The organism is Phaeobacter sp. CECT 5382 (assembly GCF_001457775.1).
Taxonomy (GTDB): domain Bacteria; phylum Pseudomonadota; class Alphaproteobacteria; order Rhodobacterales; family Rhodobacteraceae; genus Pseudophaeobacter.
Map to the genome: position 1 here is coordinate 112,942 of NZ_CYSG01000008.1, position 55,089 is coordinate 168,030.

Genomic DNA, 55,089 nt, shown 5'->3' on the forward strand with positions numbered 1-55,089 from the left:
CGCGCGCCCTCGCCGAGGCACGGCTTGCCTTGCAGATGCGTGACAAGGGTGTGGATGCCAAGATCGAAGCCATCCCAGCAGCGCTGCAGAGCGCTCCTGGCCTTGCCTATGACCGCTTTGACTGGCGCGACAAAAAGGGCCGTCAAGATGCGGCGGTTGAGTTAATGATGAGCCGGAGCACCAGCGCCGACGCCCTGGGTGTGCCGGAAAAATGGCTGCGCAGGCGGCGCGACCTCGCGCGTCAGCTGATGCGCGACGGTAAGCATGAGCGCGCCTACCAGCTGGCCGCACATCACTTTGCCACCCCAGAGGCAGGCTATGGGTATTCCGATTGCGAATGGCTAGCCGGCTATATCGCCCTGCGCAAACTGAAGGATGCAGAACTTGCAGTGCATCACTTTGAGCGTTTTCTGGCATCGGTCGAGACACCGATTTCAGTGGGGCGTGGCGGCTATTGGCTGGGGCGGGCTTATGCCACCCTCGGACAGGCAGACAAGGCGCATGAGGCCTATGCCCGCAGTGCGCAGTATCAAAGCTCTTTCTATGGTCTGCTGGCGGCAGAGGCCTTGGGGCGGGGGTTTGACCCCGCCTTAGCAGCGCCGCCGCAACTGCCGCCCTGGCGCAGTGCCGCATTCCTGAATTCCTCCGTCACCGAGGCGGGCCTTTTGCTGCTGCAAGCTGGTGATCTGTCGCTAGCCGAACGGTTCCTCACCCATCAGGTCGAAAGCCTGCCGCCAGTGCAGGCGCGTCAGCTGGGAAAGATGGCGGTCGATCTGAAAGAGCCGCATCTGGCGGTGATGATTGCCAAACGAGCAGCGCAGGCCGGCACCGAGTTGCAGGGGGCCTACTACCCTTTGCACCCGGTGGCCAAACAGCAGCTGCCGATGGCACCTGAGATGACATTGGCGATCGCACGGCGCGAAAGCGAATTTGACCCGCGCGTGGTCAGCCATGCAGGCGCGCGCGGCTTGATGCAGCTGATGCCTGCGACTGCCAAACTGGTTGCAGGCCAGCTGGATATCCTTGCCAGACATGACACCGCGCGACTGACCGCCGAATGGGACTATAACGCCCAACTCGGCAGCCAGTATCTCGCCTCTCTGGCGGGGCGCTTTGATGGCAATGTCGTGTTGATGGCCGCCGGGTATAATGCAGGCCCACATCGCCCTATCGCCTGGATGGAACGCTATGGCGATCCGCGTGATGGCTCACCGAATATCATCGACTGGATAGAGCATATTCCTTTCAACGAGACCCGCAACTACGTGATGCGTGTCACCGAAAGCCTACCCGTTTATCGCGCCCGCCTTGGGTTAACGCCGCTACCGCTGCCCTTCTCCAGGGAGCTGTCAGGCAGCAGTCTTGCGGCTTTCGCGCCAAAGGGTGAATAGACCGGCTGCCATAATGATGGCCGCACCAGTGGCAACGTTCAGACGGATCACTTCGCCAAAGATACTAACCCCCAGGATCGCCGCCCAGACCAGATGAAAATATGCAAAAGGTTGCACCGCACTGGCCTCTGCTACTTCGTAGCATTTGATTAGCAACCAATGGCCGGTCACGCCGGACACGCAGAGCAGCGCCATCCAAACCCAATCGCTTTGACTCATCGGTTCCCAAAACCAGATCCCGACCGAGGTCATGGAAACCATGCCAGCGATACCGGTCCAGAAAAAACTGGTGGCAGTGCTGTCCTTGCGGGCGGCATAGCGGGTAACCAAGCCGTAGACGGCAAACATCAGGGCCGAGATAAAGGGGATAACCGCCACCGGGTTAAACACACCTGCACCCGGCTGCAGAATAATCAACACGCCAATGAGCCCAACGCCAATGGCCGCCCAGCGCCGCCAGCCAACGCGTTCTCCCAGAACAGGACCGCTGAGGGCAGCCACCAAAAGCGGGTAACAGATGAACACCGCCTGGCTTTCGACCAGTCCCAGAAGGGTAAAGCCATAGACTGCGACGCAGATCTCCCCAACCAAAAGAACACCGCGAAAAATCTGCAAGCCCAACTGGCTGGTCTGTGCCGTGGCCCTGATACCTCCGGGCGCGCGCATCGCCAGAAACACCACAAAGGCCGCAAAGAACCAGTAGCGCACCATGACCACCATATAGGTGTTGTAAGTTCCCGCGAGGTGGCGCGAAATACCGTCCTGCAGCGCAAAGACAACGGTGGCCCCGATCATCAGCAAGATACCAAAAGGTACATTATTGCTTTGTGGTGTGCTTTGCGTCTTAGGGCCTGCCGTTGTTGTGGTCATTCCAATACTGCCTTTGTCATATGCCGTTTGCGCCCAAACCCAGCCACGCGGGTCACGGTGAACCCCGCGTTCTCTAGCCCGCGCCGCACAAAGCCCGCCGCCGTATAGGTGGCAGCAGTGCCACCCGGTGCAGTGTGATCCGCCACCGCTTGCAACAGATCCTCCTGCCACAGCTCGGGATTCTTGGCCGGAGAAAACCCGTCCAGAAACCAGGCATTGGCCGCCCCTGTCCACTCCGGCAGCGACAGCCGTGCGTCGCCCGTGACCACATTCAACTGAAGCGAGCCCAGATCACAAAGGCCACTGCCCTGCCATTTTTTTAGAAAACGCGCGGCCCAGGGGGCAACATCGGGAAAAGCCGCAAGCGCCTTGGCCATATCGTCGGGTGCCATGGGAAAGGCCTCGAAACTGGTGAACTGCAACACGCCTTGGTGGCCACTTTGCTCCCAGGCGCGCCAGACTGCCAGCATGTTCAGCCCGGTGCCAAAACCCAGTTCTGCCACATGGAAGTCAGGCAGCTGAACATCGGTAGCAAACCGCTGCAGCAAATCATTTCCGGCCAGAAAAACATGCTCTGTCTCAGCCAGACCATCCTGGATCGAGAAATAGGGATCATCAAATTGATCAGAGACCGGAATACGATCATCGCGCCAGCTGAGCCGCGCCTGCTGGTCTGCCATGGCATTTTCCCCTAAATGAAGCCTGAAAACTGGCGCGACACTGGCGAAAGGGTCGGAAAATGGCAATGGCAGATATCACCATCAGGGGCGCTGGTGCCTTTGGGCTTTCGATCGCCTGGGCCTGTGTGCAACGTGGTGCCCGTGTGCAGGTGATAGACCCCTATGGTGCTGGTGCCGGCTCCAGTGGCGGTCTTGTCGGGGCCCTCGCCCCACATGTGCCTGAAAACTGGAACCCCAAGAAACAGTTCCAGCTGGAAAGCCTTTTGATGGCCGAAGAGTTTTGGGGCCAAGTCGAAGACGCGGGCGGCGTTTCGCCAGGCTATGGCCGCACCGGTCGGCTGCAACCGCTCAACGATGATCGCGCCGTCGCCCTTGCCCGCCAACGCGAGATCACCGCTGCCCAGCTGTGGCAGGGAGAGGCCGAATGGAAGGTCTGCGCCGCGGCAGATTTTGCCCCCTGGTGCCCGCCCAGCGCCACTGGCTTGGTGGTTTTTGACAGCCTAAGTGGCCGCATGCACCCCAGACGGGCCTGCGCCGCATTGGTAGCGTCCCTTGCGGTGCGGGGCGTCTCTGTCACCGCCGATGCCGCCGAACAGGGGCAGGTGCTGCACGCCACCGGATATGCTGGCCTGCAAGAGCTGAGCCAAACCCTGGATCGCCCTGTGGGCAATGGGGTCAAAGGTCAGGCGGCCCTGCTGCGATATGATGCCGGGGCGACGGTGCCACAGCTCTATGCTGACGGGCTGCATCTCATCCCCCATACCGATGGAAGCCTGGCGATTGGCTCCACCAGCGAACGCAATTTTGACGACCCCACCAGCACAGATGAGCAAATCGAAGAGGTGATCCGGCGGGCCACAACAGTCATGCCCCTGCTGCGAGACGCCGCAGTGCTCGAACGCTGGGCCGGGGTCCGCCCCCGTGCCAAAAGCCGCGCGCCCATGTTGGGGAGCTGGCCCGACCGGCCCGGACATTTCATTGCCAATGGCGGCTTCAAGATCGGCTTTGGCATGGCGCCCAAAATTGCCGGGGTCATGGCTGATCTGATGCTAGAGGGAGTGAATGCCATCCCTGCGGGGTTTTCTGTCTCAGATAATCTCTGAGGTCTTCAAGGCATCGGCCGTCAAACGCACGCTGCCCGTCAGGGCAGCGCCAGGCCCAAGGCTTCTTGTGATGCTCAGCCCTGGCTGAGCACCGCAAAGGCGCGGGAGCCCCCCCGGTGGCTTGCAAACTTTCCAATTCAGCAGGTCTTTCTCGGCCTTGCCACAGCCTGCATACACTGACGCCCGTCTGGCGCGCGCACCCACAGATCCTGACCTTTGCAACAAAACTCTGCCACCTCAAAATGCATCAGCGGCGCGGTGGCGCGAAAGGAAAAATCCGCCAAGGGCCCCATCAACTCCTGCGCCAAAAGCATCAGATGCTGCGCCAGCAGGGGGCCATGCACCACTAGGCCGTCATAGCCTTCGACATCACGGGCATAGTCCTGATCATAGTGGATGCGGTGGCCATTGAAGGTCAGCGCGGAATAGCGAAACAGCAGCGTCGAAGAAAACGCGATCTCGCGCTGCTCCTCTTCATCACGCCGCGCCCTGGGCGGCACCGGCCTGACTGCTTGCGGGTCGGGATCTTCCCGGTAGACCAGATCATGCCATTCACTCAGGCACAGTACGCCTTGCTGCCAGACCTCGTGGCGCAGCGTGACAAACCCCAAAGGCCCACTGCGTCCCTGCTTGCAGCTGGAGCTTTCCAGAACAGAGCGTTTTTCGGCGGCAATGCCAGCCAAAAGCGGCCGGTCAAACTGAAGGCGCCCCCCGGCCCACATGCGACGCGGCAGGCCCAGATCCGGGATCAGACCACCAGGCGCCAAGCGCGGATGACCATCGCGCCCCAATTGCTCTGGCGGCTGCGGCGCCCAGAAATAGAGTTGATGAAAAAACGGCGGCAACACATCCCCTGCCGCAATGGTGGATTCCTGTGCCAAAGCAACCTGAAAGGCGGCCGCACGGGCCGGGTCCAGCACATCGGTTTGGCGAAAAATCTTGGGCGGAACTTGCGGATCGGGATCATTTTGCATGCATCCAGCATTATCCCTGCCTACAGATAGAGCAAGATCTGACCCCGCGCAGCGTGGCATTTATTTCTCACTGCGGGCTGGTATTTTCAACTGCGCACCAGGCAGAAGCCAAAAGGGCTACACCAATGCGCAGCCCTCTGTAGAATAAGATTTGATCCATCGGTCAGGCAAACGCCAGATCAATTTCCAGTCGGAACAATCATGATCTCAACCCGGCGGTTCTGAGCCTTACCTTCGGCAGTCAGATTGCTGGCTACGGGCTGTTCTTCACCGCGACCAAAAGTTTGCAGGCGATTATATGGCACGCCACCAGCCTGAATCTGATCGGCAACCGCATTGGCGCGGCGCTCTGACAGTTCCTGGTTATATGCGGCGCTGCCGTCACTATCGGCATGGCCGATGACCTGCACACGGCTGTCAGGATAGCGCACCAGGCTTTCAGAGACTTTTCGCAGATCCGACTGCACCACCGGATTTATGGCTGCACTATCTGTAGCAAAGGTCAGATCATTGGGCAGCGAAACAATCAGACGGTCGCCGGTGTTAACGATGGAGATCCCATTATTAGACAGGCTGTCGCGCAGCTCTGCCTCCTGCTTGTCCAGCTGGTTGCCGATTAGGCCACCAACCAATGCCCCGGCTGCCGCTCCGCCCAGCACAGCCGCTGTCTTGTTGCTGGAATTCGACAAACCCGCGATCCCGGCCCCGACGATGGCGCCCGCGATCAGGCCGTTGCGCTCTTTGTCACCTGGTTGGCGCAGCGCGTTGGTATCGGTACAGGCCGTCAACCCGAGGGTTGCGGCCAACAAAGCGGCACTTGAAGCTTTCAGAATGGTCATATCGACACCTTATATCACTACATACGCCAACGCAGATCTTGCACTGGTTTGCACATATATCGGGTGTTGCACGGCCCTGCTCAAGCAGGCAAAGCTTGATTTCGGCGGATTACTGCGCAAGTTCGACCGAATTTCAGGCCTGTTCGGGTTCTGCAAGAACCTCCTCGGAACGCGCCGCCTCATAAGCGAGCATCGCACGTTTCACCGGCTGCCCCCAATGATACCCCCCAAGCTCTCCGGATTTCTTCAAAGCCCGGTGGCAGGGAATCAACCAACTGACCGGGTTGCTGCCAACGGCTGTCCCGACCGCACGCACGGCTTTGGGGTTGCCGATGGATTTGGCAATTTCAGAATAGCTGGTGACATGGCCACTTGGAATCGACAGCAGCGCCTCCCAAACCTTGAGCTGCAAAGGTGCACCAATCAGATACAGCGCGGTTTCTCCCTTTTGGTCAAAAGCCGCCTCCACCAAAGGGCGCAATGCGGTCGGGTCTTCGATAAATGTCGCCTGCGGCCAGCGCGCGCGCATATCCGCCAGAGTGGGTTCTGCCCCGGTTTCCGCCGCGAAACCCAGTCCACAGATGCCCTTATGAGTGCCCATGACCAGTGCCAGCCCAAAGGGGCTGTCGAACCACCCCCAAAGGATCTCCAGCCCCTCGCCTTTGCGGGCATATTCACCGGGGCTCATCGCTTCCCAGCGCAGAAACAGATCATGCAGCCGTCCAGAGCCCGAAAGCCCGACCGCATGGGCGGTGTCCAGTGTGGAAAACCGCTCTCGCAGCAGGGTCTTGGCATGGCCCAGGCGCAGATATTGCTGATACCGTTTCGGAGACACGCCGACCCAGGCCGAAAACAGTCGCTGAAAATGCGCAGGGCTCATACCCATGTGGCGCGCCAGTTCTTCCAACGTCAGATCATCGCCACCAGCGTCGATCAGCTCGATCGCGCGGCGCATGACCCCGTAGTGATAGCTTTGCTCGCTGGTCTGGACATTCATCGGATCACCCCGTCTTTCATCAATACTCAATACTAAGGGTTTTGGGTCCGATCAATCGACCCGAAACTTGCGAAAACCAGCTGTGCAAGCAATCACGCTGATCATATGCAGCCGGACCTGTTGCCGCCAAAGCCGCCTAGCAACAGCTTTGAAACCTTTATCCTCTTTTTCGTTTGCGGCGCGCCCCTCCAAAAGGCATTAAAGCGCCTGATGGCAAAGCAACTCGATTATCATACCATCCGCGAGATCTTTTCGCGGTTTCAGGCAGCCGAACCAGAGCCCAAGGGCGAGCTGGAGCATGTTAATGTCTACACCCTGGTGGTGGCTGTCGCGCTGTCGGCGCAGGCCACCGACGCCGGGGTGAACAAAGCCACGCGCGCTTTGTTCAAGATCGCCGATACCCCGCAAAAGATGCTGGATCTCGGGCTCGAAGGTGTCACCGACCATATCAAGACCATTGGTCTGTTTCGCCAAAAGGCCAAGAACGTCATCAAGCTGAGCCAGATCCTGGTGGATGACTATGGGGGCGAGGTGCCAAATTCACGCGCCGCCCTGCAATCGCTGCCCGGTGTCGGGCGCAAGACCGCCAATGTGGTTTTGAACATGTGGTGGCATCAGCCTGCCCAGGCCGTGGATACCCATATTTTTCGCGTAGGCAACCGCTCCGGCATAGCGCCGGGCAAGGATGTAGATGCGGTAGAACGCGCCGTCGAAGACAATATTCCCGCAGATTTTCAGCAACATGCACATCATTGGCTGATCCTGCATGGTCGCTATCACTGCAAGGCCCGCAAACCCCTGTGTGGCACCTGCCTGATCCGCGATCTCTGTCAATATGAGGACAAAAACCTATGAAAACCTACCAGATCGTTGGCATCGGCAATGCGGTTGTCGACGTGATCTCGCAAAGCGACGACAGCTTTCTCGCCCATATGGGCATTGAAAAAGGCATCATGCAGCTGATCGAACGAGAGCGCGGCGAAGTGCTCTATGGTGCCATGAACAACCGGGTTCAAACCCCTGGTGGCTCTGTTGCCAATACCATTGCAGGCGCCGGCGCTCTTGGCCTGGATGCGGCCTTCATCGGGCGCGTACATGACGACGCACTTGGTCATTTCTACGCCGATGCGATGAACGAAGACGGGGTGGATTTTGTCAACCCGCCGGTCGAAGGGGGCGAGCTTCCGACCTCGCGGTCGATGATTTTTGTCTCCCCCGATGGCGAGCGGTCGATGAATACCTACCTGGGAATCTCGTCAGAGCTGAGCAGCGGAGACGTGCCAGATGCCGTGGCAGGCAACACCAAAATCATGTTCCTCGAAGGATATTTGTTTGACAAGGACAAAGGTAAATCAGCCTTTCTGGAAGCAGCGCGCGACTGCCGCAAGGGCGGCGGCAAATCCGGCATCGCCATTTCCGACCCCTTTTGCGTCGAACGTCACCGCACCGATTTTCTGAGCCTGATCGAGCACGATCTGGATTTTGTCATCGGCAACGAGGATGAAATCAAATCGCTGTTTGAGACCGAGGATCTGGAGGTCGCGCTGGCCAAGACTGCCGCAATCTGCCCACTGGTTGTCTGCACGCGTTCTGGCGATGGGGTCAGCGTCATCAGCGGGGCGACCCGCATTGATGTCCCGGTGACCAAGGTCGTGCCCGTGGATGCCACCGGTGCCGGTGATCAGTTTGCTGCCGGGTTCCTGTTTGGTTTGGCGACAGGTCACGATCTCGAAACCTGTGCAAAAATCGGCAACGTCTGCGCCGCCGAAGTGATCAGCCACATCGGCCCCCGCCCCGAGGCCAATATGCAGGACCTGCTGCGCGACGCTGGCTTGCTGTAACCTCTGCCGCAGTTTTGGCCCAGTATGACAAGTCCTGCGTGACAGTTTGTCAAACGACAGAGGCGGGTCTCTCCCGCCCGTCGTGCTCCCCCAATAAAAGGGAAGAGCACTCCCGTTGGGCCCAGCGCGGCGCGGCAAAGCCGCCCCGCGCACGCACTGGGCTGACCTCCGACTGAAACACAGATGTTGCGCTAGGCCTGTTCGACCGCGATCAAGGCGCGCGATAGCAATGTATTAAAGGCTGCGCGCTCTTCGGCGGGCATGGCCGCAACCAGACGGTCCTGCGTGGCCACATGGGCCTCAACCACTTGATCAATCAAAATAAGTCCCTTGTCGCTGAGCGCGATCAGAAAACTGCGACTGTCATCCGGGTTGATATGACGCCGCACCAGCCCGTCGGCTTCGAGCCGCGTTATCCTGTTGGTCATTGTCCCTGATGCGACCATCGTTGCCTTGAGCAGGTCCCCCGGTGACAGACAGTAAGGCGCACCCGCACGGCGCAGAGTCGCAAGGACATCGAATTTGGCAGCGTTCAGGCCAAATCGCGCAAATGTTCTTTGCATTTCTTCCTGATAGGCAAGATAGAGCCGCGCCACACGACCGATGATTGCCATTGCGCTGACATCCAGGTCGGGGCGTTCGCGAGCCCATTGTTCGGTAATGAAGTCTACATGATCCATGCACATACCCTGTTCGCCAATTATCTTGACGTCAAGATAAAATGAGCTATCTCGACGTCAAGATAACTTCAGGAGACTCATCAATGTCGCGTCCAGACTTGCTTCTTACCGCCCTTGCCCCGGCCATCTGGGGCAGTAGTTATATTGTCACCACCAGCCTTTTGCCCGGACAATCTCCGCTTCTGGTGGCCCTGCTACGCGCCCTGCCCGCTGGCATACTGCTGCTGGTCATTGTGCGACAACTGCCGCCAATGGCATGGATACCGCGCCTGCTCATTCTTGGCGCGCTCAACTTTTCTCTGTTCTGGACCCTGCTTTTTGTGTCGGCCTATCGTTTGCCCGGCGGCGTAGCTGCAACCCTTGGGGCCGCACAGCCGCTTCTGGTGATCTTCTTTTCGGCCTACGCCCTGAACACCAGAATCAGACCCGTGGCATTGATGGCCGCCGCGCTCAGCATCTTTGGTGTTGCACTGCTGGTGCTGACACCCGCTGCAAAGCTCGATTTCTGGGGAGTCGTCGCCGGGCTTGGCGGTGCAGCATCCATGGCGACAGGGGTGGTTCTGACCCGAAAATGGCAACCTCCGGTGCCACCGCTGGCCTTTACCGCCTGGCAGCTGACCGCCGGAGGTCTTTTGCTGATCCCCTTTGCCGCCTACGGCCTAGATGAACTGCCCAGCTTAAGTCGCGCAAATTTTCTGGGTCTGGCTTACATGAGCCTGATTGGTGGTGCCCTCACCTACATCCTGTGGTTTCGCGGTCTCGCCCGGATCGAGCCCGCACAGGTTTCGATTTTGGGTGTGTTGAGCCCACTGTCTGCGGTGCTTCTGGGCTGGAGCCTGCTGGGAGAAAGCCTGTCTCCCTTGCAGAGCCTAGGCGCCATACTGGCTCTGTTCAGTCTCTGGCTGGGGCAGCAAGGTACCAATCGAACACCGAAACCACCAGCTGGCGCGCCATCTACAGACAAAGGCGCCACAGTCAAAAGTACCGCCGCTATCTAGCAAGTCAACGAAACCAGTTTGACTGGCGTACTCACTCAGGCTGGCAGTTCACGCCCCGGTGGCAGTCCAGGACCTGACGCCGCACTGCAGAGCCATCGGGAAAGATGAAATCACCGCAGGGCGTGACACGCAGCACAGGTCCTGCGGTGCCCTGCTCAACAAACATAAGGTAACGCGCGCCGGATTGAACCTTGCCGCACCACCCCGCGACGCAGTCCACCACCAAGGTGACATCGGTTGAAATACGGCGCGAAAAGTGGCGCGCCTCCAGGATCTTGCCACTCAAAGTACCGGGAATACTGGTGCTGGGCTGCAGCTCGTTTGGGTCGCCCCCTTCGGTCAGCGGCAGCAGCCCTTCGTCGAACTGCAACCGCCCGACCACCACCGAATAGGTGCGGTCGGATTGCGCTGCGGCAAGATAGGCCTGCGCGCCATTCCAAGGCGCGCAGCTGAGAGCAGCCAATGGCGCGCTTTGTATCAAAAAGGCCAGTGAAAGGCCGCAGCCCCAGTTTAAAATAGACCGGACACAGGCAGACCCAAGTGCGCCAGACGCAGCTCTGGAAGGGCCGGATGCCTCAGAGATAGGCTTTGAATTCTTCCACGACACGGGCATAGACCTCGCGCTTAAAGGGGACTATTTTTTCCACCAGCTGTTCAACAGGCTGCCAGCACCAAGCGGAAAACTCAGGATGTTCAGTTTCAATATTGACCTGTTCATCACGCCCGGTAAAGCGCATCAGGTACCATTTCTGCTCCTGGCCCCGGTATTTGCCACCCCAGAACTTGGGCACCACGTCATGTGGCAGATCATAGGGCAGCCAGCCGACGCTTTCGGCGATGATCTCAACCAGATCCGGCGTCACACCAGTTTCTTCTTCCAGCTCACGCAGGGCGGCAAGACGGGCATCCTCGCCCTTGTCGATGCCACCCTGGGGCATTTGCCAGGCATCCTGAAATCGGTCTTTGCGTTGCGCCACAAAAACCTCATTGGTCAGGTTGATCATCATCACCCCGACATTGGGGCGATAGGGCAGCTTGGCGATCTCTTCCGGTGTCATCTTGCTCTCCTGACATGCCGGCAGATAGCCTGCTGGCTGGAAACGGGTGTATTTGGCACCCCTCCTTAGACCCTGTGTCGTTGGGGCAGGCAAGGGGGTGACGCCGCGTTGAGGCGTGACAAGCCTGCCAGCCCAAGGCAATTTTGCAGCCAACTGTTAAGGGAGAGTGTGATGACTGCGTACCCAAATCTTCTGGCGCCGCTGGATCTTGGTTTTACCACATTGAAGAACCGCGTGCTGATGGGCTCAATGCACACCGGCCTTGAAGAAACCAAGGACTGGAACCGGGTCGCCGAATTCTACGCCGAACGCGCCCGTGGCGATGTTGCGCTGATGGTGACAGGAGGCATTGGCCCAAATCTCGAAGGTTCTGTCCTGCCTGGTGCCGCGATGATGACCACCGAGGAAGATGTCGCCAACCACAGCATCGTCACCGACCGGGTCCACGAGGCCGGTGGCAAGATCGCCATGCAGATCCTGCACGCGGGCCGCTATTCCTATGGTCCAAAATGTGTCGCCCCCAGCCCGGTAAAATCGCCGATCTCTCCCTTTCCGCCAAACGAGCTAGACGAAAACGGTATTGAGAAACAGATCGCCGATATCGTCAATGCGGCCGTGCTGGCGCAAAAGGCCGGTTATGACGGGGTCGAGATCATGGGCTCTGAGGGGTATTTCCTCAACCAGTTCCTGGTGACCCATACCAATAAGCGGGAAGACCGCTGGGGCGGATCCTATGAAAACCGCATGCGCCTGCCGCTCGATGTGGTGCGGCGCACCCGCGAGGCGGTCGGGCGCGAGTTCATCATCATCTACCGGCTGTCGATGATCGATCTTGTGCCAAATGGGTCAACCCATGATGAGGTTGTCGAACTGGCGCAGAAGGTTGAGCAAGCCGGCGCTACCATCATCAACACCGGTATCGGCTGGCACGAAGCCCGCATCCCGACGATTGCCACATCGGTGCCGCGCGCGGCCTTTGCCTGGGTGACCAAGAAACTGATGGGCAAGGTGTCGATCCCGGTGATTACCTCGAACCGGATCAACACGCCCGAAGTCGGCGAAGAGGTGCTGGCAACCGGTTGCGCCGATATGGTGTCGATGGCCCGCCCAATGCTGGCAGATGCGCATTTCGTCGCCAAGGCTGCCGCTGGTCAGGCCGATCACATCGCACCCTGTATTGCCTGTAACCAGGCCTGCCTCGACCATACTTTTGGTGGCAAGCTGACCTCCTGTCTAGTGAACCCCACGGCCTGCCATGAAACCGAGCTGGTGATTGGCAAGGCGGCACAGGCAAAATCCGTGGCTATCGTCGGCGCCGGCCCCGCAGGCCTGTCAACCGCCCTCGCGGTAGCAGAACGTGGCCACAGCGTGACCGTGTTTGACAGGTCGGATGAAATCGGCGGCCAGCTCAACATGGCGAAACAGGTGCCCGGCAAGGAAGAGTTCTGGGGTTTTGTCGACTGGTACCGCACCATGGTCGCGGATGCTGGCATCAAAATTGAACTGGGCCGCGAAGTCACAGCCGATGATCTGACCGGATACGACGAGGTCATTATCGCGACAGGCGTCACCCCGCGTGACCCTGAAATCCCCGGTCAGGATCGCGCCAACGTGCTCAGCTATATTGACGTGCTGCGCCACAAGAAACCTGTTGGTAAAACCGTGGCCGTGATCGGAGCAGGCGGCATCGGTTTTGATGTCAGCGAATACCTGCTGCACGAAGGCAAAAGCCCCAGCGAAGATCTGCCGCTCTGGATGAAGGAATGGGGTGTGTCCGATCCCGCCGAACACCGGTCGGGTCTGGCACCCGAAGGCCCGCAACCCGAAGCCCCTGCCCGCGAGGTCACGCTGCTACAACGCAAGAAACAGGCGCATGGCAAGGGATTGGGCAAGACCACTGGTTGGATCCACCGCGCCACGCTCAAGATGAAAGGCGTGAACTTTGTCGGCGGCGTGAACTACGAACGCATTGATGACGAAGGCCTGCATGTCAGCTTTGGCGAAACGCGTGAAAACCCAACCGTGGTTGCGGCAGATACCATCGTTCTGTGCGCAGGTCAGGTCTCAGACCGCAGCCTTGCTGACGACCTCGCTGAAAAGGGCATCTCCTGCCACGTGATTGGTGGTGCCGATGTTGCCGCAGAGCTCGACGCGAAACGCGCCATAAACCAGGGCACGCGCCTGGCGGCCAGCCTTTAATCGCGCCTGAACGCGCATTGATTTTGGCAACCAAGCGGGCCTCATCTGAAACAGATGAGGCCTGCAAAGCAATTCCTCCCGCGCCCACAGGTCTCCCGGCGTTGCCGGGCCACCTTCAGTGCGGCCTTGGGCGTAGCGCCGCGCGCTAGCGCGCGGCGCTACGCCCAACGGGAGACGGCTTTGTCAAAAGCCAACGACGGGCGGGAGCCCCCCAAGCAAATAAGTTGCGATACAATGCTGGGCCTTGATCAATCATCTTGATGGACACTCAGGCTATCTTTGGGAACAGCCTTGCGATCAGTCATGCCGTAGTCACGCAAAACCTCTGCCACCTTCAGGCGATAGTCGGAAAAGATACCCGCTCGCCCTTTGCTCTGCGCCTTGCGGTGCTCCGCCAGCTGGCGCCATTCCGCCACAGCTTTCTCATCGCGAAAAAAGGAAAGCGACAGCAGTTTCTCGGGGTCACTCAGGCTCTGAAACCGCTCGACTGAGATGAAGCCGTCTACCTCTGCCAACACCGACCGCAGCCCGGCTGCCACATCAAGATAGGCGTCTTTTTGCCCCTCTGCGATCTGCACTTCAAAAATCACCGCAATCACGGGTTTTCTCCTTCTGCTATGTCTGCTGCTCTGCTGGGGCGGGTGTTTTCAGTTTCCAAGCTCATTCTCTCTACCTCCAGCCCTTCCATGGGGTGCCGAAACCAATTTCAGGAAGCGACGTTCTTCGCGCAAAATGAACTTCTCACGTTGCGCGAATGCATAGTTTTCCTGACCCAGTGGATCTGCAGCAAGTCGGGCGCGATAGGCCTCGTAGGCAGCAAGGCTGGGCACATTGTAGATCCCATAGGCTTCGGTAGTTGACCCCTCATGGGGCGCGAAATAGCCGATCAGATCCGCCCCGTTGCGCGGGATGGCCTGCCCCCAGTTGCGGGCATAGTGACGGAACTGATCCACCTTGGTCGGGTCTATCTGATAGCGGATGATACAGGTCAGCATGGCATGGCTCCTTTGGTTGGAGCCACAGGTCTAAAACCAGCGCCGCTACAAAAGCTTCGCTGCGCAGCGAAGTGCCACTTTTTCAGGGCATTCTCGGTTCAAACCACAATGAGTCTCAAAATAGTGGCACTCAAAATAGTGGCACTCAAAACAGTGCCCCTGAACTCATGGCATCAATCCACGAAAGGACCGTCCAGAAAACCCAGGCCAAGCCCCATCGTCGACACTGATGCGAGCCGCCTTTACTCCATCACGGTAATGCTGATCACATCCGACACAATCGGCGTGCTATGTGGCACATGCCCCAAGTCTCCGAGCACCAATTGCAGAGTGTGGGGGCCAGGAGAAAGGGCAACCTGCGTCTCGGTCTGACCACCGCCAAAATGCACGTGGTTTTCATCGGCCGGGATGCCATTTGACAGCTCATCCACACCGTCTTCGCCCTGCCCCAGCGCTGGACGGTCAATGAACAGATGATGATGGCCAGTGTTTTCTTTCTCGGTTCCGGCTGGTGCTACGCCCATGCCGGAAAGACCAAAGACCACCGTTACCGGAGAGCTCACGCTGGCCCCATCCTGAAGGTTGACGAAATAGACCTTCGCATCGGGGTTCGACGCGGTCTCACCGCCCGCCCAAAGCGGGGAGGTCAACCCCAGGCTTGCTGCAATGGTCAAAACTGTCATGACGTTCTTCATCTTCTTCCCTCTCACACTACAAACACCCAACAAGCCTAGCCCAAAGCCGGGCAAAACCTACTCAAGCCTGAACACGAATTGCGGAACTCTTGCGCAAAACTTCCGAAAAATCCTCCAGCCTATGACAAATTTCACTCCAGGCCTTGCGTCCCGGTTGCTGCCGGATCAGGGTTTCGATCCATCAGCTACCCGGAGCCTCCATGGTTTTTGCGACAATTCTGCTGGGGCTGACCCCCAGCTTCCTGATGGTTGGTATTGGCGGCCTTGTCCGTCGTCGTCTCTCTGCCGAGGCCTGGCAGGGTCTGGACCGGCTGAACTTCGAAGTGCTGTTCCCAGCCCTGTTGTTCTTTGCCGCCTGTGGTCGCCCTATTGACCCGATCGAGATCCTGCGCATTGGCCCTGCAGTCTGGGCGATTATGGCACTCGCTCTGGCGTTGGGTTTTTTAGCGCGCCGCGCCGGGCCCGAGCGCTTTCTCGATTTTGCCGGAGCATGGCAAACCTCCTGGCGCTTCAATACCGCCATCGCCTTTGTCGCGGTTCCAACACTGGACCCTGCGCTGTCAGGGCAGATGGCCATCGCCATCGGCATGGCTGTGCCCGTGGCCAATGTTCTTGCGGTGACAGCCTTGTCGCGCGGAGGTTCCCTTTCATTTGTAGCCACCCTGATCAAAGTGGCCACAAATCCGTTTCTGATTGCCTCCATCGCAGGGGTACTGGTGGGGCTGTCGGGCTATAAGATCCCTGCCCCCCTGTTGGCTCCGGCCGAAATGCTGGCCAAGGCTGCGATCCCCATCGCTCTGCTATCAATCGGCGCCACAATGAACTGGCGCGCTCTCGCCCGCCTGGATTTGTTCCATGGCTATTTGTGCCTAACGCGCCTTGTTCTGGTGCCCGCGACCGCATTTTTGCTGTGCCTGTTTCTCGCACCGCCAGCCGGGCTTGCTGCGGTATTCATTCTCTTCGCCGCCCTGCCGACAGCCTCGGCGGCGCATGTTCTGGCCTCGGCCTTTGGCGCTGACCGCAGTCTGGTCGCGACACTGATCGCACAGTCCACTCTCTTGTCCGCCCTGACGCTGCCGCTGTGGATTTTGGCGATAAAGTTGGCATTTTAGCTGCATAAACAGACCTTTCGCCTAAAACCACCACCGTTTCCAGGCCGCGGACGATCTAGCGAAAACCCTGCAATTATCCCACCAATGCCCCGTTATCGCCCGATTTCACCCGCAGACAGAGGCTCAGAATGCACAAATCTGAGGACACTGTTGATGGATCGACTGACCGAAATGGAGGCCTTTGCCAATGTCGTGGACCAGGGCGGTTTCACGGATGCGGCAAAGAAGATGGGGATTTCAAAATCCGCCGTATCAAAACATGTTTCCAGCCTGGAGACCCGTCTTGGGGCCAGGCTGCTGAACCGGACAACCCGACGGGTGTCGCCCACTGAAATTGGCCTGGCCTACTATGACCGCGCCCGCCGCGTGCTCAACGACGCTGGAGAGGCCGACGCGCTGGTGACATCAATGCAATCGGCGCCTTCGGGGCTTCTGCGGATCTCGGTGGCGACCGATTTTGGCGTCAATCACCTGTCGCCGGTCCTGTCCGAATTTCTGCAGGATTTCCCGGATATCACCGTCAATATGGTGCTGAACAATCGCTATGTTGAACTGATCTCCGAAGGCTTTGACATGGCGCTGCGCATCGGTGAGCTCGAAGACAGCTCGCTCAGGGCACGCAAGCTGACCGAAACCACAAAGCGGATGATCGCATCACCTAGCTATCTGGAACAGTTTGGGCGCCCGCAAAAGATCGACGATCTGAACACCCATAAGCTGCTGCATTATTCCAACCAGTCCAGTGGCAATGTTTGGAAGATCACCGCACCATCGGGCGAAAAACGCCAGGTCCGCACCACCGGCTGGCTGTCGGTGAACGATGGGCAATCCCTGCTCAACGCGGCCATCTCGGGGCTCGGCATCGCTTATCTGCCCAGCTATCTCTATGCCGAAGCCATGGAAGAAGGTCTGGTCGAAGACGTAATGCCGAACCTGCCGGTCGAAACCCAGGGGATCTACGCGGTCTACCCACCCGGTAAGTTCACCCAGCCCAAGGTCCGCGCCTTTATCGATTTTCTGGCGCATTCCTTTGCCGGGAAAAATCCGGTCGACTGGCGTCAAACCATCTGACCTAGGCAGCCTCGCAGGCTTTCTCGCAAAAACCTCTCCTATCGAATATCTGCCCCCGCGTCTTGCGGGGGCTTTTTTTGCCGCAAACCTGTTGTACCAGCCTCTCGAGGGCTACAGCTGCAGCGCTGGCAGCGAACTGTTGCAGGGTTGCCGGATCAGTCCCTGCTGGTCAGAACCACTTCTACCCGGCGATTTTTCTCGCGCCCAGGCGCTGTAAGATTGCTAGCAATGGGTGCCATAAAACCCGCGCCGACAACCTGAACACGGTCAGGGTCTATGTCATAATTTTCCACCAGAGCCTCTTTGACTGCCTCGGCCCGGCGCTGCGACAATGCGATATTGTCTTCCAGATTGCCGACTGTGTCTGTGTGTCCGACAATCAAAATCCGCACAGTGGGAATGTCGCCCAAAAACACAGCCAGTGGCTCAAGGGCAATGATCGACGCCTCACCTAGCGCGGTGGCTCCTGTGTCAAACACAAGCCCCTCAAGCACGGCATGCCCCGCCTCGGCAAGGTGGTTGGAAAGGCCCAATTTTGGTGCCTCTTCTGCCGGGGCAGTCGTGGACACCACACCCTCGGCCACCTCCAATGGGGGCAGGATCACAGGTGCCACTTCGATCAGTTGTAGATAAACGGCCGACCCGTTGCGTGACACCAGAACCGAGGCCACCTGCCTGCCTGTATCCACCCCGTCTACGATGGCCGCGTCCTGCGGTTTGGCGACCGCAAGGAATTGGTAGTCAGACAGGCTTACGACCATGTCAGGGGCAGGCACCACCTCGATGCCAAAGCGAAAGTCAAAGCCGCCGCATTGGCGCTCGGGGCATTGAAACAGGATTTCATAGCCCTGGGCCTGCAACTGACTGCGCACAGGGGCCATAACCTGCAAAACAGTCGCATCCCCCTGCAGTTGCCAGGTGCGCCGCAGAATATGCCCCTCGACCTGCTCCAGCGGAATACCCTCGGCACTAAAGGCGCCTACCGGCAAGGCATAGCTGCCCAGCGCGGTTTCCCGTCGGGTCAGCTGTTTTGCCCCTGCCGGCAACTGCAGCGCCATGCCACCTTCTTCTGCCGCCAGAAGCGAGGGAGAAATCCCCCCCCAGCCCAGCGCACAGATGAGCGCCAAGGTCTGTGCGCAACGCAGCATGTCCGCCGACATACGAGAGGCCGCACAGTTACTGACAGCGGAGGAAGGGCTATGCGTCATCTGAACTGCGCGTGGTATTCTTCATTGGGCACCATACCAGTGGCAGAAGCAACGCGATTGGACATGTTGTAAAACCCAGTAACATTGGCAATGTCCCAGATATCGCGGTCGCTAAAGCCATTTTGGCGCAACACTTCGCGATCCGCCTCTTCCACTTCGGTGCTGGCCTTGGTCACCTTGACGGCAAAATCCAGCATGGCACGCTGGCGCGCATCGAGCGGGGCAACCCGGTAGTTCATGACCAACATCTCGCCCAGCTTGGGATCCCCAGACAGAGCCCGCACAGCAGCGCCGTGTGAGGCGAGACAATAAAAGCAGCTGTTCACCGCCGAGACCACTACCGCGATCATCTCGCGCTCCAACTTGCTCAGGTTGCTGTCACCCAGCATCAGATCATTGTAGAGCGCGCTGAAAGTGTTGAGCTTGTTTTCGTCGAAAGCATGGGCGCGCAGCACATTGGGCACCATGCCCAGTTTCTCTTGGCAGATATCGAAATACTTCTGCATCCCCGCAGGCAGCGGGTCCAGCGGCGGCAGATCCAAGGCTGTGGGCGGTGTCTGATCGGTCATGTGTTCTGCTCTCCTGAAGGCAAATAGCGATAGTGATATTGTCCGACGCAGGTCATGCCGAGGGAAGCATAAAGCCGGTTTGCGCCTTCGTTACGTTTGGTACAAAGCACGGCCATCTCGGTCGCGCCCGTCTCAGCAGCCCATAAGGCGGCCTGACGCATCATCCAGACCCCCATGCCACGCCGCCGCTGGTGCGGCAGGATTTCCAGCGCATGCACCATGGCGATCCCTTTATGGACGGCAACAAACCCAGCCCCGGCCGGTTTGTCGTCATAGCGCCCCAGCAGCGCAACCTTGGGGCCTGCAACCCGTTCCATCACCGCCTGGCGCGCGGCGCCAATGCCACCCGCATTCCAGATCTCACGCTGGATTTCCAGCGGCGACCAGAGCGCAAAGGTGGTGACCCGTGGGATTTCCACATCTGTCAGCGCCTCGATCGGGCAGGTCCAGAGATTGACCGGATCCTTGATCACATAGCCCCGCTCTGCCAGCTGTGCATCCAGAGCATCCTGACCGTCGCGGATCATGAACAGGCACTCCTGCCCCATTTCGCGCATCGCGTCTTCGGCTGCCGCAATTTCAGTCTCGCTGGCGCTGCCTTCGACACTGGCCGCCGAAACCCGGCTACCCCCGCCCTGGCCTTCGCGCAATGTCACTGGCCCAAGGCTACGTTTGGCGGCAGCAGGCCAGGTTGCCTCGACGACCTCATAATATTTGGGATCTGTTACTTGTGACACAGTGCTCACAGGCCAACCTCCTGCGCCAATTCACGCATCGCCGCATCTACGCCAGCGCCATTGTGGCCCCGGATCACCACATTGGCGCCATAGGCCCCATTGTGCTGGAACGGATAGCAGCCAATTGACAAATCACTATGGCGCGCTGCCAGATCAGACAGGAAAGCAGCAATATCTCCTTCGCCGCGCATCACCCGCAGGCTTTGTGACAACAGCGGTTCTCCGCCTGTGAGGCCGGGTAGCACACTGGCCACCATGGCTTGAAACACAGTCGGCACCCCGGCCATGACATGAACGTTTTGCAAGGTGAACCCCGGCGCCGAAGACACCGGATTATCGATCAGACTTGCCCCATCTGGGATCCGGGCCATGCGCAGCCGTGCCGCGTTCAGCTCTTGTCCGGAATTGGCGTAGTGTTCTGCCAGAATGGCGCGGGCATCGGGACGCACATCAAGATGTGCGCCAAAGGCCTTGGCGATACAATCGGCTGTGATGTCATCATGGGTTGGGCCGATACCGCCGCTGGTGAAGACATGATCATAGGCTCCGCTCAGCGCCTGCACTGCAGCAATGATTACCGGTTCATCATCGCTGACCACGCGGACCTCTTTCAAATCAATGCCCTGTTTGGTCAACTCACCGGCCAGAAAGTGAGTATTGGTATCGCGGGTGCGCCCGGACAGGATTTCATCACCGATGACCAGCATTGCTGCACTTGGGTTGGGCATCATCTCTCTCCTTTTGGGCATATTCGCGGTCTGAGCTGCAAGATAGCCGCTCCTGCATCAGGAGCAAGCGGGCATCCCGCCTCAGGGGGGTAGTCACGTCAGGTTTCTGGCACAGAGCGACACAGATGGCCGCACCCATTCATAGTGAGCTCACGGCGCGCCCCTTAGGATTGACTTCCTGTAGCCATGCGCTACCCAAATGCGCATGGAATTTTCAACACCCCTGATCCGCGCCACCCTGATCCGCCGGTACAAGCGCTTTCTGGCCGATTGCTGCCTCGAAGACGGGCGGGAAATCACTGCCCATTGTGCCAATCCCGGCTCGATGATGGGGCTGGCTGAGCCCGGCATGACGGTCTGGCTGGAACCCAATGATGACCCCAAGAAAAAGCTGAAATACGGTTGGCGCCTTGTCGAACACGATGATGGACACTTTACTGGCGTTGACACGTCAGTGCCCAATCGTGCGCTCAAGACTGCGCTGATGGCCCGCGAGATCCCTGAACTGGCAGCATATGAGACGGTGCGCCCCGAAATGAAATACGGCGACAAAAGCCGCATTGATTTCCTGCTAACGCAAGATGGCCTGCCAGATTGCTATGTCGAGGTCAAAAGCGTGACCCTGTCGCGTGAGAAAGGTCTGGCGGAATTTCCCGACAGCGTGACGGCGCGCGGCACCAAACATCTGGGGGAGCTGGTCAAGATGGTGGATGCCGGACACCGGGCGGTGATGTTCTATCTGATCCAGCGCACCGACTGCAGCCGCTTTGCTCTCGCCCGTGACATAGACCCCACCTATGCCGCCGCCTTTGAGAGAGCGCAACAGGCCGGGGTAGAGCGCCTGATCTACGCAACCGAGATTTCACCACAGGCAATCACCATCGGCCAGCCCCTGCCGCCCGCCTGAACCGTCCGTAAAATGACGCGTCCCGCGCACGTCAGGCCGCAAGCCGCGCGATTGCAGACTGGATTTACCGGGCCACCTCTGGTTCTTTGAACCAAATCCGCTTACATAGCCTCGTAAGACACAAGCCTACGGAGCCCAGCTTGATGAGATCGAAAGACGGCCGCACCACCAAAGACGGTATTCGCATTTACCAGGACGCCGATTTTGCCGGCATGCATGTTGCTGGCAAGCTGGCAGCACAGATCCTTGATGACATTGCCCAGCATGTCTTTCCGGGGCAGACCACCGGCGAGATCGACCGGATCATAACCAATATGGTTGATGAGGCCGGCGCAAAATCTGCCACCATCGGATACAAGGGCTATCAGCACGCCAGCTGCATCTCGGTGAACCATGTGGTCTGTCATGGTATCCCCAGCGACAAGAAGCTCAAGGATGGCGATATCCTTAACATCGATGTCACGGTGATCGTGGACGGCTGGTTCGGCGACACCTCTCGCATGTTTGTGGCCGGTAAACTATCGCGCAAATCTGAACGCCTGATCCAGGTCACCCATGATAGCCTGATGAAAGGCATCGAGGCGGTGAAGCCCGGCAATACCTTTGGTGACATCGGCCACGCGATCCAATCCTATGCGGAAAGCCAGCGCATGAGCGTCGTGCGCGACTTCTGTGGCCACGGTCTGGGGCTAGTCTTTCACGCCCCCCCGAACGTGCTGCACTATGGTCGCCCCGGTACTGGCCCCAAGCTGGAAGAGGGCATGTTCTTTACCATCGAACCCATGATCAATCTGGGGCGGCCTGAGACAAAGATTCTTGCCGATGAATGGACGGCCGTAACCCGCGACAAATCACTGTCTGCACAGTTTGAACACTCCATTGGCGTGACTGCGGATGGCTTCGACATCTTTACCCTGTCGCCCGCCGGAACGTTCCACCCGACCTACGGGTAAACCCAAAGCACCCATCAAAAAGACAAAAGCCCCGACCTCTGGCTGGGGCTTTGTTGTTTCTACCATATCCCTGTCTGGTTCAGAAACCGATCAAGCTAGGGACGTCGGACATGGCGGAAAATACCTCGGCACCCTCTGCGGCAAGCGTTCGACCGCCCCCTTCAGGCGCGAATCCTAAACAGCGCATACCTGCACGCGCCGCCGCCATGGCGCCGGTTGCGCTGTCTTCCACCACCAGGCAATCGCGGGCCTGAACACCAAAATGGCTGGCCGCCGCCAGGAATAGCCCCGGGTCGGGCTTTGCCACGCCCAAGGCATGTGCCGAAAACATCCCCGTTGGATGAAACCGCTGCCACAGTCCGTTTTGCCCCAGCGTGATCCGCATCTTGTCTTCACTACCGTTGGAGGCCACGCAGGCTGGTATTTGCTCGTGATCCAGCAGGGCCAGCAGATCCGTCACGCCCGGCATTAAATCCACGCCTGCCTTCAGGGCAGCATAGGTCTCTGCATAGATTTCATCCACCCAGCCATCGTGCAGATCGGCCCCCAAAGCGATGGCCTTCTGCATCACACCGGTCATCGTGCCACCGACAAACAGCTCCATCGAGCGTTCCAGGGTCAGTTCCAGCCCGTGACCGGCGAGATTGTCGACCAGGGCCTGGTTCGAGACCCGTTCGCTGTCAACCAGCACCCCGTCGCAATCAAAGATGATCAGCTGTGGCGTCGGAAAAGTCGTAGGCATGTCGATAGATCCTGTGGCAAAGCTCCATTCCTCTGCCCCCACTCTGCCCCGGTCTATTTTTCGATGCAAACCTTACCCCGGTACAAAGTCGCCCGCACGGGTACTGACCTGTTTCAGCTTGAAACAACACGCAACATCAGAGTGATATGGCTGTCGCCATATTTGCGCGTGTCACGCGGCACATACCCATCCGGTGGGGACATCGGTGCGTTCTCTTCCCAGATAATCAGCGCATCCTCAGCAATCCAGCCGCCTGCCTCTGCTGCCTTTAGGGCTTTTCCCCCCAGAGCCTTGCCATAGGGAGGGTCCAGAAAAACCACATCATAAGGCGCGCCCGGGTTGTCCCCCAGCTTCAGAGCATTGCGCCTTAGCAGTGTCGCGGCATCCCCTGCACGGCAGAGGTCGATATTCTTGGCAATGAGCCCCTGCGACACACGCCCATCATCGACAAATGTCACGCTCTCAGCCCCACGCGACAGGGCCTCAAGGCCAAGTGCACCCGTGCCGGCAAACAGATCCAGCACCCGCATGCCTTCAAAATCGACCTGATGCGCCAAAACGTTAAACAGGCTTTCGCGCACTCGGTCAGTTGTCGGGCGCAGATGTGCGCCCGCATCGCCCTTACCAAGCGCTGCAAGCGCACGGCCGCGAAAATCTCCGGCGATGATTCTCACGATTTTAGCAGCGGCTTCAGATCCGCCGTGACATCCGCAACCACAGATTTATCAGCCGTTTTGCCCATGTCGATCAGCCGCTTGCCAACCATATAGGCGCGTGGGTCATTCATCGCATCCACAGCAACCAATTGATCGCCCTTGTAGTACCAAAATGAGGTGCTGCGCCCTTCATCAGCGCGAGTGACCACATTATCAAAGCCTGTGTTCAATCCCGCAATCTGCAGTTTCACGTCATACTGATCAGACCAGAACCAAGGGGTCGCAACATAATCTTTGGCGGCACCCATCATGTTCTGTGCGACGACCTCTGCCTGATCAATGGCATTGGGCACGCTTTCGAGCCGGATGCGACCGCCCTTATAGGGGAAAGAGGCGCAATCGCCCGCCGACCAGACAGAGGCATCCGAAGTGCGCCCTTGCGCGTCGGTCTTGATGCCATTGTCCAGCTCAAGCCCGGCCAGTTCCGCCAGCTGTGTTCCCGGCGTGATGCCCACGCCCACAACGACAAAGTCCACATCAAGCGTTGAGCCATCACCCAGAACCGCACGTTTCACTTGCCCGCCTTCGCCCTCGAGCCGCTCCAGACCAGTGCCTTCGCGAATTTCGACGCCATGTTCTGCGTGCAGCGCGCGGAAATAGTCAGAGGTTTCCGTCGCGGCGACCCGTTGTAGGATGCGATCGCCCATCTCGACCAGCGTCACCTTGACTCCGCGTTTGGCACAAACCGCTGCGGCCTCCAGCCCGATATAGCCGCCACCGACAATCAGTGCGCGCTTGCCTTCGCTCACATGTGGCGCCATGGCATCCACATCCTCAAGGCTGCGCACCACAAAGACACCGCCCAGATCACCCCCGATGGCTGCAGGCAAATGGCGCGGGTCGGATCCGGTGGTCAACGCCAGCTGGTCATAGGTAATCACCTCATCGCCGATGCTCACGGTCTTGGCAGCAGGATCAATCGCTGTAACACGGCTGCCCAGTCGCAAGGTGATGTTGTTGTCCGCATAAAAACTCTCGGGGCGCAGAAACAGGCGTTCCAGCTCCATCTCGCCCAGAAGATAGGCCTTGGACAGCGGTGGGCGCTGATAGGGCAGAGCCGTTTCAGCACCGATCAGAGTGATTTCTCCGTCAAAGCCATCCTTGCGCAGCTTTGCCACCAGCGACGATCCCGCCTGCCCTGCCCCGATCACAACGATATGACTCATTTGGCCCCTTGCCTCCCGCACTAATTCTGGTCTCCTGTTGCGGCGACCCTATAGGGGCCAAGAACCAAAACGCAATCACCACAAGAGAGGAAACGCGCAATGATTTCAGCAGGAGAGAAACTACCGGATGCAACCCTGACCGTGATGGGCGCAGAAGGGCCTGCCCAGGTCCAGATGGCAGACAAGGTAACAGGCCGTAAAGTCGCGATATTTGCCGTTCCCGGCGCCTTTACTCCGACCTGTAATTCCGCCCATGTGCCGAGTTTTATCCGAACCAAGGATCAGTTTTTTGCGAAGGGCGTGGACGAGATCATCTGCATTTCCGCCAATGACCCCTTTGTCATGCACGCCTGGGGTGAGGCCACCGGTGCCAATGCCGCGGGCATCACCATGCTGGCGGATGCTGAAAGTGCCTTTACCGACGCCATCGGCATGCGCTTTGATGCGCCGCCTGCTGGCCTCATTGGCCGCTCGCTGCGTTACGCTATGCTGGTCGAAGACGGAGTTGTGACGCTGCTGAACATGGAAGAAAATCCTGGCCAGTGCGAACTTTCCGCAGGCGAGGGCCTGCTGGACGCCATGGGCTAGGCAATCGCGGGGCTGTGCGGGAAACCCTCGCACAGCCCTGTGCAATCGGGCTTGTTGCAACCCTGTTAGATCAGGCTGTCCATCTTGCGGGCCAGCTTGGCGTCCAGCGCCGAGATACCATCTACGTCATGGGTGGTCAAAACCACCGTGACACGGTTGTAAGTATTGCTCCATTCCGGGTGGTGGTTCCATTTTTCAGCCCAGAGCGCAGCCTGTGTCATCCAGCCGAAGGCTTCGACAAAACTGTCAAATTGATAGGTCTTGGTCATGGCATCACGTCCTTCAACCATTTCCCAGCCGCTTTGAAACAGCGGATCCAGCAGCGGGCCGCGCGTGGCCTCGGATAGTTTTTCTGTCATTCCTGTTCCTCCACCTGTGTCTTTCGAAACGGGCCATAGCTGGTCAAAACTTCCACTTCTTCGGCCACGGCAGCACGCTCCGCTTTTAGGTAGCGCGCGACCGCATCAGCAAAGCCCGGATCGCCCAGCCAATGCAGGCTGTGGGTTTCGGTCGGAAGATATCCCCGCGCCAGCTTGTGTTCGCCCTGCGCGCCAGCTTCGACCCGCGCCAGCCCCCGGGCAATGGCAAAATCGATCGCCTGATAGTAGCACATTTCAAAATGCAGGCAGGGGTGATGTTCCAGACAGCCCCAGTAGCGGCCAAACAGTGTTTCCCGCCCGATGAAATTTAGCGCCCCCGCGACGGGGTGCCCATCACGTTCAGCCAGAACCAGATGGATATCATCAGCCAGCTCCTCATGGGCGATGGCAAAGAATTCACGCGTCAGATAGGGCGTTCCCCATTTGCGCGCGCCAGTGTCTTGATAAAAATCCCAGAATGCATCCCAGTGTTCGGGCCGGATGTCCTCGCCGGTGTAGCTGCGGATCTCACCGCCAAAACTCTGTGCCTGAGCGCGCTCCTTGCGGATGTTCTTGCGTTTGCGCGAAGACAGCGCCGCAAGGAAGCCGTCAAAATCGGCATAGCCTTCGTTCAGCCAGTGAAACTGCTGACTGACACGGGGCAGCAGGCCAAGTTCTGCCCCGATCCGCGCCTCTTCCTCGGTGCAAAAGGTCACATGCAACGACGAGACCTGATTGTCCGCCGCCAGCTGTACCGCGCCTTGTACCAGTGCTGATTGCCCGATCGCCTCAAATCCGGGTCGCACCAACAGTCGCCGCCCCGTGGCCGGGGTGAAGGGCACCGCGATCTGCAGTTTCGGGTAGTAACGACCGCCAGCCTGCTCAAAGGCATGAGCCCAGTTGTGATCAAAGATGTATTCGCCCTGGCTGTGGTTTTTCGCATAAAGCGGTGCGCAGGCGATCAAAACGCCTTCGCGGTAGGCGGTCAGATATTGCGGCTGCCAGCCGGTTCCTGCCCCAACTGATCCACTGTCTTCCAGCGCTGACAAAAACCGATGAGTGGTAAAGGGATCAAGAGGCCGTCCGCCATCCGTGGTTTCGGGGCAAGCGCAGGCATCCCAGTCCCCTGCCGCGATCTGCGAAAGGGACCCAAGTACGCGAATTTCAACCGGTTTCTGATCCATCAGCTCTCCCCGCTGCGATAGTATTTGGGCAGCACAGCCCTGGGATCAACCCAGCAAAGGCGAAAGATACTTCTCAAAAGTGACATTGTCGGCCCATTGCCGCGCTTCCGCCTCAGCCTTGAGCGATTTCACCGTCCAGCATAGCACCGGCACTCCTGCAGAGCGCAGCTCCTGCACCCGGGGGCGCACCAGGTCCGCGACCTCGTGACTGATAAAGCTAGACTGACTGCTGTCGAAATCAGGAATATCGCGCAGCCGGTCGCAGATGGATGCAGGCACCGGAATCCAGTCTTCGGGATCATATGAACTGGTCACCAAGCCTCGGGCGATATCCGGTGCATGCTGCGCCAGTGCCGCCACCGAATGTGGATTAAACGACATCAACGCCACCGGCCCCTGATAACCCTGCAATACCGCGGCCGTTGCCTGTTCCAGCGTGCCGACATCTGGCCCCAAATTGCCATCCTGATCCTTGGTTTCAATCAACACAGGCACCCGCCCCGCAACCAGATCAAGGACCTCTGCCAGACTGGGAATGGTTTCACCATTGCCGCCGCGCAGCCCGATCTGCGCCAGCTCGGCCTGGGTCTTGGTGCGGATAGCACCTGTCGCCTCGGCTAAACGCTCCAGCGCGTAGTCATGAAACACCATCGGACAGCCATCCCGGGACAGCTGCAAATCGATTTCGATGGCATAGCCCGCCTTGATCGCCGCGCGAATGGCCGCGCGGCTGTTTTCGGGTCGCCCATCAGCCACATCATGGAGGGCGCGATGCGCCACTGGGATGGACAGAAACGGGGCAGGAAGTTCTGGGATCATTTGATCTGGAACACCGCATCGATTTCCACCGCCACGCCCAATGGCAACGACGGCGAACTGACGGCAGACCGCGCGTGACGACCCCGTTCACCAAGGGCCGCAACCAGAAAATCGGATGCCCCGTTGACCACCTGCGGCTGCTGGGTGAAATCTGCGGTGGAGTTGACAAATGCCCCCAGTTTGACCACTCGCACTAGGCGCTCCAGATCGCCATCACAGGCAGCTTTGAGCTGTGCCAGTAGCGAAATAGCACAGCGTTTCGCAGCCGCCTCGCCTGCCGCGACATCCATATCATGGCCCAGCGTGCCGGTGATCAGACCATTTTCGTCCGCAGAGATCTGCCCCGAAACATAGACCATATCGCCTGTCACCACGAAGGGAACATAATTGGCCGCCGGGGCCGGGGCTTCGGGAAGGGTGACACCCAGTTCCTGCAGTTTAGCTTCGATGCTCATAGTCGCACTCCTTTGCGCCGGATTTGGCCGCGACGCTAGCGCCGATGCACGGCCACGAAAAGAGCAAATGCGCAGGTTTTGCGCGTGCCTGCGCCGCTAGTCCTCGCGGAAGGCTTTGACGAAGTAATCCGCCAGTGGTTTGATCAGATAGGCAATCGGAGACCTCTCTGCCGTGCGGATGTAGCTTTCCACCGGCATACCCGGAATCAGAACCGTCCCCAACGGCAGCCGTGCGGCCTCACCTGGTTTCATCTCGATCTCGGCCCGGTAGTAAGACATCCGGGTGTTTGCGTCCTCAAAGGCATCTGCCGAGACCTGCACCACGGTGCCAAACAGATCCGGCGTATTGCGCTGGTCCAGCGCAGAAAACCGCAGCGTGACTTCCTGTCCCAGAAAAATCTGATCAATATCTGTCGGCACCACCTGCGCCGCGATGACCAATGGCCTGTCCTGCGGCACCAAGTAAAGCACCGGCTCGGCTGGGCGGATCACGGAACGGGGTGTGTGTACCTGCAAATCATAGACGATACCGGACACTGGCGCGGTGATATCGAGCCGGTCGAGACGCTCCAGTACCGCTCTGCGATTTTCAGCCAGCTCCAGCTCCTGGTATCGCAGATCGCGCAGCCGGGTGATCGCCTCTTCGCGCCGGGACGTGCCCAGTTTCAGGATTTCGATCTCAATCTCGGTAATGCGGCCGCGCGCCTGTGCCTCGGTGGCGACTAGCTCTCCCAGCGTGCCACTCAGGTTGGCTTCGGTGCGACGCAGATTGAGCACGGTCCCCGCCTGCGCCAACCCCCGGTCCAGCAGCGTGACCTGATTTTCCAGCTCTTCGCCAATCAACTCCAACTGTAATCGCGAAGAATCCTGCTGCGCCTTGACGCCAGTGATTTGGTCGCGGGTCTGGGCGCGGCGTTTCTCTAATTGTTCGATCTCGCGGGCGATAGATTCGCCACGAGCAACGAACAAACGCCGCTGTCCTTCCATCAGGTCCCGAATTTCCGGACGCTGGCTGGCCAGTCCAACCAACTCCGGATCAAAGCTCAGCCCTTCCCTCCCGTCACGCTCGGCTTCAAGCCTGCCACGCCGCGCCATCATCTCAAAAAGCTGCCCCTCGATAATGGCAAGCTGGGAACGCAACTCCTGCGCGTCCAGACGCAGTAGCACCGCCCCCTTGGCGACCGTGTCTCCTTCATCGACAAGAATATCTGCGACGATCCCGCCATCCAGATGCTGAACGACCTGACGATTACGATCAACTTCGATCCGCCCAGAAGCGACGACAGCACCTGAGATCGAGGAAAACACGCCCCAGCCGCCAAAACCGCCGAGCAGTACCAAAAGCCCGAACACGCCGATCAGCAGCGGGCGGCGCGCTGGCCAATCCGTCTCGACGCTCATTTTGCTCCTCCTGCCGAAGCCGTCTTGCGGATGTTTTGATGGTTCGCCACCATTTCCTGCAGGACTTTGTCTTTGGGGCCAAAGGCGGTCTGAACCCCCTGATCAATCACCAAAAGCATGTCACATTCCTGGATCGCCGCCGGGCGATGCGCCATGATCAGAACCGAGTTCCCTTCGGCCTTCAGCGCCTTGATGGCCTGATTCAGGGCTATTGACCCCTCGTTGTCGAGGTTGGAATTGGGTTCATCCAGGATCACGATCACCGGCGCATCATAAAGTGCGCGCGCCAGCGCCACGCGTTGCATCTGTCCTCCCGACAGGCGTCCCCCCCCGGCCGAGATATGGGTGTCATAGCCATCTGGCAGCTTTACGATCATTTCATGCGCTGCGGCCTTTTTGGCGGCGGCCACAACTTTTTCAGCGTCCGGTTCCTGCGTAAGCCGTGCGATATTCTGGGCAATTGTGCCCTCAAACAACTGCACCCTTTGAGGTAGGTAGCCAAAATGTTGGCCTAAAACATCTGGTGCGTATTGGTCCAGCGCCGCCCCATCCAGGCGTACAGTGCCCGCCGCAGGCTTCCAGGCCCCGGTGAGCGCCTTGGCCAGCGTGGATTTGCCCGATCCCGACGGACCAATGACACCAATCGCCTGACCAGGCTGCACCCGGAAATTGACATTGCGCAGCTGTGGCCTTGTATCGCCGGGCGGCACCACCGTCAGTGCCTGCACCTCCAGCCGGGCAACCGGTTGCGGCAGAGCTGTGCGCTCAAGCTCCGGCGGAACCTTGGTCAACAGCTCAGCCAGGCTGTGCCAGCCTTTGACCGCCCGTTGCACCATGGCCCACTGCCCAAGCCCCAGCTCTATCGGAGCCAAGGCCCGCCCCATCAGAATGGAGCCCGCAATCATAGCGCCTGGCGTCACCTCGCCTTTGAGTGCCAGATAGGCTCCAAGCCCCAGCATAGCCGATTGTAAAAACAGCCGTAGGGTCTTGGTCAAGGTGGTGAAGCCTCCGCCGGTGTCATTGGCTACAACACTGTCTTTCAGCGCTGTCTTGCGAATATCCTGCCAGCGCCGAAAGGCCGCCCCCCGCATCCCCATCGACTGGATCATTTCCGCCTCACCACGGATCTCCTCGGAAGACAGATTCGCACGATGGGTTGAGATCGCCGCCTGTTGCAACGGAGCCCGGCTGAACACCTGATTAAGAAGCGCTACACAGATCAGCACCACAGCACCAGCCAGCGCTAAAAGCCCAAGCCAGGGGTGAAACAGTGCAATTCCTACCAAAAAGATCGGTGTCCAGGGCAAATCAAACGCGGCCCCCAATACCGGGGAGGCCATCAGTCTCTGGATCGCTTCCAGATCTGCCGTGCCGGTCTGCGCCACCGGATCCTGCGCCACCGCCGAGCGCCGAACCATGGCATCAAAGACGCGGTGATCCAGTCCAGCCTGAAAGCGGGCGCCGATGCGGACTAGAACCCTGCCCCGCACATAATCCAACAGCCCCATCATACCATATAGAAACAGGACCAAAAGGGACAACGCCACCAGCGTCGCCTCGGACCGGCTTCCCAGCACACGGTCATAAACCTGCATCATATAGAGCGGCCCTGTGAGCATCAGCAGGTTTACAAAAAAGCTGAATACTCCGACCGACCAATACAGGCCCCGACTTTTGCGTCGGGTCGCGGAAAGTTGCTCATAGCCGGGTTTGAAGGTTTTTTTATCCATGTTACTTCAGCACTACCTGTTCAATCTTGCTGCGACATATTAAACCCGTCATCGACGCGCGCCCAATGGGCTACTGTTTCGAATCTGCCACAGACAGGCAAACAAATTACTGCCCAACTGGGAACCGAGAGGTTTCTGCCTAAATAGATCTCTCGTATTACAAAAATATCGACTCAACTGGATCTCAACCTGAATGCGATTTTTCTCCAAATCTTTCGCCGTCTTTGCTGTACTTGCCATGGCCCTGTCAACGACCGGCTGTGCCACGCAAAGCCCCGAAGCGAAGGCCGCTGGCGAAACGTTTGACCCCTATGAAGGGACCAATCGCGCTGTGCACGGCTTCAATATCGCGGTTGACCGCTTTGCTTTTCGCCCTGCCTCAAAGGGGTACGTGAAAATTGTTCCCGAGCCGATGGTCACCAGTTTCTCTTCGTTTTCCGAGAACCTGTCGCTGCCCGGCCAGGCCGTCAACGCGCTGTTGCAGGGCAATCTGAAGGTGGCAGGCCATGCTGTCTTCCGCTTTACTGTCAACTCGACGGTCGGTTTTCTGGGACTTGCGGATCCCGCCACCGAATTCAACATTCCCCGTGTCGATACCGACTTTGGCGAGACTCTTCATGTCTGGGGCGTCGGTGAAGGGGCCTATATCGAACTGCCGCTTGTCGGCCCGTCCACAGCGCGGGACGCCACTGGTATTCTGGTTGATTTCTTCACCAACCCGATTGGCTATGCCCGGAACAATCCCGCCGATAACATCAGCCTTTATGCAGAAGTCGTGCGCCGCATGGGCGATCGTGGCAGATATTCCGATACTGTGGATTCGATTCTCTATGAAAGTGCAGACAGCTATGCTCAGGCACGGCTGCTCTACCTGCAGAACCGCCGCTTTGAGCTGGGGGAAACTGCAGAGATCACCGAGATCGACCCCTTTGAACTTGATACCGAAGGATTTTGAATGATGCACCGTCGTAGTTTTCTGGCCGGGCTGAGCACCAGCGCAGTCCTCGCCCCCGGCGCGGTCTGGGCTTTGAACGAAGCCTCCGCCAGCACGTTGATCAATCGTCTGGTGACAGATATCAACGGCGTCATTGCATCCGGGAAATCCGAGAATGCGATGTACCGCGAGTTTGAACGTATCTTCAAAAACTACAGCGATACCTCCTATATCGCGGCCTATGCTCTAGGGGTCGACGCCCGGCGCGCGTCCGGGTCGCAGAAAAAAGCCTTCTCAAAGGCCTTTCAGGGCTACATTTCGCGCAAATACGGCAAGCGTTTCCGCGAATTCATCGGTGGCCGCCTGGAAGTGAAGAACGTCAAACGGGTGAAGAAATGGTACGAAGTCAGCACCATCGCCTATCTGAAAGGCGAAGCGCCCTTTGAAGTGACCTTTCTGGTCTCGGACCGCTCCGGCAAAGACCTGTTCTTCAACATGTATATCGAAGGCGTGAACCTGCTGCTGACCGAACGCACCGAAATCGGTGCCATTCTGGACAGCAACAAAGGCGACATCGACACAATGATCAAAGAGCTCAAAAGACTGAGCTAAACTGGGCAGGGCCAGACTGGGCAGGGCCAGACTGGGCTAAGCCGGGCTGGGCTCGCTCGACAGATGCGCAATCCTATAAATCGGACGCATCAAAACGGGCAAACTAAAACGGGCAAACTAAACTGACACACATAATTCCAAAGGGCCTCTCTCGCAGGGGCCCTTTTTTGTGCCGCGCTCACAGGTTGCACGTGCTTCTGAAACGGCCATATCTGAATTGATAGCTGGCGGAGGTAAAAAACGGTTGCAACCCGCGCCGACAGCGCCCGGCCCTGGCCGGGCGCTATGCCCAACTAAAGCGAGGGGCCGTCAGGCCAACGGCTTTGGGCGGGAGCCCCCCCGGTCACCGGCATGCGCGACGCGCTTGTTGCTGCCACCTTGTTAGCTCAGGCTGGCTCACAGCGGCTGGCTAGGCGCTCAATTACCACCAAAGATGCCGCGCAGCACGCCATCAATCGTACGCCCCAACTCACGGCCCGGTCTGCGCCGTTCCTGGCGCTGCGCTCTTGGCTCCACTGGCGGTGCAAGCGGTTTTGGTGCAAGCATCGGCAGGGGTTTGGGGGTCAACCCTTCGTGGACCCGGACCATGGTTTCCTGCCAGATCTCCGCCGGAAGGCCACCGCCCGTCACCCCGCTCAACGGCGTGTTGTCATCATAGCCCATCCAGACGCCCGCGACATAGTCGGCGGTAAAGCCAATGAACCAGGCATCTCGCGCCGCCTGCGTCGTGCCAGATTTACCCGCAGCCTGCCAGCCGGGGATCTGCGCGCGCCGCCCGGTGCCCTCCGATATGACCTTTTCCATCATCCAGACCAACTGCTGCGCAGCCTCGGTGCGGATCACCCGCTCTCCCATGCCGCCGCTGCGCCCCAAAAGCGGCGCATCATCACGCACCATGCGCAGCTCGCTCACCCCATATGGCGTGACCGAAGACCCCCCGTTCAGGATACCGGCATAGGCGCCGGACATTTCCAACAGCGTGCTTTCTGACGCTCCCAGTGCCAGCGCCGGCCCTTCTGCCATGGCATTATCAATACCAAAATCACTGGCCACCCGGCGCACCAGATCACGCCCCACGGCCTCGGACATCTTGACCGCGGGCACATTGAGCGAATCCCGCAGCGCCTGTGTCAGGGTGATCTCGCCATAGTATTTACGGGTGTAGTTCTTAGGGCACCATTCGCCCGATCCTGGCACATTCAGGCAGTATTCCGCATCCAGCACCTTATCGAGCGGCGAATAGCCCAGCTCCAACGCAGTGGCGTAAACAAAAGGCTTAAAGGCCGACCCGGTCTGACGCTTTGCCTGCGTTGCCCGGTTGAACACCCCAGAGACCCGCGTTGCGCGCCCGCCAACCATGGCCCGAACCGCGCCATCGGCGCTCATCACCACAATCGCCGCCTGCGCCTTGGAGCCCTCGCGCACCTTGTTTTCAAACACATAGCTCAGCGCCTCTTCGGCGGCCTTTTGCAGGCGCTGGTCCATGGTGGTGCGGATCACCACATCTTCGGTGGTCTGGGCACCAAAATAATCCGGAACACTGTCCATCACCCAATCGGCAAAATAGCCGCCCGCGCGCGCTGCCGCCGCCGGACTGAGGCCAGCCGGGTTGTTCTGTTCTGCCTGCGTTTCAGCCGCGCTCAAATAACCCTGCTCCTGCATCAGGCGCAGCACCGTTGCGGCGCGATCCTGTGATCGTTTCAGGTTGTTGGTCGGGGCCAGTGAAGACGGTGCTGTCAACAACCCCGCCAGCATCGCCCCTTCGGCAGCGCGCAGGCTGATGGCGGATTTGCCAAAGTAGCGCTGCGCTGCGGCTTCGGCCCCGTAGGCACCGCCGCCCATATAGGCGCGGTTCATATAGATAGAGAGGATCTCATCCTTGCTGTATTTGGTCTCCATCGCCATGGCGTAAATGGCCTCGGTTGCCTTGCGCCACAAAGACCCCTGACGACAATCCTTTTCATAGGCCGCTTCGCTCTCCCACTCGGATGCATCATAAACCCGGCCAAGGCACAGCAGTTTGGCCGTCTGCTGCGTAATGGTCGAGCCGCCATGCCCAGACAAAGGCCCACGCCCTTCGCTCAGGTTGATGCGCACAGCAGAGGCGACGCCACGCGGCGAGATCCCAAAGTGGCGATAGAACCGCTTGTCTTCGGTGGCGACGATAGCGTTTTTCAGATGCGGTGACACGGTATCCGCCGTGACTACACCGCCAAACTGGTCGCCACGCCAAGCAAAGACCGCGCCGTCACGGTCCAGCATGGTGACAGATCCACGGGCGCGACCGTCCAAAAGCGCAGAGACCTCTGGCAGGTTCACGTATTGATAGCCAACCGCCAGCGCCACCAGCGCGAGACAGATCATCCCGATCCGCCATGTAAAGCCCCAGATCAGGCGCAGGAGCCAGCGAAAGGGGGCCAGCAAAGTGGTCACAAAGCGGCCCAGCAGCCCGCGTGGCTTTCTGGGCGCGCGCTTGGCTGACTTCTTTGCTGGTCTGCGGCCTTTCATTTGGGCCTGCGCCTGCGTCGACGCTTTTGGCTTCGGCCTCGATTTACGGCCAAAGAGGTTGAAGAACCCGGATTTTGGTTTTCCCGCAGTCTTTTTTGCAGGCTTTTTGGCGGGGCCCCGGCCGCCGGTCTTTGCATAGCGCTTATCCGCCACCAGCGGGCGCCGCCCCGATCGCGAACCCGATCCTTGTGCCATCTCGAATTTCCTGCCCGGCTTGCCCGTTTTCGCCAGTCTAACGCCTTGCCTCCGGTTTGTAGAGAGGCGGTTTATGGGGAATTTCGCTTCTGCACTCGCCTAAAATACAGGCAAAAGTCGCATTTCGAGCTGTTTTTTTCACCGCCACCCCGCCGGTTGGCGCTGCAAACCCCGCCCACCGGTTCCCCCGACTCGGGCCCTTGGCTTTTCTGCAGGTGCAAAATGAACAAAGGCCCCGCCAGCCAAACACCGCGTTGAGCCTTTAGCCTTAAGAGGATGCCGAAATGAAAATGATCATAGCCGCCATCAAACCCTTCAAACTTGAGGACGTCCGCCAGGCGCTGACCGACATCGGTGTTTCGGGTCTGATGGTAACCGAAATCAAGGGTTTTGGTGCCCAGGCGGGCCACACCGAGATCTACCGTGGGGCCGAATATGAGGTGAACTTTGTTCCCAAACTCAAGCTGGAGATCGTGGTTCCTGCCAGCCTTGCGGATCAGGTGGTCGACACCATTTCGAACACCGCGCGCACCGGCAAGATCGGTGATGGCAAAATCTTTGTGATCGACGTTGAGCACGCCCTTCGGGTGCGCACCGGCGAAACCAATCAAGACGCGCTTTAAGCGCCTGCATTCGGAGGAAAACTGATGCGCAAACTCTCTCTTTCCTTGTCGGCTCTGACGCTGACAGCCCTGCCCGGCCTGGCCCTGGCAGAGGAGGCTGCTGCCGCAGCCCCTGCTGACATTACCCCCTATATCTTCACCACTCTGCTGTTCCTGATTGGCGGCTTCATGGTGTTCTGGATGGCTGCGGGTTTTGCCATGCTCGAAGCCGGCCTGGTGCGTTCGAAGAACGTCACCATGCAGCTGACAAAAAACATCGCGCTCTTCTCCATCGCGGCCATTATGTACTGGCTGGTTGGCTTCAACCTGATGTACCCCGGCGACGCCTGGTCCATTGGCGGCCTTCTTGGCGCCTTCTCGCCAACCTCGCTTGAGCCTGTTGGCTTGGCTGCTGCAGATGCTACGCTGGACTATGCCTCCGTGGGCTCCGACTTCTTCTTCCAGCTGATGTTCTGCGCCACCACCGCCTCAATCGTGTCGGGCACCTTGGCCGAGCGCATCAAGCTCTGGCCGTTCCTGATCTTCGTGGCCGTTCTGACCGGTATCATCTACCCAATCGGAGCGTCCTGGCAGTGGGGCGGCGGCTTCCTGTCTGAGATGGGCTTCTCCGATTTTGCCGGCTCTACCGTGGTACACGCAGCTGGTGGTTTTGCAGCTCTGGCAGGCGCGCTGATCCTTGGCCCTCGTATCGGTAAATACAAAGATGGCAAAACGATCCCAATGCCTGGCTCCAACCTGGCGCTGGCGACCTTGGGTACCTTTATCCTGTGGCTCGGCTGGTTTGGCTTCAACGGCGGCTCGCAGCTGGCGATGGGCACTGTTGGCGATATCACCGACATCTCGCGGATCTTTGCCAACACCAATATGGCTGCTGCTGCTGGTGCCGTCACCGCGCTGATCCTGACCCAAGTCATGTTCAAAAAGCCTGACCTCACCATGACCCTGAACGGCGCGCTGGCCGGTCTGGTGTCGATCACCGCAGGCCCGCTGGACCCAACACTGTTTGGCGCTCTGTGGATTGGTGCTGTTGGCGGTGTGATCGTGGTCTTTGTTGTGCCACTCTTGGACAAGCTGAAGATCGATGACGTTGTTGGCGCCATCCCGGTTCACCTGGTTGCCGGTCTGTGGGGCACCTTTGCGGTTCCTTTCTACACAGCCGACACCTCCTTTGTGACCCAGATCACTGGTTTTGTTGCCATCGGCGCCTTTACCTTCATCGCCTCCGGTGTGGTCTGGCTGATCCTGAAAGCCACCATGGGCGGCATCCGCGTCAGCGAAGAAGACGAGATCAACGGTCTCGACATGGCTGAGCTGGGTATGGAAGCCTATCCTGAGTTCAAGGCAGGCTAATTCGCCTAATCCAACGGAAAAACTATGGAAACGCGGCCCTCTGGGTCGCGTTTTTTTTCGTTTGGCATCTTGGAGCCGACTGTTTGCTCCCGGTTGCCCCCGGTACAAAAAAACGCGCCCCAAAAGGGCGCGTTCTCGAAGTTCCAAAACTGCGATGGTCTGAAATCAGACGCCCGCGTCAATGATCGCCTTGGCAAGGATCGGAATGGTTGCCGAGTTCAGCCCGGCGATGTTCATCCGGCTATCGCCCACCATGTAGATGCCATTGTCCACGCGCATTTTCTCAACCAGATCAGGCGTGGTGCCCAGCAACGAGAACATGCCACGATGCTGCGCCAGGAAGGAAAACCGGTCAGAGCCGGACAGCCGCTGCAGCTCATTCGCAAGATCGGTGCGCAGCCCCAGCATGCCCAGACGGACCTCTTCCAGCTCGGCGGCCCAATCGGCGCGCAGGGCGTCGTCATTGAGGATCATGGTCACCAGACGCGCGCCATGATCCGGCGGGAAGGAATAGTTCTGCCGGTTCAAAAACGCTAATGTGCCCTGGTTCAAAGCCTGCGCCGATTTGTCTTGCGACAGGGCCATCAACAAGCCTGTGCGTTCGCGGTAGATGCCAAAGTTTTTGGAGCAGCTCGCCGCAATCAGCACCTCGGGGCAGCTTTCAGCCACCAGCCGCACGCCCAGCGCGTCTTCTTCCAGACCATCGCCAAAGCCCTGATAGGCAATGTCGATCATCGGGATGAGGCCGCGTGCGTTCATCAGTGCGATGACTTCTTTCCACTGCACCTCGTTCAGATTTGCCCCGGTAGGGTTGTGACAGCAGCCATGCAGCAGGATCACGTCACCTTTGGCGGCCAGTTTCAGATCTTCGATCATGCCGTCAAAGTTCACACCACGGGTTTCGCGGTCAAAATAGCGATACGTGACGGTCTCGATGCCAACATATTTCAGGATCGACACGTGGTTGGGCCAGGTCGGATCCGAGACATGAACCTTGGCCGATGGATTGGCCATTTTAATCATCTCGAATGCCTGACGCACAGCACCAGTCCCGCCAGGAGTGGCAGCTGCTGCGATGTTTTCACGGGCCACAACATCACCCAGGATCAGTTTGATCATGGCGTCGGAATACGCGGGATCACCGGCAAGCCCGACGTAGGATTTGCTCGTCTGCTCCTCCCAAAGCTTATGCTCGGCGGCCTTGATGGCGCGCATCACCGGCGTGAGGCCTTCGGCGTTCTTGTAGACACCGACACCAAGGTCGATCTTGTTGTCGCGCGGATCTTCGCGGAACATTTGCATCAGGGCCAGGATCTTGTCAGCTGGCTGCGGCTTCAGGGTTTCGAACATCAGTTCTCTCCGGTTGCAACGGGAAGGGTCGGGAAGGCACCCCATTCCGACCAAGAGCCGTCATAGAGCGCATGATCGGTCTTGCCGATCCGCTCCAGCCCCAGGCTCAGGACGGCGGCGGTGACACCTGACCCGCAGGTGGTAATGGCAGGTTTGGACAGATCAACGCCGACGGTCTCGAAGGTGGCGCGGATATCGTCCGGTGCCTTCATGGTGCCATCGGCATTGAGCAGGTCGGTATAGGGGGTATTCTTGGAGCCGGGAATATGGCCTGAACGCAGACCCTCGCGGGGTTCAGGAACCTCACCACGAAAACGCGCAGCTGCACGGGCATCGATGATTTCATGATCGCCAAGCTTGGCGGCAGACGATACCTGCGTGACATCCCGCACCAGATGATTCTGCACCCGCACCGTCATGTGACGGTCGCGGATCACTGGTGGCAGATCTTCGGTCTCGCGCCCTTCGGCAACCCATTTGGGCAGCCCGCCATCCAGCACTGCAATGTTGTTTTGCCCCATCAGGCGGAACAGCCACCAGACGCGAGCCGCGGATTTCAGCCCAGCACCGTCATAGACCACGACCTGATGACCGTCGCCGATCCCCATGGCCCGCAGACGCGACATGAATTTCTCTACCGGCGGCACCATATGTGGCAGCTCGGACCGGTGATCCGAAATATCATCGATGTCGAAAAACCGCGCATTTGGAATATGCGCTCTGTCATATTCAGCTTTGGCATCACGCTCTTCCTGCGGCAGATACCAGGAACCGTCGAGGATCCGCAGATCCGGATCCTTCAAATGCGCCGCCAGCCACTCTGTGGACACGAGGGTTTTTGGATCGTCGGTTTTTAGATCATCACGCATGCATGCCTCCCTGACCTCATGATATCTGACTACTATTCGCATCCCGCGGGTTCAAGGCAACAAGGAAGCCGGACCAGCGGTCATGGGCAAATTCTTCGCGGCAGCTTGCCGCCGATATGCGGCGATGCAGAATTTTGACTTGATTACATCCTCCCTAGGGGGATAGCACCAAAGCAATTCATGAAAGACTGGCAGAAACGACGGGCCGGCTCTGTCAGATTAGGGGTAAGGTAGGGACATGAAGCGAGTAGCTGGGAAATGGCTCTGGGCGCTGAACTTGATGCTGTGCCTGGCCGTTGCTGCCTGGAGCATCAAACTGCCAACTCGTCATGACACCGCATTCGCGAGGGGTCAAAACCAGACACCTTCCCTGACAATTGCCGAAGATCACAGTCATACACAGGCCTTCAACGAGATGTGGCAACGTCATGGCCGCGGTCACGACCTGATCGACCACGACCATAACACGGCTCTTTCCCCGGCAATTGCGGATGCAAACTCTCGCGGCCTGCCCGCCAAATCAGAGCTTGCCCACAGGGGCCGCATTGCTGGCACGCCCCTATTCAGCATCAAAAAACCTCCGCGCGTCTGGATGTCCTGACTCTCGTACAGACCCTTCCAAACAATCGGAGAACTCCTTTGAATAGTGCCACTTTCGGCAGACTCGGGCGCGTTGCGCATCCGGGATCTGCCCTGCTGCCTGCCGTCGTTTTGCTGCTCTGCAGCGCCAGTCTGGCAGCCGCCCATAATGTCACCGCAGGTGACGCAGGTTACATCCAAGAGATCTGGGGCGCAAAACCGATCCCCTTTCTGTATCTTGGCGCCAAACACATGATCACAGGATACGACCATATCCTGTTCCTATTTGGCGTCGTCTTCTTTCTGTACCGGCTAAACCACGTTGCCATCTACGTGAGCCTCTTTGCCTTTGGCCACTCCAGCACCATGCTGCTGGGCGTCTGGTTTGGCTGGAACGTCAACGCCTACCTGATTGATGCCATCATCGGCCTTTCTGTCGTCTACAAAGCCCTCGACAATCTTGGGGCATTCCAGCGCTGGTTTGGCGTGCGGCCCAACACCAAGATCGCAACATTGATCTTCGGCTTCTTTCACGGGCTGGGGCTCGCGACCAAGATCCTGGACTATGACATCGCACCGGATGGCCTGCTGCTCAATCTGCTAGCCTTCAACATCGGTGTCGAGATCGGACAGTTTCTGGCCCTCGCGGTGATCCTGATCGCAATGGGATACTGGCGGCGCTCCGCTGGCTTCTGGCGGCAGGCCTTTGGTGCCAACGTGGTGATGATGACAGCTGGTTTCATTCTGATGGGGTATCAGCTGACCGGCCTTGTACTTTCTCCTTAAAAAAAATCGGACAACCAATCATGTACAATGCAAACAAACCTACGATCGAAGACCTGCCCAGCCCCGCTCAGCTGAAGCGGTCCTCCATCATTGCAGCTGCCGCTGCCGTCACACTTCTGATCACCGTTGTTCTGCCCGCAGAATATGGGATTGATCCAACCCGCGCGGGCCGTCTGCTTGGCCTGACAGAGATGGGAGAAATCAAAAGCCAGCTGGCCGAAGAAGCTGATCAGGATCAGCAGGCCACACTCTCCACCGGGCTGCTTAGCTTCTTTGTCCGCTCCGCCAAGGCGCAAGAGGACCCAATCTGGACAGATGAAGTCACCTTCCGCCTGTCCCCGGGTCAGGGCGCCGAATGGAAGCTTTCAATGCAAGCGGGCGCCGTGGCCCAGTTCAGCTGGTATGCGGACCAGGGCGTCGTCAACTACGACTTGCACGGTGATGCGGCAGGACAGTCGATCAGCTATGAAAAGGGACGCGGAGTTGAAGGAGGCACCGGATCCCTACAAGCCCAGTTCACGGGCAGTCACGGCTGGTTCTGGCGCAATCGCAGCAAGACCCCCGTCACTATCACCCTGCGCCTGACTGGCGCCTATGATGATGTCCAGCGTACTTTTTGATTTGAGACGAGCTGCCCGCCGCCTTGTTGGCGGGCAGCAGACCGCAAATACGGAAATCGGGATTACTCAACCAATCGCAAAGGGGATGGAGCGGCGGCTCTCTGAGGCAGGCCAACAGGAAAGCGGTGCGCGAAGGACAAACCGGCCCGGATCACCTCAGGGTCCATTGTGTCACCCGTAACCAATGCCACGGCCTCACGGGCCATTGGGGTTTCGTCCCGCCTCATGTGGTGTAACATCCGCAGAATCGAAAACTCGTCGCGGGTCACAAATCCCCGCTCATCGGGGGCCAGCGGATCCAGAAACTCCAGCGGCTCACCCCGCGCCTTTACGGCACGATCGATCAATTTGAACAGTGCTTGGGCAACTCGCAATCCCAGCACTTCACCCCAGCGCTCTGCGGCAATCTTATAAGCATACTGCCAGCTCTGACGTTCCGGTGCCTTCAGGCTGGTCAGAAAATGGCGTAGCAGGGGCAAAAGCCCCTCTTCAAAGTCATCCAGACCACAAAAGGTCAGCGGCATCCAACTCACCTGCGGCGCAGACGGGTCCTGAGATGGTGAAGTTTGAGCCTTGGGCATTTTCCTGATCCTGACCTGCATTGCACTGCGAGAAGACATACGACCGGGCGGGATCCAGGTGGACCATTTGGGCTGGGCCTCACATACCTGACAAATTTGATCAGAAATTGCAAGTACTGACCACCAGGTGTTCACAGCAATGACAGGTACTCACAGTAATGAAGACTGCACGACGCCGTTTTCTATGGCTTCGCGAATACCATAAGGGTTATTTTTAGCAGGCGGGGTGAGGTCAGATAAGACGAGTGAAGTCAGCCACAATCAGATCAGCCGTGATCCTTCAGCAATCGCTGCTTCTGACGCGACCAATCGCGCTTTGCCTCGGTCTCGCGCTTGTCGTGGGCCTTCTTGCCCTTAGCGATGCCAATCTTGATCTTGGCGCGCCCCTTGTGATTGAAATACATCACGATAGGTACCAGCGTCATGCCTTTGCGCTGGGTCGCATTCCACATATCCGACAACTGCTTGCGCGACACCAGCAACTTGCGGCGACGCCGTTCTTCGTGCTTGAACATCTTGGCCTGCGAATAAGGCGGAACATAGGAGTTCACCAGCCACAGCTCGCCATCCTCAACCGCCGCATAGCTTTCGGCGATATTGGTGCCACCTTCACGCAGCGCCTTCACCTCAGAACCCTCAAGAATGATGCCGCATTCCACGTCATCCTCGATGGCGTAGTCAAACCGCGCGCGACGGTTTTCGGCAATCACTTTGTAGTTCGGGTCTGATTTCGTTTGGGCCATGGCTGGCAGATGTAAGCGCCTCGGGCGGCAGGTGCAAGATGACTCAGCGCTTGGAGCTGCGGATAAGGGTGAAGATACCGCTGATGACGATCACTGCGCTGCCCAGCAGCGTCAGCACATCGGGGCGTTCACCAAAGACCAAAATGCCCAGCGCCATTGCAAAGATTAGTCGGGTATAGCGAAACGGAGCAACCACCGAAATCTCTCCGTGACGCATCGCGCCGGTCAAGGCATTATAGGCAAGAACGCCGATGCCCGTTGCCAGCGACAGATGCAGCCAGGCCCTGCCACTGGGCCAGCTTGCCCCACCTGTCCAGGCCAGCGCCAAAATACCGGCCAGAACCAGCATCGCAAATCCCAACAGTCCGAGCTGCATATTGGTCATGGATCTCGGTGCAGCTCGGGTTGCAAGATCGCGCCCCGCGAACCCCAGCGTGCCCGCAACGGCAAACAACGACGCCACCTCGAATCCCCCAATGCCAGGTCGCAGGATCAGCAGCACACCGGCAAACCCCAAGGAGATAGCCAGCCAGCGCCGCCAGCCGACCCGCTCACCAAAGAACACCACAGCGCCCGCAGCCACCACCAATGGGGTCGCCTGTAATATGGCCGAGGCCGTCGACAGTGGCGTCAGGGCAATGGCCAAGGTATAGCAGAGCCGACCGGCAACCTCTGACAGAGATCGCAACACCAGCGGGCGCGTGCAAAAATCCGGATGCCACAGAGACTGCCCCTGTGCACGCGCCAAAACTGCGAATATTGCCATCCCACCTAGGCCAAACAGGATCAAAACCTGCCCAACCGGCAGCTCCCGCGCGACGGTCTTGATAAACATGTCCTCAAACGCAAAGGCCGCCATGGCCAGCACCATCAGCAGGCTGCCACGCAGCGTTTCTGTCCGCGCTTGTGTCACCAAGTCTCTCCTCCAATGGCTTTCGCAAACCGCCTCAACTGTTCGACGGCATGCTCAGAACTCGCTTAGGTACATTGTTTAACTGCCTCGATTTTTCACACTGCGGCTATCTGGCAATCGCGCGCCGATAGTGATGCATATTCAAAAACACAGCCCCACTGTCGCCGCTGCGGTATCCATGAGGCAGGTCCGCGTCAAACCTAAGTCCCTCACCGGTCTGCAGCGGCACCCATTCCCCATCGCGCAACACGTCCATCTGGCCCTCCAACACAAAGACCTCCTCGATCATCCCCGCCTCGTGGGCCTGCGATTGGTGACATTGCCCCGGCACAAGGTGAATACGGAACGTCTCGGCCCCAAGAGCCGGATCAAAGGGGAACACGATCTTAACCGCAATACTTCCGGGGAACTGCACCGTTTTGAAACCCTGCCCCTGTGAGGCATCCGCAGGTGTCGGCGCCTCGATCAAGGCAGAAAGCGGCAAATGAAACCCCTGCGCGATTTTCCAGAGCGTCGCAATTGTGGGGCTTGATTCGCCGCGCTCAATCTGGCCCAGCATCGCCTTGCTGACCCCTGTCATCTCGGCTGCCTTTGAGAGGCTCAGCCCGGCGTCGTTGCGCAGCTGGCGCAGATTTGCAGGGATGCTGTCTGATATGGCGTCATTCATCGTGTCTGCCCCACCGACCTGCCCCTCATGCCCAAAAAGTTTCCCTACACGTCATCCTGCAAGGATTTTAAAAATTGTCTTGTGCGTTATAGCGCACGCAGCTTAGTGTGCGCTATAACGTACAAACCCTAGCTTAGTCCCGCGCCAAGGAAAACCCGAATGCTATCGCAGCTAAAACTCTCGCATCTGGCCGCCGGTGCCATCGCGGTTCTGGTTGGCTATACCAGCTCCGTCGCCATCATCTTTCAGGCGATCGAAGCCGTCGGCGCGACCCAAGCGCAGGCCAACAGCTGGCTGGTGGCACTGGGACTTGGCATGGGGCTCACCAGTCTGGGCCTGTCGCTGTGGTTTCGCATGCCGGTGCTCACCGCCTGGTCGACACCCGGCGCGGCCCTTTTGGCGGTGGGGCTGAAAGATGTACCACTTGATCAGGCGGTCGGGGCGTTTGTGTTCTGTGCGGTGCTGCTCACGCTAACCGGCCTCAGCGGCTGGTTCGAGCGACTAGCCAAACTGATTCCTGACAGCCTCGCCAATGCTCTGCTCGCCGGAATCCTGTTCCAGTTTGGCCTGTCCGCCTTTGCAGCCCTGAACCAAGACACGGCTTTGGTCGCCGCAATGGGCGTGACCTTTCTGGCCGGACGGCTTTGGTTTACCCGCTTTACCATCCTGGGCGTGCTGCTCGTCGGTGGGATATGGGCCGGGTTGTCCGGCAGCTTTGGCGATCTTGGCCAGCTCAACACCAGCCTGACACTACCCGAACCGGTGATGCCCGGCTTTTCCCTGCCAGTACTGATTGGGGTCGGCCTGCCGCTCTATATTGTCACCATGTGTTCGCAGAACATGCCCGGCGTCGTCACACTGCGCGCAGCGGGATATACGCCGCCAGTCTCGGCCAGCCTGACCGTCACTGGCATTGCCTCGCTGCTGCTTGCCCCCTTTGGTGGCTTTGCCTTCAACCTTGCCGCCATAACCGCCGCCATCTGTGCCGGCCCCGAGGCGGATGAGGATCCCAAAACGCGCTATCTGGCCAGCGCTGTGGCGGGCCTTCTCTACTGCCTTGTTGGATTAGGAGGTGCGACGGTAATCAGTCTGTTCCTGATCGCCCCCAAGGCGCTGATTGCGACGGTTGCCGGACTGGCCCTGTTGTCAACCATTGGCAACAGCCTGTCGCAGGCCCTGCAGGATGCCCGCGGACGCGAAGCGGCGCTGATCACTTTTATGACCGCCGTATCCGGCGTCAGCTTCTTTGGCATTGGTGCCGCCTTCTGGGCGCTTTTGTTCGGCCTCTTGGTGAATCACCTCCTGAACCGAGGCACAGCCCAGAACTTCAAAGCCAGCCCGAAGTAAAATATCCACACCTAAACAGCTAAAACCGCAGATCCAGCGGTGCAAAAGATCCAAAAGCCGCCCCCGGATATTGCGTTTATTGCGCAAATCGTGTCCCTGAGGGCAAAGAGATAAGGGAAACAGCTCAGATGCCATTGTACCGATCCAGAACCTCCACCCATGGCCGCAACATGGCGGGTGCGCGCGGCCTGTGGCGCGCCACCGGCATGCAGGACGATGATTTCGGCAAGCCGATCATCGCCATCGTCAACTCCTTTACCCAGTTTGTACCCGGCCACGTCCACCTCAAGGATCTCGGCCAAATGGTCGCCCGCGAGGTCGAAGCCGCCGGTGGTGTCGCGAAAGAGTTCAACACCATCGCGGTGGATGACGGTATCGCCATGGGCCATGACGGAATGCTCTATTCGCTGCCCTCGCGCGAAGTCATCGCGGATAGCGTCGAGTATATGGTCAACGCCCACTGTGCCGATGCCATGGTCTGCATCTCCAACTGTGACAAGATCACGCCGGGCATGATGATGGCCGCCATGCGCCTGAATATTCCGGTGATCTTTGTCTCGGGTGGCCCGATGGAGGCCGGCAAGATCGACATTGCCGATCTGGATATGAAAAAGATCGATCTGGTCGATGCCATGGTTGCCGCCGCCAGCGACACCATGACCGACGAACAGGTTAAGCACATCGAAGAAAACGCCTGTCCCACCTGTGGGTCGTGCTCGGGTATGTTCACCGCCAATTCGATGAACTGCCTAGCCGAGGCTCTGGGTCTGGCACTGCCCGGCAATGGCTCGACCCTTGCGACCCATGCGGACCGCAAGCAGCTGTTCCTGGAGGCCGGTCGCAAGATCGTCGACATCACAAAACGCCACTACGAGGGCGAGGAAAAAGGCCTGCTGCCACGCGAAATCGCCACCTTTGAGGCTTTTGAGAACGCCATGAGCCTGGATATTGCCATGGGCGGGTCCACCAACACGGTTCTGCACCTTCTGGCCATCGCCTATGAGGGCAAGATCAAGTTCACCATGGACGATATCGACCGGCTCAGCCGTAAGGTCCCGTGCCTTTGCAAGGTCGCTCCGAACATCGAAAATGTGCATATGGAAGACATTCACCGGGCTGGCGGCATCTTCTCGATCCTTGGGGAACTGTCGCGCGCAGGTCTTTTGCACAACGACTGCGCCACCGTGCACTCCGCCTCGATGGGCGAAGCCATTGCCAAATGGGACATCAAGGTCGCCAACAACCCCGAGGCCGAACTGCTGTTCAAGGCAGCTCCCGGTGGCGTGCGCACAACGCAGGCCTTCTCGACCGAGAACCGTTTCAAAGAGCTGGACACCGACCGCAAAGGCGGCGTTATCCGCTCGAAAGAGCACGCATTCAGTCAGGACGGTGGCCTTGCGGTGCTGTTTGGCAATATCGCACTGGACGGCTGCATCGTGAAAACCGCCGGTGTGGACGCCAGTATCCTCAAATTCGACGGCACCGCCTATGTCTGCGAAAGCCAGGATCAAGCTGTCAGTGATATTCTGACTGGCAAGGTCAAGGCGGGCGACGTGGTAGTGATCCGCTATGAAGGCCCACGGGGTGGTCCCGGCATGCAGGAAATGCTGTATCCAACCAGCTATCTGAAATCTAAAGGCCTGGGCAAAGACTGCGCCCTGCTGACCGACGGGCGTTTCTCAGGTGGCACCTCCGGTCTGTCCATCGGCCATGTCTCACCCGAGGCTGCCGAAGGCGGCACCATTGGTCTGGTGGAAACTGGCGACAAGATCGAGATCGACATCCCCAACCGGACAATCAATCTGGCGGTCTCGGATGAGGTCCTGGCAACACGCCGCGCAGCACAGGATGCTGCTGGCTGGAAACCCGCAAAGCCGCGTAAGCGTAAGGTTTCCACCGCGCTCAAGGCCTATGGCATGCTGACCACCTCGGCCGCCAAAGGCGCGGTGCGCGAACTGCCCGAGGACTACGACGCGTAACTCGAAACACCTGAAACCCTCACATGACAGGCCCCGGCTTTCCCCAACGGGGCCTGTCACATTTCAGACCCAACAATTTTTTCCGGTACTTACGAGGAAGACCATGACCCCGTGGCGCCCTAAACAAAGTATCCGCGTCAAGGCCATCGGTCTCGCGTGGCGCGAGGGCCGTTTGCTTGCTGCAGACGTGACCGATGACAGCGGAGCTATCAAAGGCGTGCGCCCGTTAGGTGGATCGATCGAATTTGGCGAGACCTGGCAAGAAGCCCTGACGCGCGAATTTCGCGAAGAGCTGAACGTGCAAATTACCAATATCGGTGCGCCTCTCGCATTCGAAAATATCTACCGCCATGAGGGCCGACTGGGACATGAGGTGATCTTTGCAGCCAACGTCACCCTACCAGTTTTACCCGAGCTGGCCACCGAGAAGTTTCTCTTCCACGAAGACAATGGGCTTGAATGCACCGCGCGATGGTTTGATCTGGACACGCTTGATACCGGCGGACCAGAGCTTTCTCCAACAGGCCTCAAGACCAGACTGAAGACCCCCTCCTGAAGCATCGGTGGGTCGGCCAAGGGCGCTACCGCGCCGCGCTTTTGCGCGGCGCCCGGCCCAACGGAGGAGGATCAATCTTTGATTGTTCCGAGGCGGGCGGGAGCTCCCCCTTTCACGTCGCGCCTATTCTCCAAGTTTGGCGTGGACTTCGTCAAGGTCGATTTCCCCGATCGGCATCTTGTTAGACGGGTCCTCAAAATCATATTTGAACAGCTCGAAATCACGCTTGTAGATCTCATAGATCAGGTGCATTGACAGATCATCAAAATAGTCCTCGACCGGATGCGCGCGCTTGGGACCATGGCCTTCGCTTTCATTAAAGCGTGGCATTGTCGCCAGATCCACATCATGTCGTGTCTCCACCGCATCCAGAACCTGCTGCATGCCATCGTTGAACTGTTCGGTCCAAAAGATCTTGTTGTAGCGCCCGCCATTCCAGATGAAGGTCGAGACATGTCCCGACATGCCTGACCAGTGGATGTCCGGATCCATCGGGCGGCGAAACCGGATGGTGTCACGCACAAACAGCAAGAACCGTCTAAAGCTCTGGATTTGATCGAATTCCTGTTTGCCGTCGTCGCCGCCAACCTCGATGCCATATTCATACATCAGCTTGGGCACCAGATTGCCCCGATAGCGTTTGCCGTTGCGCTGAATGCCGCAGATCTTGTCAAAGAAAGAGCTGAGCACCCGCGTGTATGGATTGCGCACGCAGGTAAAAGCATAGGTCTGCTGTCCCTGCACATTGCGGGTAATCGGCTCCTGACTATGATCCAGTGCCCATTTGTGCAGGCCCTCTTTGGCATCGTGAATGTCACCATCAAAGAACCGACCATGATCAGAGTAGTGCAGGATCTGGCCAATCGTGGAGCAGGCGCATTTCGGCACCACGCGATAAATGACGCTTTCGCTTTCGGTCATCCAGGTGCCCGGAAATCCCATTTTTACCTACCTCCGTTGCTGCAGCTTTGGCCGACGACTGATCAACTGTCTGGCCGCACTGTCCATAACTGCGCATAAAATTCAAATAATCTGGTTTATTCAATGCGCTCCCCGCTTTATCAAGGGGACAATCGGCTCAAAACAGGGTGTATCGTCTCCAAGATGGCAAAAATCGCGTATATTCTGCTCTGCCACAAAGATCCGGAAGCGATCATTCAGCAGGCCGAACAGCTAACGGCTGTAGGCGACTATATGGCGATCCACTTTGATGGCCGCGCCAAACCAGAAGACTACGCGGCGATTCAGACCGCCCTCGCGGACAACCCCAATGTCTGCTTCGCCAAGAAACGTATCAAATGCGGCTGGGGAGAGTGGTCACTGGTTCAGGCAACGCTACATGCCCTGACCAGCGCCCAGGAAGCCTTCCCCCGCGCCACGCATTTCTACATGCTGTCAGGGGATTGCATGGCGGTCAAAACCGCCGAGTATGCCCATGATTTTCTGGACCAGCACGATTGTGATTTTGTCGAAAGTTTCGATTTCTTTGAAAGCGACTGGATCAAAACAGGCATGAAAGAAGAGCGGCTGACCTATCGCCACATCTTCAACGAGCGCAAACACAAGGCCCTGTTTTATGCCAGTTTCAACCTGCAAAAGAAGTTGGGGCTAAAGCGCGAGGTACCAGCCGACATTCAGGTTCAGATTGGCAGCCAATGGTGGTGCCTGCGCCGCCGCACTGTCGAAGCAATCATGCAGTTTCTGAAGGCTCGCAAAGACGTCATCCGTTTTTTCCGGACCACCTGGATCCCGGATGAGACCTTTTTTCAGACCCTGGTACGCCATCTGGTGCCCGAACCTGAAATCGACAGCCGCACCCTCACGTTTTTGATGTTCACCGACTACGGCATGCCTGTCAATTTCTACAACGATCACTATGACTTGCTGCTCAGCCAGGATTTTCTGTTCGCGCGCAAGATCAGCCCCGACGCCAAGGAATTGAAACTGCGATTGGGGCGGCTCTATTCCGCCGAAGACGTGAGCTTCCAGATCTCCAACGAGGGGCGCAGTCTTTACAAGTTTCTGGTTCAGCGCGGCCGCATCGGACGCCGCTTTGCCACCCGTTTCTGGGAAAAGGAAAGCTCGCTTGGACGCGAACGCGAATTAATGATCGTAGTTTGCAAAAAATGGCACGTTGCCAAACGACTGATCGAACAACTGCGCAAAAGCACCAATATCCCCGCAATTGAATATCTCTTTCATGAAGAGAGCACCGCCTTGCCGGATCTCGGCGGCATCCAGGCCTCACTGGGCAAGCGCACCCGACACCGGCGCGCTTTGATGCGGATGCTGTTTGAGTATTACGATACGGACCGTTTGGTGATCTGCATGGATCCGTCGGCGCTGGATCTCATGAATGACTTTAATTCTGATCGCTCCACCACGCGCACGCTGCAGATCGAATGCGACTTCAGCGATGAGTATCTGACCGGTCATGCCCATCGTGTTGGTCTTGCCGGGGAGCGTACGCCGCAACAGACCCTTGAGCGACTGCTGCCAACCATTCGCAATGATATCATCTATGAATCCGATCGCATTCGCGACTCCGGCTTCAGCAACTATGCCATCATTCGCGAATCCGCCAGCGCCGAGGAAAACGCCGACCGGCTGATGCAGTTCTTCAGTCTGCCCTTTGAAACAGCAAAGGACCTAGCGAACACGCCCCATCTGTTTGCCGACTAGCCTGTTGTGCAACAGTCGTTTTGATGGTGGTCCCCCCCTTCAAACGCGAGCAGAGAGTAGATGTTTGGCAGAGGCAACCGGTTCAGGACTTCCAGCTGCTGAACCAGCGCCGCAGCCGACCGCGACGATCAGAGATTGCGTCCCCTGCTGCATAAAAACTGTCTTCGACGTCTTCCAGCACCGGATCAATGCGATTGCGCCGGAACCTGCGCCAGCGCACATATGTCGCCCAGAATAGAGCCGCCAGCAGAATCAAAAACCCGATGGTGAACCAGTTCAGCGGTTTGTCCTCGGGCCCGGCTGCAGGTTTGATAGTGATCGCATTTGGAAAAGCCGAAAGGAATTCATTGCGCCAGCCATAGTGCAACACTGCCACCCATTCCGGATCATCCTTGGTCGAGATCGCGTCATTGGCTTCGGTATAGAGATTGGCGGTGTCGAACTTGAAATAGGGTGGCCAGTTCCAGCCGGTGTCTTCGTTGCGATAAACGATAGCATCGCCATTGGGGCGGAAAGCCTGAATGAACTGCACATCGCGATTGGCGATATTCTGCGACTGGCTGTCCGGCGTGGACCAGAAAACCCGGGTCCAATCGTTCAGCTCCTGGCGTTCTTCGTAGGTATTGACGATCCGCACCACATCATACTGCGGCAGGGTATAATGCAAAAAGGCCGCAAAAACGGACCAGATCGTGATCAAAAAGCCCCATTTAATATAGGCCATCACACATGTCCCTCATCTGAAGTTTACCAAATAGATCACCAGTGCGATCGCTCCAAACGGCAGAATATAGACCAACAGGATCAATCTGCGCCGAAAGGACCGGTCGTATTGATATAGCCCCCGCTGGATGAAGGCCTGCCGGTCTCCGGTCAACCCCCTGTCTTTCCAGCGCCGCTTTAACCTGGCGCGTCGCCGCTCGCGCGAATACAGCGAAACTGCGCCATAGATCACTGTCAGCACCAGAGAAAAAAGCACGAAAAGGCGAAGAAAAGCGAACATTCCGGCTCCTTTACAGCATTGGCAGATATGATGACAATCCGCCCTCGCAAAACAACAATCGCCCCGGCGAGATCGATGTGCCAGAGCGACGTGTCGCTCGTCGTGCACTATGCCCATTTCAGAGGATTGGGCAAAGATGCGTTTTACCAAGTTTATTCAAGCCTGCACATCGATGAAATGGGCAAGCTCCGACCTAGTAGGCCGCAGTAAAGACCTGACGCGGGTGTTTTGGTGCTTCCACTTCGTCCAACAAGGCAACAGCATAGTCTTCGGCACTGATGCGACTATTGCCCGCCTCGTCCACCAGCAACTCCCGCCCTCCCAGCCGAAAGATGCCGGTCCGTTCTCCCGGCTCGATCAGGCCAGCCGGGGCCAGGACTGTGAAATTCGCGGCACTTGCGGCGAGCTTTTCGTACAGCGCCCGCATCGCCTTGGCCTCAGCCTGGTAGGGTGCCGGAACGATATCCGCGACGGGTGTGCCATCTGGCAGATTCAGCGTCCCGGCCCCGCCCACAACCATCATAGGCTTGCCGCTATCCTGCGCTGCGGCGATCAACGCATCGCCATAGGCTAGGGCCTCGGCCATGGTCTCTGCGCTGGAACGCGGGCTGACCGCACCAATAACCACATCTACATCCTGCGCTGCCGCTGCAACTGCAGGCCTGTCTGCCACGTCAATTGCCAGCGACCGCGCACTGCCTACGGCTGCACCATTGCGTGACCCTGCCACGACCTGATGCCCTCGCGCTTCTGCTTCCGCCACCAAGCGACTGCCAATCATGCCTGTAGCGCCAATGATCAAGAGTTTCATACCAGTTCTCTTTCCACTATAAGTTACGATAAGTAACCACATAAAGGCGCGAAGAGATCGGCGGAATACGCATGTTTTAGTCTCATAGTTACGTCAAGGGAACCGCCCTTTGGGCGACAGGCACAAGGCGCTACGAGGACACCATGGGAGCAAAACGCAAGCTGGACTACGACTGCCCAATCCGCGATGTGCTGGATCGCGTTGGCGATGCCTGGTCGGTGCTGACAATTCTGGAGCTGTCCAAAGGCCCCTGCCGTTTCAATGCATTGAAACGAGTGATCGACGGGATTTCGCAGCGCATGCTGGCCGTCACCCTGCGCAACCTGGAGCGCGACGGGTTGGTCAGTCGTCAGGTTCTACCCACTGCACCACCACAGGTCGAATATGCGCTGACAGACCGGGGCCATTCGCTGCATGGCGCGATTGGCGCGCTGAACGCTTGGGCCGTGGAGCACCAACCCGGCATACGCCGCGATCGCAGCCACTATGACCAAAGACCAAAACTGGTCTGAGGGCAGGACGCAACCTGACCGGCCAGGCTTACCAGAATTGCAGGCCGTGCCTGCTGGCCCCAATGATAGCTACAGATCGGTCAATGAAAGAACGTGTTGAAGACACCGCCGGATCAGTTGTTTCGCAATTTGGAGAGCACCAGAAAGGTCATCATCCCAAATGGCGGCAGGGACTGTTGCAACTCGAGCCGCAAACGGTCTTCCTGCAAGACTTGGTCGATTGCAAAATCTGAATGCCAGCCAAGCACATTGGCAAAAGGCGCAGAAAACCGCTCGATCGAGGCCAGAACCCCCTGGCTGCGTTTGAAATGGTTGGAGATCACAACCTTGCCGCCGGGTTTCAGCACCCGCGCGATTTCTGACATCACCCGCTCCGGCTCGGGCACCACAGAGAGCACATGCATCGCCGCGATGGTGTCGAAACTGTTGTCCGCAAAATCCAGCTGCCGCGCATCCATTTGCAATAGTGCCGCGACATTCCCAAGTGATTTTTCCGCCACCCGTTGGCGTGCCTTGGCGAGCATGTCTTCGCTGAAATCAATGCCGGTAATAGTGACACCCGCTTTGTAGTGCGGCAGCGACAAACCAGTGCCGACCCCCACTTCCAGAACCGATCCGCCGTGGTCATTGATGAAGCCCACGGTGCGCCGCCGCCCCGCACTTGTTACCGCGCCAAATGTTTTGTCATAAACTGGTGCCCAGCGGGCATAAGATGATTCAACTGATTTGATATCCAAGAAACTCTCCCAGCGCGCCGGGACTATTCCGACGGTTTTCTAATCAATCCCCAGACCACCAGCACCACGTAGCTCAGGCACAGGACAACCAGGGTTGACCAAGCGTAAGTCAGAACGGCCGCCCCTGCAAAGGCGCAGGCCACCAAAAAATACTTCACGTTTTCGCGCGAAATGCGAACAGCCTTGGGCGACCAGGTCGGAATGCGGCTGATCATCAGCAAACCAATGACAACCATGTGAAAGCAGATCAACAATTTGGGAAACCCTGTCCCGGTGTCAAACGCAAATGAGACAAACATCGGCAACATCGCCAACAGAGCGCCCGCAGGCGAGGGGATGCCCACAAAATAGCCATTGGCAACTTCAG

At 58.4% G+C, this 55,089-nt stretch carries 59 protein-coding genes (2 of these 59 cut by a window edge); 22 read left to right on the forward strand and 37 right to left on the reverse strand.

The window, feature by feature from the left end; translation table 11 throughout:
* A protein-coding gene (locus PH5382_RS10610) for a lytic transglycosylase domain-containing protein (RefSeq protein ID WP_058334353.1) crosses the window boundary here: on the forward strand, window positions 1-1,391 show its 3' portion. The gene continues 577 nt to the left of window position 1, outside the view; 1,391 of the gene's 1,968 nt are visible here — the last part of the coding sequence; the start codon falls outside the window, past its left edge; its stop codon occupies window positions 1,389-1,391.
* On the opposite strand, the gene PH5382_RS10615 is transcribed toward PH5382_RS10610, so the two are convergent.
* Both PH5382_RS10615 and mnmD read right to left on the reverse strand, forming a co-directional pair.
* Entirely contained in the window at window positions 1,350-2,261 is a 912-nt protein-coding gene (locus PH5382_RS10615) for a DMT family transporter (RefSeq protein WP_058334354.1), read from the reverse strand. The two genes, PH5382_RS10610 and PH5382_RS10615, sit on opposite strands and share 42 nt — an antisense overlap.
* Window positions 2,258-2,941, reverse strand: a complete 684-nt coding sequence (mnmD, locus tag PH5382_RS10620; protein ID WP_058334355.1) for a tRNA (5-methylaminomethyl-2-thiouridine)(34)-methyltransferase MnmC2 — start codon at window positions 2,939-2,941, stop codon at window positions 2,258-2,260. Before mnmD ends, PH5382_RS10615 begins: the two co-directional genes overlap by 4 nt.
* A gap of 59 nt (window positions 2,942-3,000) precedes the next feature.
* Here mnmD and PH5382_RS10625 point away from each other — a divergent pair, with 59 nt between their 5' ends.
* Window positions 3,001-4,044 carry an NAD(P)/FAD-dependent oxidoreductase gene (locus PH5382_RS10625; RefSeq protein ID WP_058334356.1) on the forward strand — a complete coding sequence of 348 codons (1,044 nt, stop codon included), beginning with the start codon at window positions 3,001-3,003 and terminating at the stop codon, window positions 4,042-4,044.
* Window positions 4,045-4,181: 137 nt separating this feature from the next.
* On the opposite strand, the gene PH5382_RS10630 is transcribed toward PH5382_RS10625, so the two are convergent.
* The 3 genes from PH5382_RS10630 to PH5382_RS10640 form a co-directional block, all read right to left on the reverse strand.
* Complete coding sequence (locus PH5382_RS10630) at window positions 4,182-5,018, reverse strand: HTD2 family dehydratase (RefSeq protein WP_058334357.1); 837 nt, start codon at window positions 5,016-5,018, stop codon at window positions 4,182-4,184.
* Between the two features lie 179 nt (window positions 5,019-5,197).
* Complete coding sequence (locus PH5382_RS10635; protein ID WP_058334358.1) at window positions 5,198-5,857, reverse strand: YiaD family glycine zipper/OmpA-like lipoprotein; 660 nt, start codon at window positions 5,855-5,857, stop codon at window positions 5,198-5,200.
* 133 nt (window positions 5,858-5,990) lie between these two features.
* Window positions 5,991-6,854, reverse strand: a complete 864-nt coding sequence (locus PH5382_RS10640) for a bifunctional transcriptional activator/DNA repair enzyme AdaA (RefSeq protein WP_058334359.1) — start codon at window positions 6,852-6,854, stop codon at window positions 5,991-5,993.
* A gap of 210 nt (window positions 6,855-7,064) precedes the next feature.
* On the opposite strand from PH5382_RS10640, the gene nth reads away from it, so the two are divergent.
* Window positions 7,065-7,709, forward strand: coding sequence for an endonuclease III (nth, locus tag PH5382_RS10645; RefSeq protein WP_058334439.1), 645 nt, complete (start codon window positions 7,065-7,067; stop codon window positions 7,707-7,709).
* Window positions 7,706-8,695: an adenosine kinase gene (locus tag PH5382_RS10650; protein WP_058334360.1), complete on the forward strand. Its 990-nt coding sequence runs from the start codon at window positions 7,706-7,708 to the stop codon at window positions 8,693-8,695. The genes nth and PH5382_RS10650 overlap by 4 nt, the downstream gene beginning before the upstream one ends.
* A gap of 191 nt (window positions 8,696-8,886) precedes the next feature.
* Here PH5382_RS10650 and PH5382_RS10655 read toward each other — a convergent pair whose 3' ends face one another.
* The gene (locus PH5382_RS10655) at window positions 8,887-9,375 is read right to left on the reverse strand and encodes a MarR family winged helix-turn-helix transcriptional regulator (RefSeq protein ID WP_058334440.1); all 489 of its coding nucleotides are present in this window, start codon (window positions 9,373-9,375) and stop codon (window positions 8,887-8,889) included.
* 83 nt (window positions 9,376-9,458) lie between these two features.
* Here PH5382_RS10655 and PH5382_RS10660 point away from each other — a divergent pair, with 83 nt between their 5' ends.
* Window positions 9,459-10,373: an EamA family transporter gene (locus tag PH5382_RS10660; RefSeq protein WP_058334361.1), complete on the forward strand. Its 915-nt coding sequence runs from the start codon at window positions 9,459-9,461 to the stop codon at window positions 10,371-10,373.
* Window positions 10,374-10,404: 31 nt separating this feature from the next.
* Here the strand turns inward: PH5382_RS10660 and PH5382_RS10665 are convergent, their stop codons facing one another.
* Together PH5382_RS10665 and PH5382_RS10670 are read right to left on the reverse strand one after the other, a co-directional pair.
* Entirely contained in the window at window positions 10,405-10,836 is a 432-nt protein-coding gene (locus tag PH5382_RS10665) for a hypothetical protein (protein WP_058334362.1), read from the reverse strand.
* A 112-nt stretch (window positions 10,837-10,948) separates the two neighbouring features.
* A complete protein-coding gene (locus tag PH5382_RS10670) occupies window positions 10,949-11,431 on the reverse strand; it encodes an RNA pyrophosphohydrolase (RefSeq protein WP_058334363.1) in 483 nt (160 codons plus the stop codon).
* A gap of 171 nt (window positions 11,432-11,602) precedes the next feature.
* Between PH5382_RS10670 and PH5382_RS10675 the strand changes: the two genes are divergently transcribed.
* Window positions 11,603-13,630 (forward strand): NADPH-dependent 2,4-dienoyl-CoA reductase, encoded by a 2,028-nt coding sequence (locus tag PH5382_RS10675; protein ID WP_058334364.1) that lies wholly within the window; start codon window positions 11,603-11,605, stop codon window positions 13,628-13,630.
* A 248-nt stretch (window positions 13,631-13,878) separates the two neighbouring features.
* On the opposite strand, the gene PH5382_RS10680 is transcribed toward PH5382_RS10675, so the two are convergent.
* The 3 genes from PH5382_RS10680 to PH5382_RS10690 form a co-directional block, all read right to left on the reverse strand.
* Window positions 13,879-14,229 (reverse strand): antibiotic biosynthesis monooxygenase family protein, encoded by a 351-nt coding sequence (locus PH5382_RS10680; RefSeq protein WP_058334365.1) that lies wholly within the window; start codon window positions 14,227-14,229, stop codon window positions 13,879-13,881.
* A 48-nt stretch (window positions 14,230-14,277) separates the two neighbouring features.
* Complete coding sequence (locus PH5382_RS10685) at window positions 14,278-14,625, reverse strand: NIPSNAP family protein (protein ID WP_058334366.1); 348 nt, start codon at window positions 14,623-14,625, stop codon at window positions 14,278-14,280.
* Window positions 14,626-14,867: 242 nt separating this feature from the next.
* Window positions 14,868-15,308, reverse strand: coding sequence for a DUF4399 domain-containing protein (locus PH5382_RS10690; protein ID WP_231751846.1), 441 nt, complete (start codon window positions 15,306-15,308; stop codon window positions 14,868-14,870).
* A gap of 212 nt (window positions 15,309-15,520) precedes the next feature.
* Here PH5382_RS10690 and PH5382_RS10695 point away from each other — a divergent pair, with 212 nt between their 5' ends.
* Both PH5382_RS10695 and PH5382_RS10700 read left to right on the forward strand, forming a co-directional pair.
* Window positions 15,521-16,432, forward strand: a complete 912-nt coding sequence (locus PH5382_RS10695; RefSeq protein ID WP_058334368.1) for an AEC family transporter — start codon at window positions 15,521-15,523, stop codon at window positions 16,430-16,432.
* A 153-nt stretch (window positions 16,433-16,585) separates the two neighbouring features.
* Window positions 16,586-17,503: a LysR family transcriptional regulator gene (locus PH5382_RS10700; protein WP_058334369.1), complete on the forward strand. Its 918-nt coding sequence runs from the start codon at window positions 16,586-16,588 to the stop codon at window positions 17,501-17,503.
* 155 nt (window positions 17,504-17,658) lie between these two features.
* Here PH5382_RS10700 and PH5382_RS10705 read toward each other — a convergent pair whose 3' ends face one another.
* From PH5382_RS10705 to PH5382_RS10720, 4 genes are read right to left on the reverse strand one after another with little or no spacing between them, the layout of a single operon-like run.
* Window positions 17,659-18,651, reverse strand: a complete 993-nt coding sequence (locus PH5382_RS10705; protein ID WP_231751847.1) for an OmpA family protein — start codon at window positions 18,649-18,651, stop codon at window positions 17,659-17,661.
* A 56-nt stretch (window positions 18,652-18,707) separates the two neighbouring features.
* On the reverse strand, window positions 18,708-19,280 hold the full coding sequence (locus PH5382_RS10710) for a peroxidase-related enzyme (RefSeq protein ID WP_058334370.1): 573 nt from the start codon (window positions 19,278-19,280) through the stop codon (window positions 18,708-18,710).
* The gene (locus PH5382_RS10715) at window positions 19,277-20,026 is read right to left on the reverse strand and encodes a GNAT family N-acetyltransferase (protein WP_058334371.1); all 750 of its coding nucleotides are present in this window, start codon (window positions 20,024-20,026) and stop codon (window positions 19,277-19,279) included. Before PH5382_RS10715 ends, PH5382_RS10710 begins: the two co-directional genes overlap by 4 nt.
* The gene (locus PH5382_RS10720; protein ID WP_058334372.1) at window positions 20,023-20,745 is read right to left on the reverse strand and encodes a competence/damage-inducible protein A; all 723 of its coding nucleotides are present in this window, start codon (window positions 20,743-20,745) and stop codon (window positions 20,023-20,025) included. Before PH5382_RS10720 ends, PH5382_RS10715 begins: the two co-directional genes overlap by 4 nt.
* 205 nt (window positions 20,746-20,950) lie before the next feature.
* Between PH5382_RS10720 and sfsA the strand changes: the two genes are divergently transcribed.
* Window positions 20,951-21,652, forward strand: coding sequence for a DNA/RNA nuclease SfsA (sfsA, locus tag PH5382_RS10725; protein WP_058334442.1), 702 nt, complete (start codon window positions 20,951-20,953; stop codon window positions 21,650-21,652).
* Between the two features lie 143 nt (window positions 21,653-21,795).
* The gene (gene map, locus PH5382_RS10730; RefSeq protein ID WP_058334373.1) at window positions 21,796-22,605 is read left to right on the forward strand and encodes a type I methionyl aminopeptidase; all 810 of its coding nucleotides are present in this window, start codon (window positions 21,796-21,798) and stop codon (window positions 22,603-22,605) included.
* Window positions 22,606-22,684: 79 nt separating this feature from the next.
* On the opposite strand, the gene PH5382_RS10735 is transcribed toward map, so the two are convergent.
* From PH5382_RS10735 to PH5382_RS10745, 3 genes are all read right to left on the reverse strand, one after another.
* Entirely contained in the window at window positions 22,685-23,347 is a 663-nt protein-coding gene (locus PH5382_RS10735) for an HAD family hydrolase (protein ID WP_058334374.1), read from the reverse strand.
* Window positions 23,348-23,460: 113 nt separating this feature from the next.
* On the reverse strand, window positions 23,461-24,021 hold the full coding sequence (gene rsmD, locus PH5382_RS10740; RefSeq protein ID WP_058334375.1) for a 16S rRNA (guanine(966)-N(2))-methyltransferase RsmD: 561 nt from the start codon (window positions 24,019-24,021) through the stop codon (window positions 23,461-23,463).
* Window positions 24,018-25,229, reverse strand: coding sequence for an NAD(P)/FAD-dependent oxidoreductase (locus tag PH5382_RS10745; RefSeq protein ID WP_058334376.1), 1,212 nt, complete (start codon window positions 25,227-25,229; stop codon window positions 24,018-24,020). The genes rsmD and PH5382_RS10745 overlap by 4 nt, the downstream gene beginning before the upstream one ends.
* 99 nt (window positions 25,230-25,328) lie before the next feature.
* On the opposite strand from PH5382_RS10745, the gene PH5382_RS10750 reads away from it, so the two are divergent.
* On the forward strand, window positions 25,329-25,817 hold the full coding sequence (locus PH5382_RS10750) for a peroxiredoxin (protein ID WP_058334377.1): 489 nt from the start codon (window positions 25,329-25,331) through the stop codon (window positions 25,815-25,817).
* Window positions 25,818-25,882: 65 nt separating this feature from the next.
* On the opposite strand, the gene PH5382_RS10755 is transcribed toward PH5382_RS10750, so the two are convergent.
* The 6 genes from PH5382_RS10755 to PH5382_RS10780 form a co-directional block, all read right to left on the reverse strand.
* Window positions 25,883-26,176 carry a 4a-hydroxytetrahydrobiopterin dehydratase gene (locus PH5382_RS10755; RefSeq protein WP_058334378.1) on the reverse strand — a complete coding sequence of 98 codons (294 nt, stop codon included), beginning with the start codon at window positions 26,174-26,176 and terminating at the stop codon, window positions 25,883-25,885.
* Window positions 26,173-27,360 (reverse strand): GNAT family N-acetyltransferase, encoded by a 1,188-nt coding sequence (locus tag PH5382_RS10760; RefSeq protein ID WP_058334379.1) that lies wholly within the window; start codon window positions 27,358-27,360, stop codon window positions 26,173-26,175. The genes PH5382_RS10755 and PH5382_RS10760 overlap by 4 nt, the downstream gene beginning before the upstream one ends.
* 45 nt (window positions 27,361-27,405) lie before the next feature.
* Window positions 27,406-28,179 (reverse strand): glycerophosphodiester phosphodiesterase family protein, encoded by a 774-nt coding sequence (locus PH5382_RS10765; RefSeq protein ID WP_058334380.1) that lies wholly within the window; start codon window positions 28,177-28,179, stop codon window positions 27,406-27,408.
* Entirely contained in the window at window positions 28,176-28,634 is a 459-nt protein-coding gene (locus PH5382_RS10770; protein WP_058334381.1) for a RidA family protein, read from the reverse strand. The genes PH5382_RS10765 and PH5382_RS10770 overlap by 4 nt, the downstream gene beginning before the upstream one ends.
* 96 nt (window positions 28,635-28,730) lie before the next feature.
* On the reverse strand, window positions 28,731-30,035 hold the full coding sequence (locus PH5382_RS10775) for an HlyD family type I secretion periplasmic adaptor subunit (protein ID WP_058334382.1): 1,305 nt from the start codon (window positions 30,033-30,035) through the stop codon (window positions 28,731-28,733).
* A complete protein-coding gene (locus PH5382_RS10780; protein ID WP_058334383.1) occupies window positions 30,032-31,765 on the reverse strand; it encodes a type I secretion system permease/ATPase in 1,734 nt (577 codons plus the stop codon). The genes PH5382_RS10775 and PH5382_RS10780 overlap by 4 nt, the downstream gene beginning before the upstream one ends.
* Window positions 31,766-32,003: 238 nt before the next feature.
* Here PH5382_RS10780 and PH5382_RS10785 point away from each other — a divergent pair, with 238 nt between their 5' ends.
* Window positions 32,004-32,720 carry an MlaA family lipoprotein gene (locus tag PH5382_RS10785; protein ID WP_231751848.1) on the forward strand — a complete coding sequence of 239 codons (717 nt, stop codon included), beginning with the start codon at window positions 32,004-32,006 and terminating at the stop codon, window positions 32,718-32,720.
* Between the two features lie 3 nt (window positions 32,721-32,723).
* Window positions 32,724-33,311, forward strand: coding sequence for an MlaC/ttg2D family ABC transporter substrate-binding protein (locus PH5382_RS10790; protein WP_082645639.1), 588 nt, complete (start codon window positions 32,724-32,726; stop codon window positions 33,309-33,311).
* 417 nt (window positions 33,312-33,728) lie between these two features.
* Here PH5382_RS10790 and PH5382_RS10795 read toward each other — a convergent pair whose 3' ends face one another.
* On the reverse strand, window positions 33,729-36,014 hold the full coding sequence (locus tag PH5382_RS10795; RefSeq protein WP_058334386.1) for a transglycosylase domain-containing protein: 2,286 nt from the start codon (window positions 36,012-36,014) through the stop codon (window positions 33,729-33,731).
* Between the two features lie 284 nt (window positions 36,015-36,298).
* On the opposite strand from PH5382_RS10795, the gene PH5382_RS10800 reads away from it, so the two are divergent.
* The gene (locus tag PH5382_RS10800; RefSeq protein WP_058334387.1) at window positions 36,299-36,637 is read left to right on the forward strand and encodes a P-II family nitrogen regulator; all 339 of its coding nucleotides are present in this window, start codon (window positions 36,299-36,301) and stop codon (window positions 36,635-36,637) included.
* Between the two features lie 24 nt (window positions 36,638-36,661).
* Complete coding sequence (amt, locus tag PH5382_RS10805; protein WP_058334388.1) at window positions 36,662-37,987, forward strand: ammonium transporter; 1,326 nt, start codon at window positions 36,662-36,664, stop codon at window positions 37,985-37,987.
* 165 nt (window positions 37,988-38,152) lie between these two features.
* Here amt and PH5382_RS10810 read toward each other — a convergent pair whose 3' ends face one another.
* Window positions 38,153-39,337: an amino acid aminotransferase gene (locus PH5382_RS10810; RefSeq protein ID WP_058334389.1), complete on the reverse strand. Its 1,185-nt coding sequence runs from the start codon at window positions 39,335-39,337 to the stop codon at window positions 38,153-38,155.
* Complete coding sequence (gene sseA / locus PH5382_RS10815) at window positions 39,337-40,206, reverse strand: 3-mercaptopyruvate sulfurtransferase (protein ID WP_058334390.1); 870 nt, start codon at window positions 40,204-40,206, stop codon at window positions 39,337-39,339. The genes PH5382_RS10810 and sseA overlap by 1 nt, the downstream gene beginning before the upstream one ends.
* Before the next feature lie 693 nt (window positions 40,207-40,899).
* Here sseA and PH5382_RS10825 point away from each other — a divergent pair.
* Complete coding sequence (locus PH5382_RS10825) at window positions 40,900-41,571, forward strand: HupE/UreJ family protein (protein WP_231751852.1); 672 nt, start codon at window positions 40,900-40,902, stop codon at window positions 41,569-41,571.
* A gap of 20 nt (window positions 41,572-41,591) precedes the next feature.
* Window positions 41,592-42,191 (forward strand): hypothetical protein, encoded by a 600-nt coding sequence (locus PH5382_RS10830; RefSeq protein ID WP_058334393.1) that lies wholly within the window; start codon window positions 41,592-41,594, stop codon window positions 42,189-42,191.
* A gap of 62 nt (window positions 42,192-42,253) precedes the next feature.
* Here PH5382_RS10830 and PH5382_RS10835 read toward each other — a convergent pair whose 3' ends face one another.
* From PH5382_RS10835 to PH5382_RS10850, 4 genes are all read right to left on the reverse strand, one after another.
* Entirely contained in the window at window positions 42,254-42,715 is a 462-nt protein-coding gene (locus tag PH5382_RS10835; RefSeq protein ID WP_058334394.1) for a hypothetical protein, read from the reverse strand.
* Between the two features lie 323 nt (window positions 42,716-43,038).
* Window positions 43,039-43,515, reverse strand: a complete 477-nt coding sequence (smpB, locus tag PH5382_RS10840) for an SsrA-binding protein SmpB (RefSeq protein ID WP_058334395.1) — start codon at window positions 43,513-43,515, stop codon at window positions 43,039-43,041.
* A 43-nt stretch (window positions 43,516-43,558) separates the two neighbouring features.
* The gene (locus PH5382_RS10845) at window positions 43,559-44,428 is read right to left on the reverse strand and encodes a DMT family transporter (protein WP_255354101.1); all 870 of its coding nucleotides are present in this window, start codon (window positions 44,426-44,428) and stop codon (window positions 43,559-43,561) included.
* 106 nt (window positions 44,429-44,534) lie between these two features.
* Window positions 44,535-45,095: a helix-turn-helix domain-containing protein gene (locus tag PH5382_RS10850; protein WP_058334396.1), complete on the reverse strand. Its 561-nt coding sequence runs from the start codon at window positions 45,093-45,095 to the stop codon at window positions 44,535-44,537.
* 159 nt (window positions 45,096-45,254) lie between these two features.
* On the opposite strand from PH5382_RS10850, the gene PH5382_RS10855 reads away from it, so the two are divergent.
* The 3 genes from PH5382_RS10855 (at window position 45,255) to PH5382_RS10865 (ending at window position 48,977) form a co-directional block, all read left to right on the forward strand.
* Window positions 45,255-46,442 carry a benzoate/H(+) symporter BenE family transporter gene (locus tag PH5382_RS10855; protein WP_058334397.1) on the forward strand — a complete coding sequence of 396 codons (1,188 nt, stop codon included), beginning with the start codon at window positions 45,255-45,257 and terminating at the stop codon, window positions 46,440-46,442.
* A 128-nt stretch (window positions 46,443-46,570) separates the two neighbouring features.
* Window positions 46,571-48,421 (forward strand): dihydroxy-acid dehydratase, encoded by a 1,851-nt coding sequence (gene ilvD / locus PH5382_RS10860; RefSeq protein ID WP_058334398.1) that lies wholly within the window; start codon window positions 46,571-46,573, stop codon window positions 48,419-48,421.
* 103 nt (window positions 48,422-48,524) lie between these two features.
* Window positions 48,525-48,977, forward strand: coding sequence for an NUDIX hydrolase (locus PH5382_RS10865; protein WP_058334399.1), 453 nt, complete (start codon window positions 48,525-48,527; stop codon window positions 48,975-48,977).
* Between the two features lie 123 nt (window positions 48,978-49,100).
* Here PH5382_RS10865 and PH5382_RS10870 read toward each other — a convergent pair whose 3' ends face one another.
* The gene (locus PH5382_RS10870) at window positions 49,101-49,919 is read right to left on the reverse strand and encodes a sulfotransferase family protein (RefSeq protein WP_058334400.1); all 819 of its coding nucleotides are present in this window, start codon (window positions 49,917-49,919) and stop codon (window positions 49,101-49,103) included.
* Between the two features lie 162 nt (window positions 49,920-50,081).
* Here PH5382_RS10870 and PH5382_RS10875 point away from each other — a divergent pair, with 162 nt between their 5' ends.
* On the forward strand, window positions 50,082-51,659 hold the full coding sequence (locus PH5382_RS10875; RefSeq protein WP_058334444.1) for a DUF5928 domain-containing protein: 1,578 nt from the start codon (window positions 50,082-50,084) through the stop codon (window positions 51,657-51,659).
* An 82-nt stretch (window positions 51,660-51,741) separates the two neighbouring features.
* On the opposite strand, the gene PH5382_RS10880 is transcribed toward PH5382_RS10875, so the two are convergent.
* The 3 genes from PH5382_RS10880 to PH5382_RS10890 all read right to left on the reverse strand — a co-directional run bounded on the left by PH5382_RS10880 (window position 51,742) and on the right by PH5382_RS10890 (window position 53,473).
* A complete protein-coding gene (locus PH5382_RS10880) occupies window positions 51,742-52,383 on the reverse strand; it encodes a DUF1523 family protein (RefSeq protein WP_058334401.1) in 642 nt (213 codons plus the stop codon).
* A gap of 12 nt (window positions 52,384-52,395) precedes the next feature.
* Window positions 52,396-52,662 carry a hypothetical protein gene (locus tag PH5382_RS10885; RefSeq protein ID WP_058334402.1) on the reverse strand — a complete coding sequence of 89 codons (267 nt, stop codon included), beginning with the start codon at window positions 52,660-52,662 and terminating at the stop codon, window positions 52,396-52,398.
* A gap of 193 nt (window positions 52,663-52,855) precedes the next feature.
* A complete protein-coding gene (locus PH5382_RS10890; RefSeq protein ID WP_058334403.1) occupies window positions 52,856-53,473 on the reverse strand; it encodes an NAD(P)-dependent oxidoreductase in 618 nt (205 codons plus the stop codon).
* 143 nt (window positions 53,474-53,616) lie between these two features.
* On the opposite strand from PH5382_RS10890, the gene PH5382_RS10895 reads away from it, so the two are divergent.
* Window positions 53,617-53,985 carry a winged helix-turn-helix transcriptional regulator gene (locus PH5382_RS10895; protein WP_058334404.1) on the forward strand — a complete coding sequence of 123 codons (369 nt, stop codon included), beginning with the start codon at window positions 53,617-53,619 and terminating at the stop codon, window positions 53,983-53,985.
* Between the two features lie 113 nt (window positions 53,986-54,098).
* Here the strand turns inward: PH5382_RS10895 and PH5382_RS10900 are convergent, their stop codons facing one another.
* Both PH5382_RS10900 and pssA read right to left on the reverse strand, forming a co-directional pair.
* A complete protein-coding gene (locus tag PH5382_RS10900; RefSeq protein WP_058334405.1) occupies window positions 54,099-54,722 on the reverse strand; it encodes a class I SAM-dependent methyltransferase in 624 nt (207 codons plus the stop codon).
* A 23-nt stretch (window positions 54,723-54,745) separates the two neighbouring features.
* A protein-coding gene (pssA, locus tag PH5382_RS10905) for a CDP-diacylglycerol--serine O-phosphatidyltransferase (protein WP_058334406.1) crosses the window boundary here: on the reverse strand, window positions 54,746-55,089 show its 3' portion. The gene runs 400 nt beyond the window's last position; the window shows 344 of its 744 coding nt (coding positions 401-744); its start codon lies beyond the right edge, outside the window — the gene reads right to left on this strand; it ends in the stop codon at window positions 54,746-54,748.

Bases quoted from the DNA above. Each gene is read 5' to 3' on its own strand.
- PH5382_RS10780 (WP_058334383.1), bottom strand. From the start codon at position 31,765: ATGGATAAAAAAACCTTCAAACCCGGCTATGAGCAACTTTCCGCGACC.
- PH5382_RS10750 (WP_058334377.1), top strand. From the start codon at position 25,329: ATGATTTCAGCAGGAGAGAAACTACCGGATGCAACCCTGACCGTGATG.
- PH5382_RS10690 (WP_231751846.1), bottom strand. From the start codon at position 15,308: ATGACAGTTTTGACCATTGCAGCAAGCCTGGGGTTGACCTCCCCGCTT.
- PH5382_RS10710 (WP_058334370.1), bottom strand. From the start codon at position 19,280: ATGACCGATCAGACACCGCCCACAGCCTTGGATCTGCCGCCGCTGGAC.
- PH5382_RS10670 (WP_058334363.1), bottom strand. From the start codon at position 11,431: ATGACACCGGAAGAGATCGCCAAGCTGCCCTATCGCCCCAATGTCGGG.
- PH5382_RS10775 (WP_058334382.1), bottom strand. From the start codon at position 30,035: ATGAGCGTCGAGACGGATTGGCCAGCGCGCCGCCCGCTGCTGATCGGC.
- PH5382_RS10630 (WP_058334357.1), bottom strand. From the start codon at position 5,018: ATGCAAAATGATCCCGATCCGCAAGTTCCGCCCAAGATTTTTCGCCAA.
- PH5382_RS10685 (WP_058334366.1), bottom strand. From the start codon at position 14,625: ATGCTGACCTGTATCATCCGCTATCAGATAGACCCGACCAAGGTGGAT.
- PH5382_RS10830 (WP_058334393.1), top strand. From the start codon at position 41,592: ATGTACAATGCAAACAAACCTACGATCGAAGACCTGCCCAGCCCCGCT.
- PH5382_RS10695 (WP_058334368.1), top strand. From the start codon at position 15,521: ATGGTTTTTGCGACAATTCTGCTGGGGCTGACCCCCAGCTTCCTGATG.
- PH5382_RS10890 (WP_058334403.1), bottom strand. From the start codon at position 53,473: ATGAAACTCTTGATCATTGGCGCTACAGGCATGATTGGCAGTCGCTTG.
- PH5382_RS10635 (WP_058334358.1), bottom strand. From the start codon at position 5,857: ATGACCATTCTGAAAGCTTCAAGTGCCGCTTTGTTGGCCGCAACCCTC.
- PH5382_RS10655 (WP_058334440.1), bottom strand. From the start codon at position 9,375: ATGGATCATGTAGACTTCATTACCGAACAATGGGCTCGCGAACGCCCC.
- nth (WP_058334439.1), top strand. From the start codon at position 7,065: ATGGCAAAGCAACTCGATTATCATACCATCCGCGAGATCTTTTCGCGG.
- PH5382_RS10855 (WP_058334397.1), top strand. From the start codon at position 45,255: ATGCTATCGCAGCTAAAACTCTCGCATCTGGCCGCCGGTGCCATCGCG.
- ilvD (WP_058334398.1), top strand. From the start codon at position 46,571: ATGCCATTGTACCGATCCAGAACCTCCACCCATGGCCGCAACATGGCG.
- PH5382_RS10795 (WP_058334386.1), bottom strand. From the start codon at position 36,014: ATGGCACAAGGATCGGGTTCGCGATCGGGGCGGCGCCCGCTGGTGGCG.
- smpB (WP_058334395.1), bottom strand. From the start codon at position 43,515: ATGGCCCAAACGAAATCAGACCCGAACTACAAAGTGATTGCCGAAAAC.
- sfsA (WP_058334442.1), top strand. From the start codon at position 20,951: ATGGAATTTTCAACACCCCTGATCCGCGCCACCCTGATCCGCCGGTAC.
- PH5382_RS10615 (WP_058334354.1), bottom strand. From the start codon at position 2,261: ATGACCACAACAACGGCAGGCCCTAAGACGCAAAGCACACCACAAAGC.
- amt (WP_058334388.1), top strand. From the start codon at position 36,662: ATGCGCAAACTCTCTCTTTCCTTGTCGGCTCTGACGCTGACAGCCCTG.
- PH5382_RS10755 (WP_058334378.1), bottom strand. From the start codon at position 26,176: ATGACAGAAAAACTATCCGAGGCCACGCGCGGCCCGCTGCTGGATCCG.
- PH5382_RS10895 (WP_058334404.1), top strand. From the start codon at position 53,617: ATGGGAGCAAAACGCAAGCTGGACTACGACTGCCCAATCCGCGATGTG.
- mnmD (WP_058334355.1), bottom strand. From the start codon at position 2,941: ATGGCAGACCAGCAGGCGCGGCTCAGCTGGCGCGATGATCGTATTCCG.
- PH5382_RS10765 (WP_058334380.1), bottom strand. From the start codon at position 28,179: ATGATCCCAGAACTTCCTGCCCCGTTTCTGTCCATCCCAGTGGCGCAT.
- PH5382_RS10700 (WP_058334369.1), top strand. From the start codon at position 16,586: ATGGATCGACTGACCGAAATGGAGGCCTTTGCCAATGTCGTGGACCAG.
- PH5382_RS10810 (WP_058334389.1), bottom strand. From the start codon at position 39,337: ATGTTCGAAACCCTGAAGCCGCAGCCAGCTGACAAGATCCTGGCCCTG.
- sseA (WP_058334390.1), bottom strand. From the start codon at position 40,206: ATGCGTGATGATCTAAAAACCGACGATCCAAAAACCCTCGTGTCCACA.
- PH5382_RS10625 (WP_058334356.1), top strand. From the start codon at position 3,001: ATGGCAATGGCAGATATCACCATCAGGGGCGCTGGTGCCTTTGGGCTT.
- PH5382_RS10875 (WP_058334444.1), top strand. From the start codon at position 50,082: ATGGCAAAAATCGCGTATATTCTGCTCTGCCACAAAGATCCGGAAGCG.
- PH5382_RS10660 (WP_058334361.1), top strand. From the start codon at position 9,459: ATGTCGCGTCCAGACTTGCTTCTTACCGCCCTTGCCCCGGCCATCTGG.
- PH5382_RS10885 (WP_058334402.1), bottom strand. From the start codon at position 52,662: ATGTTCGCTTTTCTTCGCCTTTTCGTGCTTTTTTCTCTGGTGCTGACA.
- PH5382_RS10735 (WP_058334374.1), bottom strand. From the start codon at position 23,347: ATGCCTACGACTTTTCCGACGCCACAGCTGATCATCTTTGATTGCGAC.
- PH5382_RS10745 (WP_058334376.1), bottom strand. From the start codon at position 25,229: ATGAGTCATATCGTTGTGATCGGGGCAGGGCAGGCGGGATCGTCGCTG.
- PH5382_RS10880 (WP_058334401.1), bottom strand. From the start codon at position 52,383: ATGGCCTATATTAAATGGGGCTTTTTGATCACGATCTGGTCCGTTTTT.
- PH5382_RS10705 (WP_231751847.1), bottom strand. From the start codon at position 18,651: ATGCTGCGTTGCGCACAGACCTTGGCGCTCATCTGTGCGCTGGGCTGG.
- PH5382_RS10785 (WP_231751848.1), top strand. From the start codon at position 32,004: ATGGCCCTGTCAACGACCGGCTGTGCCACGCAAAGCCCCGAAGCGAAG.
- PH5382_RS10835 (WP_058334394.1), bottom strand. From the start codon at position 42,715: ATGCCGCTGACCTTTTGTGGTCTGGATGACTTTGAAGAGGGGCTTTTG.
- PH5382_RS10870 (WP_058334400.1), bottom strand. From the start codon at position 49,919: ATGGGATTTCCGGGCACCTGGATGACCGAAAGCGAAAGCGTCATTTAT.
- PH5382_RS10850 (WP_058334396.1), bottom strand. From the start codon at position 45,095: ATGAATGACGCCATATCAGACAGCATCCCTGCAAATCTGCGCCAGCTG.
- map (WP_058334373.1), top strand. From the start codon at position 21,796: ATGAGATCGAAAGACGGCCGCACCACCAAAGACGGTATTCGCATTTAC.
- PH5382_RS10790 (WP_082645639.1), top strand. From the start codon at position 32,724: ATGCACCGTCGTAGTTTTCTGGCCGGGCTGAGCACCAGCGCAGTCCTC.
- PH5382_RS10640 (WP_058334359.1), bottom strand. From the start codon at position 6,854: ATGAATGTCCAGACCAGCGAGCAAAGCTATCACTACGGGGTCATGCGC.
- PH5382_RS10720 (WP_058334372.1), bottom strand. From the start codon at position 20,745: ATGCCCAACCCAAGTGCAGCAATGCTGGTCATCGGTGATGAAATCCTG.
- PH5382_RS10770 (WP_058334381.1), bottom strand. From the start codon at position 28,634: ATGAGCATCGAAGCTAAACTGCAGGAACTGGGTGTCACCCTTCCCGAA.
- PH5382_RS10865 (WP_058334399.1), top strand. From the start codon at position 48,525: ATGACCCCGTGGCGCCCTAAACAAAGTATCCGCGTCAAGGCCATCGGT.
- PH5382_RS10800 (WP_058334387.1), top strand. From the start codon at position 36,299: ATGAAAATGATCATAGCCGCCATCAAACCCTTCAAACTTGAGGACGTC.
- PH5382_RS10675 (WP_058334364.1), top strand. From the start codon at position 11,603: ATGACTGCGTACCCAAATCTTCTGGCGCCGCTGGATCTTGGTTTTACC.
- PH5382_RS10650 (WP_058334360.1), top strand. From the start codon at position 7,706: ATGAAAACCTACCAGATCGTTGGCATCGGCAATGCGGTTGTCGACGTG.
- PH5382_RS10760 (WP_058334379.1), bottom strand. From the start codon at position 27,360: ATGGATCAGAAACCGGTTGAAATTCGCGTACTTGGGTCCCTTTCGCAG.